Origin of the sequence: Williamwhitmania taraxaci, from assembly GCF_900096565.1 — a bacterium.
Classification (GTDB): domain Bacteria; phylum Bacteroidota; class Bacteroidia; order Bacteroidales; family Williamwhitmaniaceae; genus Williamwhitmania; species Williamwhitmania taraxaci.
This window is the reverse complement of sequence record NZ_FMYP01000029.1, coordinates 1-46,788: the sequence shown is the minus strand read 5'-3', so window position 1 is coordinate 46,788 and position 46,788 is coordinate 1. Positions and strand designations below refer to the sequence as shown.

Genomic DNA, 46,788 nt, shown 5'->3' with positions numbered 1-46,788 from the left:
TTCGGTAATATCCTCGGCGCATTCGCCGCCGCATAAAACCAGCATGAGGTAGGATCGAAACAAATCACTGTAGGAATACTGTGCCTTAACTCCCCGAATGCCAAGCGTTTGGTCTATGGTGTCGTAAATAGAGGCCTCCCGGATAATTTTGTCTGCAAAATTTATTCCGCCAAAAGAGTTGATGGTGTCGCTAGAATATGTAATTTTCATCCGCTACGATGTTTTCACCTAAGTAGGTGAAAATATTTTAATCGGGAAAGCCTTGTGATGATTATTATTACAGGGGTTCCCGATTATTTTATGCTTTTATGTTGCGGATATAAGGTATTATGGTATAAGCATATTTTATTTTTACTTTTGCGCTTTAATAAAACTACAATGGCCATTACAGTAAAGCATGCGGATGAGTTAACGCTATTCCTTCTAACCGAGGCGGTGCGGCGGTTTGAGGTAGAGCCCGGCTATGCCGATAAGATATTGCAACGCTTATTTCTGGAGAAGAAAGGGTTGAATAATCGCGATAGGGGTTGCGTCTCCGAAATGTTCTACGATCTTTTACGCAACAAACGGCTATTGGAGTCGGGAATGAACTTTAGTGGGTATAAACCCATTGAGCGTTCCTATTTGTTGGCATCCGCATATATTCTCTGGAGGGATATTCAAGTGCCCAAGCGGCTTGAGTTGCCTCGTTTCAACTTTAAGGCATACCTTACTCGGGTAGCCTCAAATGCCGAATCGAATCCTGCTATCCGCTTCTCCGTTCCCGATTGGCTTTTCGTCCTGGGTAAGGCCGAGTTGGGCGATAGATGGGAAAAGGAGTTAGATGCCCTAAACAGTTCTCCCTTACAAGCACTACGTGCTAATACATTAAAAACGACGGTCGACGACTTACAGCAAAAGTTTGCCGACCAGGGCATCAACTGCACCAAGGCAACGGATGTGGCAAATGGGTTGGTGATGGATAGAAAGGGAAATCTGTTTCTTACCCATGAATTTCATGAAGGGCTCTTTGAGTTTCAGGATATTTCCTCTCAACGCGTTGCCGAACTACTGGACCCCAAACCGGGGATGTTGGTGATGGATGCTTGTGCCGGCAACGGTGGAAAAACGCTTCATCTTGCAGCCTTGATGGAAAACAAGGGTCGCTTGGTAGCTGCCGACAACCTAGTTTATAAACTATCAACCATGCGTCGCAGAGCACAACGTGCAGGTGTGTTGAATGTGGAGTCGGTAGATGCCGCCATCCCAAATGCATTCTTACCCTTCCACGATTTGGTGGATCGGTTGCTGCTGGATGTTCCCTGCACCGGAACGGGCGTTTGGCGACGTAATCCAGAGGCTCGGTGGCTAATGAAGGATACTACCCTTGAAAACTTACACACCCAGCAGCGGGAGATCATAGCATCTTACTCGGTTATGGTTAAGCCCGGTGGTCAAATGGTTTACTCCACTTGTAGTATCTTACCCTCGGAAAACCGATTACAGGTAGAGGCTTTCCTTGCCCAGAATTCTAACTTCTATTTAGTTAAGGAGATTCAACTCTTCCCTTCCGAAACCGAAGGCGATGGATTTTATATGGCACTCATAGGTAGGAATGCCTAATAAGTCTAAAAGTAAACAGAACGGTTGGCTAATGTTCTTCCGATTGGTTAATAAAAACCCCGACAGTGATCTGCCGGGGTTCTTTATGAATTATACGATGTTTGCGGGAACTAATATACTACTCTGCTACCACGTTTGCTATAAGCGTTGACGACGTGCAGCCAGTGATCTCCACATATACATAGTCACCAATTTTGAGGTTTTCCTTGGGGAATACAACCACATTATTTTGAGAGGTTCGTCCATAAAGAAATTCGGTTGAACGTTTCGAAACACCCTCAACCAGCACTTCGAACGATTTTCCAATATCCTTCTTCTTGCTCGCTAGGGAGATTTTGCCCTGCAGGGAAATAATTTCAGCCAACCGCTGCGATTTTACCGTTTCGGGAACGTCGTCCTTGTAGTGTCTGGCAGCCTTTGTATTTGGGCGCTCGGAATATTTATACATGAAAGCATAATCGCACTTCAACCACTCCATAAGCGAGAGTGTTTGTTGGTGATCTTCTTCCGTTTCGCTACAAAATCCGGCAATAATATCGGTGGTGATGGAGCAGTCGGGGAGAATGTTCCTTATGGATTCGATACGCGACATGTAATACTCGCGGGAATACCCTCTATTCATTAACTCCAGCATACGGGTGCTTCCCGACTGAACGGGTAGGTGGATGCTGTTGCAGATGTTCTCGTACATGGCCATGGTATAGAGCACCTCGTCCGAAATATCCTTGGGATTGGAGGTGGAGTAGCGCACGCGAAGCGATGGGTTTACGCGGGCTACCATCTCGAGCAATTCGGCAAAGTTGACGCTCTCTTCTTTATTTTCCCATCCGTAGGAGTTCACATTTTGCCCTAATAGCGTTACTTCCCGGTAACCATTTGCAAAAAGTTCTTCAACCTCGCGCACAATGGTATGTGGATCTCGGCTTCGCTCGGCACCTCGGGTGTAAGGTACCACGCAGTAGGAGCACATGTTGTTGCATCCACGCATGATGGAGACAAAGGCGGAAACGCCATTCTTGTCGAGTCTGATGGGGCTGATTTCCGCATAAGTCTCCTCGCGCGAAAGAAGCACGTTGATGCCCTTCTGACCGCCCTCTGCTGCCCTTACAAGCTGCGGAAGTTCTCGGTAAGCATCGGGGCCAACTACCAAATCCACAAAATTATCACGCTCGATGAGTTTTTCCTTCAATCGTTCGGCCATACAACCAATTACCCCTACCAGTAAGCTGGGTCGTTTCTTCTTCTCGATGTGCAAGTTCTCAAGTCTACCCCATATCCGTACTTCGGCGTTGTCGCGAATGGAGCAAGTATTTATAAGGATTATATCGGCTTCGTTGAGGTTCTCGGTAATGGAGTAGCCATTAGCCTGCATGATGGATGCCACAACTTCGGAGTCGCTCGAATTCATTTGGCAGCCGTAGGTTTCAATATACACTTTGGGTAAACTCTCGTTGTAAACTGGCTTAACGCTGCGAAAATACCGAGGTTTGTCTTTATGGAAGAGGCTACTCATTTCTTCTTTTTTTTGCAAAGTTAATAGCAAATTACAACTTTTATTGTTCTCAATGATCGATTCCAATAAATTTGAAACTAACCTAATATTCCTAAATCTACACGGGGAGCTTCGTCTTGGCTTTTGTGCGTAATTCAACGAACATTGTGGGGCTTAAATATTCAGTTTATCTTTCCATATATCAGTAACGTAGATAGGGGTTAGTTGGGTTGCTTCCGATAAAAAAGCATTTTATAAAAGGAAGTGAGCGGTTAAATTGCTATTTTTGGGCTCAAATTTTATTTATATCCCCTCAAAATCTAATCTTTAGGAGTTATGTCTGGTCATAGTAAGTGGTCTACTATTAAAAGGAAAAAGGGTTCGGCAGATGCCAAGCGTTCGCAAATGTTTTCCCGTATTATTAAGGAGATGATGGTTGCCGTGAAGGATGGTGGGCCCGACCCAGAGACCAATACTAAGCTACGGCTTTGCATCAATAACGCTAAAGGGGCAAACATGCCCAAAGAGAATATTCAGCGCGCCATTACTAAGGCCGACCAAGAAAAAACCGGTATACAAGAGCTTACTTTTGAGGGGTATGGATTTAGCGGAGTTGCCATATTTGTCGAAACGCTCACCGACAACAATAACCGCACTGTTTCTTTTGTTCGTTCCATCTTTACAAAAAAGGGAGGTAGCTTAGGCACTAACGGATCGCTGAGTTTCCTTTTCGACCGTAAGGGCGTATTCACCATTCCGGCTGCCAACGTTAAGAGCATGGACGATTTTGAGATGGGTGCAATTGAGGGCGGTGCCGAGGAGATTGAGGTAAACGATGATACTATTGAGATTACCGTGGCAATGGAAGACTTTGGCCGTATGCAAAAGGCTCTTGAGGCTATGGAGATAGAGGTGGAGAACGCCGAGTTGCGCCGTATTCCCAACGATTTAAAGCCAGTAGATGCTCGAACTGCTATGAAGGTTCTTCGAATGATTGACGATTTTGAGGAGATCGATGATGTTGTTGCCGTTTACCATAACATGGAAATGACTGATGAAATTATGGCGGAAATAGAAGCAGGCGAGTAGCCGCAATAGTTCTAGCTTATCTTCGTTGTTCAGTAGATTTTCGTTTTTAATTAATGTGTCTTTATGAAAATAGTAAGATTAATTGTTTTGGCTCTTCTGGTTGCAACTTTTTCGTCGTGCGGAAGCCTAAAGGGAATCGTTGTTTCGAAGGTGGATAATGTGCAAGTGAACTCACTGGAAGGAAACAAAGTAAATATTGATCTTGTGGCTAAGGTGGAAAACCCCAACAACAGGAAGATTAAAATTAAGAAGATAGACCTCGATGCCGTGCTTGGGAAGCAGCAGCTGGGTAAGCTTACCCTTAAAGATAAGGTGATCATTCCAAAAATGTATACTGGCGATGTTCCTGCCACCATTGTGTTGGAGCTGAAGAATATGCTTATGGGTGGATCCGTATTACTGTCCGGAAACCCCGAAAAGTTAGCCGCGAAGATTCGCATTACCGGTAAAATCCGGGTGAAAGTTGGGCTCTTCGGTAAGAATTTTGAGTTTAAGGATCAAACCCTCGGCGAGATAGCTACTCAGATTAAGGGAACCAACTAAAATAGTTGGGCTTATATCATAAAATGAATAACTTTGCCGCATAGTTGAGCGGATGGCTTTTGCTAACTACTTAAATCTTACTTACCAAGAGTAATGAAGCACCGAATAGCATTAATTATTTGTTTGGCATTGGCTCCTTTTTCATCGCAAGCTCAGGGAGACACCTCAGAAAAGGAGGGATACATTCCCTACTTCCAGTCACTTCAAACTCCAAAGGAGAATGGAGGTAAAGTTACTATACTACAAGATCCAGAAATAGAGTTGCTGTGCAACCAGGTGGGATTTCAAAACGCTAAGGCCAAAGGTGCTCCTGGTTTTAGGGTGCGCATATATCGGGACAATAGCCAGCAATCGCGGCAGAAATCGATGGATATCATTGCAGAGTTCATTGCCAAATTCCCCGACATCCCTTGTTACCGATACTACGACAATCCCTACTTTAAGGTGTCGGTGGGCAATTTCCGAAACCGATACGAGGCGATGAGGGTTTTTAAACAAATTGCCAAAGACTTCCCGCGGGCCTTCATTATTCAGGAAACCATAAGTTATCCAAGAGCAGACTGAAAGGCAAATGAGCACTTCACGAAACAACATCCGGCTTAAGCAGGCATCGTATCAAATACGAGGAGAAGTCATCTCCACCCTTGCAGAAGCCGGATCGCTTTGTTTATATAGTTACATCATCCCAACGCAGCCATCGTCCATCTCCTTTGGTGGAGCATTCGTTTTTACCAATAAACATACCGTGCGCACAACTGTTTGTTGTTATGGTAAGGCCCATAACACCTACCGGCTGGAGTGCGCTTCTGATATTTTGTGCGATCCGTTTTCACTTCCACTAAAAAGAACTGACCTACCATATGAGCGACCAAATTAAGCATGAGTGCGGCATAGCCCTCATCCGATTACTGAAGCCACTTAGCTACTATCAGGAGAAATACGGCACTTGGCAGTATGGAATCCAAAAGCTTTACCTGCTTATGGAGAAGCAGCACAACCGAGGACAAGATGGCGCCGGTGTAGCCGGTATTAAGCTTAACTTGCCTCCTGGGAAACGCTATATCGATAGGATTCGCTCCAACTCAGCCTCTCCCATAAAGGAGGTGTTCGATCATATCTCTGCGGGGATTAATCGCTTTTCACTCGAACCCGAAAAGCAAGCCGACCCCAACTTTGCCCTGCACAACATACCGTTTGCAGCCGATCTTTACCTTGGACATCTGCGCTACGGAACCTTTGGTAACCATTCCATAGAGTATGTGCACCCGGTAATGCGTGAGAATAACTGGAAAACACGCACCTTGGTGCTCGCCGGAAACTTCAACATGACCAACGTGGTGGAGCTCTTCAACAAGCTTATTGAGCTGGGCCAGCATCCACTCGACGTTTCCGATACCGTAACAGTGCTCGAGAAGCTGGGCCACTATATCGACGACGAAAACCAACTCCTCTTCCGCCAGTATAAGAATGAGGGAATGAGCAACGCCCAAATCTCGGAGTTCATTCAAAACAACCTTAGCATTGAAAAGGTGCTTCAGCGCGCAACTAAAGATTTCGACGGGGGATATGCCCTTGCCGGGCTATTCGGTCATGGCGATGCTTTTGTGGCCCGCGATCCGTGGGGCATTCGTCCGGCGTTCTTCTACCAAGACGATGAGATTGTGGTGGTGGCCAGTGAGCGTCCGGTAATCCAGACGGTACTTAACGTTCCCATCGAAAAGGTGCAGGAGATAAAGCCGGGTTGTGCCCTAATCATTCGCCGCGACGGGAGTGTTAGCCACAACGAAATTCGTGTGCCGCAGGAGCGTAAGTCTTGCTCTTTTGAGCGAATATACTTCTCGCGCGGAACCGATAGCGATATATATAAGGAGCGGAAGAAATTGGGTGAGTTGCTTACCCCTGCCATCCTTGAGGCCGTGAACAACGAGCTGGACGATACCGTATTCTCCTTTATTCCAAATACGGCCGAAACGGCATTCTATGGTATGGTAAAGGGGGTAGAGACCCATATGCTGAACCAGAAAAAGGAAGCAATTATAAAGGCGGGAGTTACCATTACACCCGAAATGCTCGATACCATTATCGCATCTAGACCAAGGGTGGAGAAAATTGCCGTTAAGGACGTGAAGCTCCGCACCTTTATTTCGCAGGATAGCGGCCGCGACGATCTGGTGGGCCACGTCTACGATGTTACCTATGGGGCCGTTCGTGCGGGAACAGACAACCTCGTGGTGATTGACGACTCCATAGTGCGCGGAACCACGCTTAAACGATCCATCCTCCGCATTCTCGATAGGCTACAACCCAAGAAGATTGTGGTGGTGAGCAGCTGCCCTCAAATTCGTTACCCCGATTGCTATGGGATAGATATGAGCAACCTCGGCGATTTTGCCGCCTTCCGTGCTGCCATTGAGCTGCTCAAGGAGACGGGAAGGCAAAGCATCATCGATTCGGTTTACCAAAAGTGTAAGGAGCAGCAAAACCTACCCAAGGAGGAGGTGATGAACTATGTGAAGGGAATTTACAGCCCCTTTAGTCCTACCGAAATTGCGCATAAAATTGGCCAGATGCTCCGTCCGGCCGATATGAAGGCCGACCTGCAGCTGGTATTCCAAACCATTGAGGGACTTCATGCCGCCTGCCCCAACGATCTTGGCGACTGGTATTTTACCGGAAACTACCCAACACCTGGTGGTAATAGGGTGGTAAACACCTCCTTTATCAACTTTATTGAGGGTAGGAAGGAGAGAGCCTACTAAGGGCGGAGTGTTAAATCTTATTAAAATGAGTAAGCGAGAGTAGGAGTTTCGGATTTTTTTGGTTTATTGCATCACAATCAAATGACAATCACACAACGACTTTATATAGTTATCGGTTTGAAGTAATCGCAACAAACCCCCAAGGTGCAATCCTTGGGGGTTTTTTTATATGATGTGGTAGGCTTGGACGTATATGAAGTTTCGGATATTGATTAATTCTAGTGGAAAGGAAGTAAAGGCAGAAGAACGCCAATTTGCGAGGAAAGTTATATATGAATGCTGCGTAGATTACGATGTCTTTTTCTCTTGATTTAGTTTAGTGTTCACAAAATTGTATGCATTAACCGTTTTTTCCATTATTGACCAATGATTCCTGTACTGTCTTTTTATTTCAGGGGCGTTCATCTCATTGGCTGCATTATACACATACCTAAAGACATTCCCTCGGTATTTTCGCGGAGACTCTTCTACTATATACTGCCAGTTGCCAAACATATCCTTAATACGTTTTGATCGTTTGATCTTTAGCATTCTTGTCTTCCTTCCCTTAAAGGTTAATTGGCGAAACAATTTTGTCTTAAAGAGAATTTTTTCGTCAGAAAGGTCTCTCTCCTTTTTTCTGTCTGCTCTACGGCTTGCTCTTCGAATTGAATCCTTTAATCTGCGATAGTATTTTGCAAGGTTGGCTGACTTTATTAGGGTTTGATAACCGTAGAACTCAAAACCAAGGTAAACGAAAGGTACATTATATCTGGGAGTTCCTGTCTCTTCCCTATATACCTGTAGTCGTTCTTCTTTACCGACAAATTCCTTTTTGAAAGTAGACACTTCAGTTTTTTTCTCGGAGATAGTTAATTGAGTTTCTTTGCCTCGAATTGCATCCATCACAAAAGATAAAACCTCATTGCGTTCATCTGTTTCACATACAAGAACAATATCATCCGAATACCTTCTATAAAATACGCCTCGTTTCAAAACCAGCTCCTCATATATCATTTTATCGAAGGCATACATATAGATGTTGGCAAGCATTGCACTTATAGCAAGCCCTTGTGGTATGCCAACCAATACATTTACAGCCTCTTTCTTTCTTACGAATTGATTTTTGTGAACTAGAATTTGCTTAGTGCGAATGAGTTCTTGCAACTCTTTGGGCGATTCCAGAAAGGAGTGGATTCCTTTCTTTCTTAACTCAGCAATATGGGCTTCGTCAAATCCATTATGCGTTGTTTTAAAGTCATTAATGTTAATATAATGGAAACGGGTAATTGATTTGAAGATATTGTAATGATCTTTGGGCAAAATCGATTTGCCAAGTAGTTGGCACCATTGATGTTTCAAAACGACATGGTCGAGCGAGCTAAAAAAACTTTCAATGTCAAGTGCGATGGCAGCACATTCGCCTCTTCGCTTTATTTCCTGAAAGGCATCGTGGGCAAAACTTATATTATTCTTCTTCTTCGTTCCATCATCCGAAGGGATTTTTCGGTAGGCACAAATGCAGTTGCTTAGTGCGTGCGTCTGTTTAAGTAATTTTTCATATTTCTCACCCAGAACTTTATTGGCATAGTAGGCATAAATTTGAGCATCGAGGTGTGATGCATACATTATTGGCCTGACTTTTTTGGTGGGAATAACCTTACCGTTTTTTATTTCCGTATGGCTGCGTCTAACGATTCCATTTGGTTGTTTTATCTTTTTATACTTTCTCTGAGTTACTGTTTTATATAGGAGGGGTAGGAAAGCATGATTACCCACAAAACTTACGTTCGATACCTTTCGCTGGATCAAGTTGCGTTGGTCGAATGTAATCTTATCATCGAGATGAAGATAGCCTTTAGGCTTAAACCAATCCTTATTGGGTTTCATTTCATTTTGTAAAAAGATGGGAGGAGCCAACCCCAGTGTTGTAAATAAATGTTGCATACCTATTTCTAGTGCGCCACTATCCAAGTAATTGAATACTGGGTCAATTTTGACTTTGCAGAAAACCATGATAGTGATAAATACTAACCTAGCCTTGCTGATAGCAGTGTCATCTATGATTCCTGTAGAATTACTTCTAGAGTGCATAATAGATTACATGCTTGGCCTAATGCTCAAGGAAATTCACCAATTCATTCGAATGAATTTGGGAATGTCCGAAATTACATTAACTCTTCTCCCTATTAACCGTTGCTAATAGTTGATTGAAAATTATAAAAAGAACCTTCAATACATTGACGCAATTAACTGCAACACTTTAAATAATTGGCTCCAACCCAACCAAAAGTAACTATTATTTCTACCTTTAAAACAAAAATGGAAACAAAAAATATCAAACCTATTTTTGAAATCGGTGATATAGTTGCAATTACTTCTCATCCTAATTTAAATCAAGCGGGTAATTGGGCTTTAGGTAATCATAACAGCAAAGAGTTTGATGCGCCGTTTATGCTGGTGATAGAAGTTAATCACAATCCTAAACCAGAGCATATTTTTGATGAAAAAACCTCGAAACAGGTGAGTTCTCACAATAAATATTTATGCCAATGGTTTGATTTTGAATTGGGTCAGGTAAAGGATGCTTGGTTTCTGGAACCTCACTTAACTCAATTTCAGCATCATATTTCTTCTGTGAACATTGAATCTTTATCCTTAGGAACTGTATTGACCCTGAAAACAAGAGTTATTGAGGTAATGAAACAATTTGCAAATGAGATGGAACCGAGTAAGTCACGTTACATTAATCGATTTATTTCGCCATTGTTTTTTGTAAAAGGGTTTGAAAAGGTAGACAGTCCTAAGTTATATGATACAAAGTTGGAAAACTGTTTGATTAAAGAAGTTTCTTCTATTAAGATTAAATGTGGCTGGTACAATACCCGAAAAGGAACATATAGTGAAGAGTTTATTCCCCTTGATTCCTTGTCTTTTCTTTACGATGAAATAACAGTTAAACATCAAACATTAAGCAAAGATGCTGGCATTAATGTTGATGAATTTTCTGACCATTACCCAGATTATCGATCTTCAATGAAAATGCTTGAAGAGGATGATAAATTTAGTTTTCAATCAGATTCTTTCGAGAAAGAAAGGCAATCAGGTAGTAGATTACATCATGCTGCATTTCTCTATCTGAGCACAAAGGGCAAAAATAGAAGAATCATTTCGCATTCAGTTTTGAATAGATTATTGAAAGAGTATATCGATCGTGATAGTTTACTATTCAATCTATTTATAAAGGACGATGCCAGGAAAGTTTATAGTCAAGTAGATTTGTTAATACCACAAGATAATGGGAAGTATGTTCTTGTAGACATCATTGGTTCATTAACTATTGAGCGGCCATGCCTTTTAATCTTTAAAGAAAAGATTAAAGCAGAGACTAAAGATATAAATGAATTACTTAGAATAGATCACGAACTTACAAAGTATTGGTTACGGCTTGAGTTAAATCATAGCATACTTAAAAATAACTATGATTGCGACATTGAACGTTATGAACTTTGGATTGTAAACAATGATCTAATTGATAAGATAGTTGCAACCCCAACTAATCTAAGCCAGTATTTTGGATAATTCTCGCCCTCTTCATATGCCCCACCTTTTCCGTTCGTCAAAAAACTGGTAAAAATGCCCTTCGTATATGGATGGTTTTGTAACTTGGTTTTGTCTTTTTAGACAATCAGTTAAAATTATTTACTAACCTAATTTTAATCCTATGCCAGTTAAGTATGTGCTGGTGGAGCGGGCAAATCCACAAGACCGGCAAGCACTCAAAAAGTTTTATGCCCAGGCAGTGAGCACGGGCGAGGTAAGCCTCAAAACCTTAAAGACCGATATCTCGGCGCGCTCTACCGTCAATCCCGCCGATGTGGTGGCGGTAATCGATACCTTTGTGCAAATGCTCGTGCAGGAGCTGTCGCAAGGGAAGATTGTTCGGCTTGGCGACTTTGGTTCGTTCCAGGTGGGCATCTCGAGCGAGGGAGCCGAGAGCTCGGAGAAATTCCACTCCTCCATGATTCGCGATGCCAAGATTACCTTCCGCCCCGGAACCGATCTCCGCGACATGATCGCCACCCTAAAGTACGAAAAGTCATAGCCGTTTTTGCTAATATTCAAACGGGGCGTTCCGTTTTCGAAAACGATACGCCCCTTTTTAAAATCGGACCGCCCCTTTTCCCAAAAAGGGGCGGTCCTTTTAGGTAAACGATACGCCCCGATTTAAAAAAGGAACCGTCCGATTGGAGTACTCTCCAAAAAGGTGGTTTTAAGCGCTCTTTTCGGAACAAATACTCCTCGGCAGCAGACACGCATTTGGAGCATAATTGTCCTTTAACTATCACCTATAAAAAGTGAGGGCCCCCCCTTGCGGAGCGGCCCTCTGTCGTTTTTGTGGTAAAACGAACTATCTAATGGAATCTTTTTTGCTTTTCAGTCGGTCCAAGAATCGTGGCCTACGGAGGAACGTTTTCACGTGCCGATCGAGCTTCTTGGCGTAAATATCGCTTATGGTGAGCAGAATCCCCGTCTCCTCTACATCGCCAAAGTGAGGGTTTAGCACGGTGCCAAACACCTTCATGGAGGGGGAGAGGTTCATGTAGGCGTTGATGAGTGGAGGAATGTTTTCGCCCAAGCCACGCACCGTCTTGTTGAGGATAATGTAGTCCTCTTGGTAGGTGTTGCCAATAAATACCTTTTGCATCTCCTCTTGGTTGATGTCGAGCTCGATGGGGAAGTTTGGGATTACGAGGTTTTCCCTATCGGCAAAGTATTTGTCGAGGAAGTAAAGGATATAGTTTCGCGCCTCCATGTGGTATGAGCGGTACATGGTAACCTTGCCAAAGAAGTATTTAATTTCGGGGTATTCCACCGTGAGGGCACCTAAGCCATCCCAGAGGTTATCCAAGGCCCACATTCCCTTGCTAATGCGGCCGGTGCTTTGGTAGTTTGGCTGCACAAAGCTGCGGCCCAACTCTATCATATGAGGAAGGTATCCCTCCAAGAATTTATCGGTAAAGGAAAATAGCTCCGAAGTAGCTATGTTCATGTGATCGTCCTTATGATGAAGCACGTGGAAGCGATAGCCGCCCAGTATCTCCCTATCTTTTGGATCCCAAACGATAAGTTGCTTGTAGGGGTTTTCGCTGGTATCGAATTCGTCGATATCCATACTCAATCCGGTTCCTCCGCCAGCTACGCGGAAGGTGAGCTCGCGCAAGCGACCAATTTCGCGCATAATGTTGGGCGAGTCGTGTGCGGTTACAATGTACAGTTTATTTCCACCGTTGTTTGTTCTGCGAAGAAATTTTTCCCGTGTAAGTTCCTTAATGATGAGGGAGTTGTCCACTGGGGCAATTAGTGGTTGCATAGTATTGAAATTTGTCAAATGTAACTTTTTTATTTATACGCCATCATTGAACCGCTGCTGTTTTTTGCCGGAGTTCTTTAGCGCATAAGCCTTTTTTCGTATAAAGAGAGCCCAATCCTGGGGCGTTTTTTCCTTAGTAAAAGTGGTGTAAGGGATTGGTTCACCTACAATAAGGTTTATGGCCTTTCCCTTTTGCCGAAACATTTCATCAACAAGGTAAAGCATCTCAATGTTCGCTTTGATGCCGAAGAATTTGCGAACGCGCGCCAAATTGTAGAAAAAATTGGAGTTGCGTCCCTCAAAGAATATAGGTACTATGTCGCGCTGGTGCTTTATTGCCTTGGACACAAAACTCTTCTTCCACTCCAAGTCCATGATAGCGGTGCCAATTCGGCGGGAGCAAAGGCCGGCGGGGAAGTAAAGAACTTGCGCCGTGGAGGCGTAGGTATTCTCAATGCGGCGTACGTAGTCGATGTTTTGCCCGCCATGCTTATTTACAGGGACAAAGAGCCCCGAAAGCTGATCGAGGTTCATGAGCAGATCGTTTACCACGAACTTTATATCGGGGAAGTGCTTTTGCATTTCGCTAAGCAGAATTAAGCCATCGAGGCCCCCAAGCGGGTGGTTGGAGGCGAATATGAATCGACCATTGGCGGGTAGGTTCTCCAGCCCCTGTGCGGTGTAGCTTATCCCCATGTCGGCAAGGCAAGCGTTTACAAACTCAATGTCTTGAAGGTGTCCCAGACGGCGGATCATGCCGTTCAAATCGTCCTGATGCACGATTCGCTTAAGGTAGCGAATCAACCATTTGGGGAGCATCTTTAAAAGCTTCGGACTCTTCTTGGCAATAAGGCCTTCAACGTCGATAAAGTTGGCGGAAGCATCTTTGGCAACGCTATCCGTATTTTCGGTTTGCCCCATGTTCACAACGGTTAAATTCACAAAGGTAAAATATTTATTAATCCGTCACTACGTATTCTCAACACCAAGTTAACAAAGTGCTTGAGATTACCGCAGTTGCTAATCGATTCGAATATTATGACGAAAAGTTATCAACAAAGTGGGTGAAAGTGGGATAATGTGTATAAAAGTGGGTATTTTTGTCCTAACTTTACTTTCACAAGAAGTGTAATGGCAATGACAACTTTTATAGGCGATTATGTATGCAAGGTTGATGAGAAGGGGCGGGTTTTACTACCGGCGGCCTTCAAAAAGCAGCTTGCCGCCTCGTCTACGCCCGATAACTTCGTTGTAAAGAAAGACATTTTTGAGAAATGTTTGGTGCTATACCCGGGAGAGGAGTGGGAGCGTCAGTGCGCAATAATTCGCGCATCGGTGAACCCTTACAATAAGCAGCACAACCTGTTTTTGCGGGAATTCTTCAGGGGAACGGCCGAGGTGCAACTCGATTCGGGAGGCCGATTGCTGCTGCCCAAACGGTTGCTCGAAACCATTGAAGCGGGCAAGGAGTTGGTGTTGGCAGGGCAGGATGGCAAGATTGAGATATGGGATAAGGAGCGTTACGAGAAGGTAAGCCAACCTGAACAAGATTTTGCAGCGCTTGCAGAGAGTATTTTAGGAGGTATTAATCAATAATTGTTTGCAATGAGCTACCATGTTCCTGTTCTTTTAAAGGAGAGCGTGGATGCTCTTGGCATAAAACCCGGGGGTGTTTACGTGGACCTCACCTTTGGTGGTGGTGGTCATTCGGGGGAGATTCTCCATCGGCTCGATAGCCGTGGGAAGCTTTATGCGTTCGATCAAGACCCAGATGCACATAAGAATAAGCCCGATGATGAGCGGTTAACGCTTATCCGAGGCAACTTTAAGTATATGCGCGGATATCTCCGTCAGCAAGGAATTGAGGAGGTGGATGGTATTCTAGCCGATCTAGGCATTTCGTCGCACCATATTGATACACCCGAGCGGGGATTTTCCTTCCGCTTTGAGGGTGATTTGGATATGCGGATGAATACCGCAGCCATTCTCTCGGCCAAAGAGGTGATAAACAGCTATCCACACGAAACATTAACCCGGATATTTAGGGATTATGGCGAGGTGGACAAGCCGCATCGGGTGGCGGGATTGATAACTGCCGCAAGGGAGTCGGGCCCCATCAACACCGTGGAGGAGTTCATACGGGTGCTTGAGCCTCAGACTCCCAAAATGCAGGAGAATAAATTCTTGGCCAAAGTATTTCAGGCCATTAGAATCGAAGTGAATGGAGAGATGGATAGCCTGGCGCTGATGCTCGAGCAATCGGGTAAAATGTTACGTCCGGGCGGTTACTTGGCGGTAATTACCTACCATTCACTCGAGGATAGGCTTGTAAAAAACTATATGAAGACGGGGAATGTTGAGGGGGTTGCCGACAAAGATTTCTTTGGAAAGGTTACCAACCCATTTGTGCTGGTAACCCGCAAGCCCATTGAACCCTCGGAGGAGGAGAATAACCGGAACACTCGGGCGCGCAGTGCTCGATTACGGGTAGTTCAAAAAGTGTAAGGGATATGGTTGCGAAGGAAAAGCCAGTAGAATTTGAGAAGGACCCCGACGAGGAGCCCAAGAAAGGGTCAAAGAAGTCGAATCCGCTAAAGGGTTTAATGACCGGCAACATGCTGGCCAAAGAGCCATTTGTTAAGCAGATTCCCTACCTCGGATTCATTGTGCTGTTGACGGTATTATACATTGGTAACCGTTTTCGCACCGAGCGGATCGTTAGCGAGAGCGAAAAGTTGCGAAAAGAGGTGGTGAACCTTCGCTCCGAGAGTATAACAACGGCTGCTGAACTTATGAATATTAGCCGGCAAACGGAAGTGGCGCGCATGGTAAGGGATAATGGAATCGATTTGGAAGAATCGGTTAAACCACCTAGAACGATAAAGAAGTCGATTTGGTAATTATATGGCAGGTTCAATTAAATCGGATGTAGTTTGGAGAGTAGCAGCAGTCTACTTCTTCGTGTTAATGATGGGGATGCTCATCATTGGCAAGGCTATTTACATCCAGTTTGTTGAGGGACCAGGACTACGTGAGAAGGCACAGAATATTACATTCAGAGAACTTGCTATTGAGCCCAGCCGTGGCGATATCTTGGCCATGGATGGTAGGTTGCTCTCCACCTCGGTGCCATACTACGAGGTGCGGATAGACCTTCGCGCAGCTGGATTGACCAACGAAATTTTCTACGACAAGGTTGACTCCTTGGCCTATTGCCTTGCTCGGATGTTTGGCGATAGATCGGCCTATAGCTACCGCTCCTTTTTGGTGAATGGAAGGAAGCACGATAAGGGATCGCGCTACTTTATGATTCATCCTCGGCTGGTAAACTATATTGAATTAAAGCGGCTTATGACCTTTCCTATTCTTCGGTTACCGAAGAATGTAGGGGGATTTATGCCTGTTCAGGTCAATCGACGGATTCGAACCAACGACTACTTGGCGGCGCGAACCATTGGAGGCGTTAACGAAAGCGGTGTTGCGGTTGGTATTGAAGGCTCCTTCAACCATGAGTTAAAGGGAAAAGCTGGATTGGTATTGGCCCAGCGTATTGCAGGAAAGACTTGGATTCCCGTAAATAGCGATGAGGCAATCAGCCCTGAGGATGGGATTGATGTGGTTACTACGCTCGATATCGACCTTCAGGACGTAGCACAAAACGCATTGCGCAAGCAGCTTTCGGCACATAATGCCGAGCATGGCTCAGTAGTCCTTATGGAAGTGGAAACCGGTGAAATACGCGCCATTGCAAACCTTAAGCGTGACAGCGATGGAAGCTATTCCGAGGCATACAACTACGCTATTGCGGAAAGCACCGAACCCGGCTCTACATTCAAAATTGCCTCGTTGATTGCACTGCTCGAAGATGGATATGTGGATCTCGATGATTCCGTGGATACGGAAAATGGGCGGTTCCTTTACTTCGACAAGTGGATCGTTGATTCCCATGAGGGCGGGCTAGGAAAACTTTCGGTGCAGCAGGTGTTTGAACTTTCGTCGAATGTGGGCGTAGCCAAGCTCATGATTAAGCACTACAAGGGTAAGGAGACAAGCTTCATCGATAGGCTATATAGCATGAAGGTGAATGAGCCGCTCAACCTTCAGATAAAGGGTGAGGTTCCTCCCGAAATTAAGTATCCAGGCGATAAGTATTGGTCGGGTGTTTCGCTACCCATGATGTCTATAGGTTACGAAGTGAGGGTTACTCCCCTACAAACGCTCACCTTTTATAATGCAATTGCTAATGGTGGCAAAATGGTGAAGCCTTTATTCGTTAAGGAGTTACGTAAGCACGGCAGCACTATCCGGACATTTAGTACTGAGGTATTGACCTCAAGCATTTGTAATCGCTCCACGCTGCGTAAGGTGAGGCGTATTCTCGAAGGAGTGGTAACCGATGGCACGGCCAAGAATCTTAAAAACGATACCTACTCAATAGCCGGAAAAACAGGTACGGCTCAAATCGCACGGGGAAAGGGTGGTTATGGTTACGAGGGACAGAAGACCTATCAGGCTTCATTTGTAGGTTATTTTCCTGCCAACGATCCTAAGTATAGCTGCATTGTGGTGGTTAGTTCCCCAAGTAATGCGGTATACTACGGAAATGTGGTTTCGGGGCCAATCTTTAAGGAGATTGCCGATAAGGTTTATGCCAAGAGTCTGGAGTGGCACGAACCACTGAGCCGACCAAGCAAAGCAATTGATATGCCAGTTTCGCAGGGCGGTTATCGTGAAGACCTTCAAGAGGTATGTAACGATTTGGATATTCCCGTTTACGACGATGGGATTAACACCACATGGATCAGCACCCAAGGCAAGGGCGATTATGTGGAGTTCAAAAAGCGCACCATAATACAAAACTTAGTACCAAACGTAATGGATATGGGGTTAAAGGACGCTCTCTTTCTGCTCGAGAATGCAGGCATGCGGGTAAACTTCTCGGGACATGGGGCGGTTGTTGGTCAGTCGATACAGTCGGGAACAAGGGTAGTTAAAGGAAGTCAAATTCATATAACGCTTAGGTAATGGCAACAAAACTCAACGATATACTCAAGCAGGTAGCTGTGTTGGAGGTAAAGGGCCAAACATCGATCACTATAGAGGGGATTATCTTCGATTCGCGTAAGGCGGCCGAGGGTATGCTTTTCGTTGCTGTTAAGGGAACTCAGGCCGACGGCCACGCCTATATTGCCGATGTGGTAAAGAGGGGTGTAAAGGCTGTGGTTTGCGAAACGTTGCCGGAGCAGTTGGAATCGGAGGTTACCTATATTAAAGTTGCCGATACTACGGAGGCCCTTGGTCGCTTGGCCGATGCCTTTTACGAATTTCCTTCGAAGGAGCTTAAGCTGGTAGGGATTACCGGAACCAATGGTAAAACCACCACTGCAACACTGCTGTTTAATGCCGTGCGATCGATGGGCTACAAGGCAGGATTACTCTCCACCGTTGCCAACTATATTGAAGATAGAGTCTTGGATGCCACCCATACTACTCCCGATGCCGTTGAGTTAAATAAGCTGCTTAGGGAGATGGTAGATGAGGGATGTAGCTACTGCTTTATGGAGGTTAGTTCGCACGCTATTGTGCAGCGACGCATTGCCGGGTTGAAGTTTGCCGGTGCAGTATTCAGCAACATTACCCACGATCACCTCGACTACCATAAGACCTTCGATGAGTATATCAAGGCCAAGAAGTTGTTTTTCGACGACCTCGACGCGTCTGCGTTTGCTCTTACCAACACCGATGACCGCAACGGCAAGGTGATGGTTCAAAATACAAAGGCATCGGTACATTCCTATTCGCTTAAATCGGCCTCCGACTTTAAGTGTAAGATTATTGAGAACGATTTTGACGGCATGCAGCTGAAGATTGATGGCTTGGAAGTATGGACTCGCTTTATTGGGGAGTTTAATGCCTACAACCTATTGGCCGTGTATTCCACTGGCATTCTTTTGGGATTTGCTAAGGAGGAGATGCTCACTGTGCTTAGCGCGATGACTCCTGTCTCGGGACGATTTGAATACGTTAGATCGAAGCAGAAGATTACCGCTATTGTAGATTACGCACACACTCCCGATGCCTTGCTGAACGTGGTTTCCACAATCAACAAGATTCGCAAGCCGGAGCAGAAGTTCATTACGGTGGTAGGTGCTGGCGGAAACCGAGACAAAACCAAGCGTCCTGTGATGGCTCGTATTGCCGTAGAGAATAGCGACATGGTAATTCTCACTTCCGATAATCCAAGAAATGAGCGTGCTGAGGATATCCTTGACGATATGAAGGCGGGAATCCCCGAAGGCAGTGCTGCCAAGGTATTGGTGATTGTGGATAGGAAGGAAGCAATTAAGACTGCTTGTGCCATATCCCGTGCCAACGATATTATTCTGGTTGCCGGGAAAGGTCATGAGACCTACCAGGAAATCAACGGGGTGAAACATCACTTCGACGACAAAGAGGTTTTGAGAGAAGTATTTGAAAGTATTTAATCTGAGGATATGTTATACCATCTATTCAACTATCTACAGCAGTTCAATTTCCCGGGAGCACGGTTGTTTCACTACCTATCCTTCCGGTCGGCATTGGCTATTATTATCTCCTTGCTATTTACGCTGTTCTTTGGCAAGGTCATAATTCGCTACTTACAACGCTCTCAAATTGGAGAGGAAATTCGCGATTTGGGTCTGGAAGGGCAAATGCAGAAAAGGGGGACTCCTACCATGGGTGGTTTGATTATCCTTGCTGCCATTTTAATCCCAACCCTTCTGTTGGCCGATTTAACCAACGTATACATTTTGCTGCTTATTGCTACCACCATTTGGATGGGGGCTGTAGGTTTTGCCGACGATTATATAAAGGTATTCCGCAAGAATAAGGCGGGCTTATCGGGAAAGATGAAAATCCTTGGACAGGTGATCTTAGGCCTGATGGTAGGCTTAACGCTTTACATGAGCAACGATGTGGTGGTTCGCGAAAAGACCTCCATGACCACCCCCGGTTCCGAAGTGCAAGTGGTTTCCACCATGGATGCTACAGAGCAGCGCACTGTTTTCCTAGGCCCCGAAAAGAAAACAACCCAAACGACTATACCGTTTGTAAAAAACAACGAGTTCGATTACGCCGATATTCTCTTTTTTCTACCTCACGAAACAGCCGAAAAGTGGTCGTGGTTGGTGTTTGTGGCTGCCTGTATCTTTATTATTACTGCAGTTTCGAACGGAGCAAACCTCACCGATGGGCTGGATGGGTTGGCCACCGGGGTCTCGGCCATTATTGGTGTCACCTTGGGGATATTTGCCTACTTATCGGGTAACGTAATTTTTGCCGATTACCTTCACATAATGTATATCCCGCATTCGGGGGAATTGGTTGTGTTTGTTGCTGCATTAATTGGCGCAACGGTGGGATTTCTCTGGTATAACTCTTACCCCGCTCAAGTATTTATGGGCGATACGGGCAGTTTAGCCTTAGGCGGAATTATTGCTGTTTTCGCCATCATGGTGCGCAAGGAGTTGCTTATTCCAATATTGTGCGGCGTATTCTTTGTCGAAAGTATATCGGTAATGCTTCAGGTATCATATTTCAAGCATACTAAACGTAAATATGGAGAAGGGCGTAGGCTGTTTCTTATGTCTCCCTTGCATCACCACTATCAGAAGAAAGGTTATCCAGAACCAAAGATTGTTACGCGCTTCTGGATCATTGCCATTATGTTAGCTGTAGTTACCATTGTTACACTAAAGATTCGCTAACCATGAAGCTGGTTGTGTTAGGAGCAGGGGAGAGCGGAGCTGGTACCGCAGTGCTTGCAAAACTTAAGGGTTTTGAGGTTTTTGTTTCCGATTTTGGACCAATAAAAAAGGAATACAAAGATTTGCTGAACGCTCATGGAATTACTTGGGAGGAGCAACAGCATTCGCAAGAAATTATTCTTGCCGCCGACGAGGTGGTGAAGAGTCCCGGCATTCCTGATAAAGTTCCTATTGTTAAGGCTCTTAAAGCAAAACATATTCCTGTAATCTCTGAGATTGAGTTTGCTGGCAGGTATTGCAAGGCTACAACGATTTGTATTACTGGCAGTAACGGTAAGACTACAACTACAAGTCTAATATACCATATGCTGAAGTCGGCAGGACTCAACGTAGGCTTGGCTGGGAATATTGGTCAAAGCTTTGCTCTGCAGGTTGCGTTGGAGAATTATGATTACTACGTTATTGAACTCAGCAGCTTTCAACTCGATGGCATGTATGAGTTTAAGGCCGATATCGCAATTCTGATGAACATTACCCCCGATCATCTCGATCGGTATGAATATATCATGGAGAATTACTCCCGTTCGAAGTTTAGGGTGGTGCAGAATATGGGGAAGGGCGACTCCTTTCTATACTGTGCCGACGATCCCGAGACGTTGAAGTACTTACCCGAATATCAAAACGAAGCCGAATATCTGCCATTTTCCCTTAACGGGCCGGTAGAAAATGGAGCCTATAGTGATGGAACATCGTTGCATGTAAAATATAACAACTCTGAATTCAGTATGAATATTGAAGAGCTGGCATTAAAAGGTAAGCATAACGTTTACAACTCCATGGCTGCTGCTGTTGCCGGCCATGTTTTGCACCTTAGAAAAGAGTTTATTCGCGATAGTCTCGCCAACTTCCAAGGGGTAGAGCATCGCCTCGAGCCGGTGGTTAAGGTGCGAGGTATTACCTTTATTAACGATTCCAAGGCTACGAATATCAATTCGTCTTGGTATGCCCTCGAAAGTATGACCACACCAGTTGTGTGGATTGTTGGAGGTGTTGATAAGGGCAACGACTATAATGAACTGATGGAATTGGTGAAGCAAAAGGTGAGGGCAATCGTTTGCCTTGGTGTGGACAATGCCAAGATTCATGCTGCTTTTGATGGTGTTATCGCCACTATTGTCGATGCAAAGTCGGCCGAGGAGGCGGTGAAGCGGTCGTATGAACTTGCGGAAAAGGGCGATACTGTGCTCCTTTCGCCTGCTTGCGCTAGCTTCGATTTGTTTGAGAATTATGAAGACCGGGGCCTCCAGTTTAAGGAAGCTGCTCGGAAACTATAAATGCATTTGTTTTCCAACAGTTCCACTCCAATAGGTGAGGAAAAGTTGGGAGAGTTTATCAATGTAACTAATTGTTGAGTGAAAACAGCACTGCCAACATACTTTAAGGGCGACAGAATTATCTGGATGGTTGCCTTCTTGCTGATGATAGTATCACTGCTGGTTGTCTATTCGGCTACTGGTACGCTTGCTTATCGTTTCAAGGAGGGAAATACTACCTATTACTTTCTGAAGCAGCTGATGTTTTTGGGTGTAGGGTTCATGATTATGTATTTTGCTCACCTGATGCCTTATCGCCTTTTCTCCAAGTTTGGCAAAATACTTCTGTATGCTAGCATTCCGCTACTGTTGTTTACCTTGCTCTTTGGTGCAAATCTTAACCAAGCATCGCGGTGGCTGGTGATTCCTGGTTTGGGCTTTACTATTCAAACCTCCGACTTGGCAAAGCTTGCCCTAATAATCTTTGTCTCAAAGATGTTGGCGCAAAAGCAAGATCAAATAAAAGACTTTAAGGGAACTTTTCTTCCGCTCATTGCACATATTGGGATTGTTTGCCTGCTCATTTTGCCTGCAAACTTTTCGACTGCAGCCTTATTGGGGTTAGTCTGTATGCTACTTCTTTTCATTGGTCGCATCAGCATGAAGCATTTGGGTATGCTGGTGGGGATTGCAGTTGTAGCGTTTGGACTGTTTATTCTTATTGCCTCAAAAACCTCTCAAGGAGGTCGTATTGGTACTTGGCAGAGCCGTATCGAACGCTTTGTGGGTTCGAAGGATGGAGGTCCAGGATACCAAGTGGAGCAGGGAAAGATCGCTATTGCTACTGGCGGTATTTTTGGCAAGGGTCCTGGAAATAGCACACAGCGAAATTATTTACCTCACCCATACTCCGACTTTATTTATGCCATTATAATTGAAGAATATGGAATAGTAGGCGGCGTAATTGTATTATTCCTATATCTGTTTCTGCTCTTTAGGGCGGGCGTAATTGTCCGAAAAAGTAAGCGAACGTTCCCTGCCTTTTTAGCGGTAGGACTCACCTTAATGCTTGTATTTCAGGCATTGGTGAACATGGCTGTGGCGGTACACCTCTTTCCCGTTACAGGGCAGCCATTGCCAATGGTTAGTATGGGAGGTAGTTCTCTTCTCTTTACCAGCTTAGCTCTAGGGATTATATTGAGCGTGAGCCGTAGTATGGAAGAGGCCGAAAATGATAAAAAAATTGAAGAAGATGGGATTAAGGCTAATAGTTAGTGGTGGTGGTACTGGCGGGCATATCTTTCCTGCCATATCAATTGCTCAGGCAGTTAAAGCGGCTGTTCCTGATGCTGAAATCTTATTTGTTGGTGCCGAAGGTCGCATGGAAATGGAAAAGGTGCCTGCGGCTGGTTTCGATATCGTTGGTTTACCTGTTGTTGGTATCCAGCGGAGTTTTACCTTAAAGAATCTAGCAGTGCCCTTTAAATTATTGAAGAGTTTAAGGCAAGCTCGTCGGATTATTAAGGATTTCAATCCCGATGTGGTGGTCGGCGTGGGCGGTTATGCCAGCGGACCAACTTTGTATGCCGCCTCGGGTATGGGAATCCCTACACTGATTCAGGAACAAAATAGCTTTGCTGGGCTAACCAATAAGTTGCTTGCCCGCAGAGCGAAAAAGATATGTGTGGCTTACGAGGGTATGGAGAAGTTCTTTCCTAAGGAAAAGATAATGCTTACGGGGAATCCTGTGAGATCCGACTTGAGTAAACGAAAGATTAATGGCCTGCGCCGGGAAGCCCAAGAGTTCTTCAATCTCGATCCCTGTAAGCAAACGATTCTGGTGCTTGGGGGCAGTTTGGGTGCCAAAACCATAAATACTAGCATTTCTAAGAATCTGGACTTACTTGCGCATTCGAATGTTCAACTGATATGGCAAACGGGTAAGAGTTATATTTTCGATGCTCGACGCGTGCTAAGTAGTTACTCGGTTCCCAACGTTAAGGCTTTCGACTTTATATATAGTATGGATTTAGCCTATGCCGCTGCCGACTTGGTGGTTTCACGGGCAGGTGCAGGAACCATCTCCGAACTCTGTTTGGTTGGTAAACCTTGTATCTTGGTTCCTTCGCCCAACGTGGCCGAAGATCATCAAACTAAGAATGCGATGTCGCTTGTTTCGCGTGAAGCGGCAGTAATGGTGAATGATGATGAGGCAGTTCAGAAACTTGTGGCTGCAGCAATTGAGTTGGTTATGGACAACCAACATCTTAATGCCTTGGCCGAAAACGTTTATGGGCTCGCCCTTACCAATTCGGCCACAATTATTGCTAACGAAGTTATAAAATTAGCAACGGAAAAGAGATGAGTGTTACATCAGTAAGTCGAGTTTATCTCGTTGGAATTGGAGGAATTGGCATGAGCGCCCTTGCTCGCTTCTTTGCAAGCGATGGAAAGGCTGTGGCAGGTTACGACCGTACTCCTACCGAACTTACCGATGCGCTTCAATTGGAGGGTATGGCAATTCATTTTGAGGATTCTATTGCAAATATTCCCAGTGAGTTTAAGGCCCCTGCCGATACTCTTGTGATCTATACGCCAGCAATTCCAGCAGATAGTCCTGAACTGAATTGGTTTGTGGATAATGGATTTACAGTGCTTAAACGATCGGAGGTCTTGGGCGAACTTTCGAAAGGAAAGAATACTATTGCAGTTGCCGGAACGCATGGAAAAACCACCATTACTACCTTTGTCTCGCATCTTCTTACACATAGTGGTTTAGGGTGTGGTGCATTCTTGGGTGGAATATCTAAAAATTATGGAACAAATCTCCTAACTCCCAAGGGTAGCAATAACTTGGTAGTTGAGGCCGATGAGTATGATCGTTCGTTCCTAAAACTTTTCCCTAATCTCGCAGTAGTTACCTCTGTAGATGCCGATCATCTCGATATTTACGGAACTTACGACGCTATCGTCGAGGCTTTCTCACTTTTTGTGGGCCAGATAAAGCCAGGCGGAAGTGTAGTAATGAAGCAGGGAATAAATCTGAAGATCACGAACAGTCAAATAAAGGTATTCACCTACTCGCTCGATGAGGATGCTGATTTTCATATTGCTAACTTGCACGTAGAAAACGGTGTATCTATATTTACTTTAGTCACCCCTTTTGGATGTGTCGACAACGTAAACCTACACTTGCCGGGCAAAGTGAACCTTGAAAATGCTGTGGCTGCGGCTGCACTTGCATTGCTTGCAGGTATATCGCCGGAGGAATTACGGCTTGGGATTGGATCGTTCTTGGGTGTAAAAAGACGCTTCGATACGCGCTACAAAGGAACGGGGGTCGTTTTGGTTGACGACTACGCTCACCATCCGGTGGAACTCAAGGCAGCCATAAATGCCATGCGCGAAGCTTATCCGGGTAAACGGGTTACGGGAGTTTTTCAGCCGCACCTTTTCAGCCGGACTCGCGATTTTGCCGATGATTTTGCTGCAAGTTTAAGCTTGCTGGACGATCTCTACTTACTGGACATCTATCCTGCTCGTGAGTTGCCCATAATTGGGGTTACCTCTCAAATGTTGCTCGATAGGGTAACCATAAGTAGCAAGAAGTTGATTGGTAAAGAGGAGTTAATCGAAGAGTTGAAGCGAAAAGATAATTTAGAGGTATTAATTATGATGGGTGCTGGCGATATTGATAAGTTGGTAGCTCCATTACAAGCGATATTTGAGAAACGATAGGTACGATGAATAAGTTAAAGTGGAAGAGAATCAAGGTTATGTCCGGCTGGATTGCAATAATTTGCTATCTGGTAGTTGCTCTTTCGTTTTCCTCTACCAAGAAGGATGAGCTTAACTGCTCGGGTGTAAAAATATCTATCCGCGATAGCGTTACCAACCGGTTTGTTTCCTCTCGTGAGATTTATGCTAAACTAGTCAATATTGGAATAAAAATAACAGGGGAACCGCTCTGGAAAATTAATACCTATGAGATAGAGCAACGCTTAAGTGAGATGAAGACCGTAAGTAGCGTTGATGTATATGGAGGAAGCGATGGATTTGTAAGAATAATGGTTTCGCAACGTAAGCCAATAATCAGGGTAATTCCCACTTCGGGTGGTAGCTTTTATATCGATGAGGATGGATTCATCTTCCCCTGCTCCAACCATTATACTGCTCATGTTATGATTGTCACCGGGAACGTGAAATACCCTACCGGAGTAATGAATGTGAGCGAGATGATTCCAGCGGATAAGGATCAGTCGGTTCCGCTGTTAGTGATGATGTATCGTTTCGCCAAGTATGTGAATAATAACGATTTTTGGAATGCACAGATACAGCAACTGCTTGTTCGAGGAAATCACGATATTGAGTTTTACACCCGTGTGGGAGTTCATTCTATCCAGTTGGGTGGGTTTGAACACTACGAGAAAAAGCTCGATAAGCTCTATACCTTTTACCAAAAAGGGTTGCCTGCAGTAGGTTGGAATATGTACAAGACCATCAATTTGAAGTATAGTAACCAGATAGTTTGCACCAAAAGATAATAAATATAGCCATGGCACAGAAAAATGAATACGTAGCCGCAATCGACCTAGGAACTACCAAGGTTGTTGCATTAGTTGGAAAGAAAACCCGAGGTGGGAAGCTGCATATTCTCTCTCATAGCAAAACTCCCTCCAAGGGAATTAAGCGGGGAGTTGTATTGAACATTGATGAAACTGTTAAGGCAATTCAAGAAACCATTGAAGAGGTGCAATTGCAATCGGGAATAATTTTCGATGAAGTGTTCGTAGGTATTGCCGGTCAGCACATCAAGAGCTTGCGCAACCGTGGCTATATCAATCGCGATTCGGTTGATGACGAGATAGTGAAGGAGGACATTCAGGCCCTTATTCGCGATATGTATAAGATTCCGCTTGAGGCCGGGGAGGAGATTATCCATGTAATTCCCCAAAGCTTTATTGTTGACAATGAGGTGGGTGTGAAAAACCCCGTGGGCATGTCGGGTGGTAGGCTAGAGGCGAATTTTCACATCGTAATAGGTCAAGTGGCCTCGGCTAAGAATATAGAGAAATGTATTAACCGCGTAGGTTTAAAGGTGGAAGAGTTAATTCTTGAACCATTGGCTTCGTCCGCTGCCGTGCTAACTGAGGATGAAATGGAGGCCGGCGTTGCTCTTATCGATATTGGAGGTGGAACCACCGATTTGGCTGTTTACTACGATGGTGTAGTGCGTCACACTGCCGTTATTCCTTTTGGGGGGAACGTTATTACTACTGACATTAAGGAGGGTTGTTCCATACTGCAAAGGCAAGCTGAGGCACTTAAAGTGCAATATGGTTCTGCTCTTGGCGATCTTGCCCCTGAGGATAAGATTGTTTCTATCCCCGGCATTAGCGGACGTGAGCCTAAGGAGATCTCATTCAAGAAGCTAGCAAACATCATCCAAAGTAGGATGGAAGAGATTATTGATGCGGTTGCCTTTGAAATTGAAAGTAGCGGTGTGGCCGATAAGCTTAGTGCTGGTATTGTCGTTACAGGAGGCGGTTCGCTGTTGCGTCACCTTCCGCAGCTAATCAATTTTAAAACTGGCATGGATGTTCGTATTGGGCAGCCCAACGAGCACCTTTCGGCCGATTCGGGTGAAGAGATAAACCATCCGCTTTACTCTACCGCAGTAGGATTGGTTCTAAAAGGTTTTGAATACTACCTGGAACATCCTCGATATATTCAGGATGACGAACCTGAGGTAGTGGTGGAACGCAAGACCGTGTCAGCACCTCAGGCGGTGAAGAGTGCACCTGCGCAATCATTTGAGGAGGAAGAACCTAGGAAAATGGCAAGTCGCAAGAGTGGTTTGTTTGATAGTGTAAAGAAGAAGTTTACCGAGATTTTTGAGGAGAATGACTCCGAAATGTAGTTGAAAACTGTAAAAAACTAAAAAATATAACCATGGCTGAGGATTTAATGAACTTCGACCTTGCCGCCGCCGGTCCATCAATCATTAAAGTTATTGGTGTTGGGGGCGGTGGCAGCAATGCAGTGAACCATATGTTCAGGCAAGGAATCAAGGATGTAGACTTTGTTGTGTGCAACACCGATTCACAAGCCTTGGCAAATAGCCCTGTTCCCATAAAGATCCAACTGGGCGAGAGCCTAACGCAGGGGCTTGGTGCTGGCAATAAGCCCGATGTGGGTAAGCAAGCTGCCATTGAGAACTTAGAGAATATTGTGAAAGTTCTTTCACGACATACCAAGATGGTGTTTATTACCGCGGGAATGGGTGGCGGAACCGGAACTGGTGCAGCGCCTATCATTGCCAAAGCGGCAAAGGAGATGGGAATACTTACCGTTGCCATTGTTACCATACCTTTTAAGTTTGAGGGGCTTCGCCGCATAAATCAGGCGCTTGAAGGCATTGCAGAAATCGAGCAACACGTGGACTCACTGCTCATTATCAATAATGAGAAGATCCGCGAGATATATGGCGACTTAGCCGTATCAGCTGCCTTTTCCAAGGCCGATGATGTGCTTACTGTTGGAGCCAAGGGAATTGCCGAAATTATTACCGTAAACGGTTACATCAACGTTGACTTTGCCGATGTACAAACGATCATGACCAATAGCGGTGTTTCCATTATGGGTTCGGGACGGTCGTCGGGCGAGGGTAGGGCCATTAGGGCTATTGAAGCCGCACTCGCTTCACCTTTGCTCAACAACAATGATATCTCGGGAGCTAAGAATATCCTGCTGAATATAACCTCTGGAAACAAGGAGGTTACTATGGATGAGATTAGCCAAATAACGGAATACATACATAGTTCTTCCACCACCGAAATCGACCTGATTTGGGGAAATGGAATTGACCCGAACCTCAACGATGAGATTAATGTAACCATAATCGCAACTGGATTCGAAAGTACCAGCATCCCCGAACTTTATGCACGGAAACCTAGGCGTGTTGATGTGGTTAATTTGAATCATGAAGACGACTCTATCTCGGAGCCGGTTGTTGGCACTACCGTCACCTTTGGGAAAAGCAGTATTCGCCAGACATCTATCGATTTTGGCCAAGAATCGGAAGATTTGGGTTTTGTGGTAAAGCAGGCTAAGCGCGATTCGGGGACTAATACACCTCAAATGAAACCTGCAGCAAAGAACAGTGGTGGGCCTATTCATAAGTCCGATTTGTCGATTGAACAAGCCGAGCAGGTTCCTGCGTTTCAGCGAAAGAATGTACAATTGGAAGATAAGATATATTCAAAATCGCAGGAGGTTTCCCGTTTCACCCTTTCCGACGACGACGATATGCCTTTGAAGCCATTGAACTCTTACCTGCACGATAATGTTGATTAAGTAGAAGGTTATTCTAAGCGCAACTGGAAGTTTTAACTGTTCTTTCAAACTATGTTGAATTGTTACGAGAACTTTCTTATCGAACTAATAAATATTTTGAGATGACGTTAGAAGAAAAGATTAATCAAGCAATAAAAGAGGCCATGCTGGCAAGAGCAAAGGAGCGGCTAGAGGCATTGCGGTCGGTAAAGAGCGGTATTATCTTGCTAAAAACAGACAAGGGGCCATCCCACGAGGTTACTGTCGATGAGGAGTTGAAGATGCTTCAAAAACAGGTAAAACAGCGTAAGGAATCGGCAGAGATATATACCCAGCAAAACCGTCCTGAACTCGCCGAAAAAGAACTTGCCGAGGCGAAGATAATCGAGGAGTTCCTGCCTGCACAAATGTCGGCAGAGGAGTTGGAGTCCAAGATTAAGGCTATTATTGCTCAAGTTGGTGCGCAATCGGCCAAGGATATGGGTAAGGTGATGGGGGTTGCCTCTAAGGAACTTACGGGTAAAGCGGAAGGAAGGGCTATTTCTGATATGGTAAAGAGACTGCTTGCCTAGTTCGTTGTGCAATATAGATAAAAAAAAGAGGGGCAATCGCCCCTCTTTTTTTTTGCAATTACTCTTATCTAGAAGAATTTCGATCTATTATCCTTAATCTTTGCAGCATCCTCAAGTGCTTGCACAGCGGCGCGAGGGGCAAAGTTGCCATACATATCCATCAACCTCTTTTGGTTATCGATTGCGTTAAGGGACGAATCTTTTGCAACGGTCTTCACCTGGAAAAGGTAAACCGCGTTTGTGCCAATTACTGGTTTAGAGATTGCGTCTTTAGGGGTTACGGAAGAGGCCGCGATTAACTGTGGCTCAATACCCGCACCTGGAACAACATACGATGAGAAACTGATGTTATCAGCCTCCATTTGGGATAAGCCCATCTTTGAGGCAATTGTCTCAATGGAATTTGCCCCATTAGCAGCGTCGGTCATTTGCTTTGCGAGGATTTCTCCCTTTTTCTCCTTCTTAACGATGAATTCAATATCGTTTTTAACTGTTTCGAAAGGAGCAGGACCATCTTCTCTAACGCCGGTGAGGGCTGCAATTACAAATTGGTCGCCAAGTTCGAAAACGGTAGAGATATCACCCTTTTCAGCACCAAATGCCCAACGAACGATCTCTCTTGGACGCTCTAGACCTGCAATGGTTTTATCTCCCTCTTTTAGGTTATTCGCTATGCGTTTCTTCTGGGAGTTTTTTGCATCGTTTGATGCCTTCTCAAATTTATCGAACGTATTGTATTCTGCAACAAATTTGCTGGCATCAGTGTAAATAGATTGGTAGGTTTGGTTGCTTGGAACAACATCAACCTCTACGGTTGCCAGTTGCACTTTCTTCACATCGGCACCCTTATCCAAAATCTGTATAATATGAACTCCAAATTGGGTTTCCACGGTTACGATTTCATTCTTACTTCCATTGAAACAAGCATCGTTGAAAGGTTGTACCATCATACCTTCACGGAACCATCCAAGATCACCGCCTTGTTGAGCACTACCTTGATCGCCAGAGAATTGTTTGGCAAGTTCAGCAAAGTTACCGCCCTTACGTACAAGGTTTGCAACGCTGTCGGCTAATGCCTTGGTGGCTTCTAGTGTTTGTTTTGGAGCAATGAGAATATGACGTGCCTTTACAGAGTCGGGCGACATTTTAGTGTTAGATATCCGATAAAGCTTATAAACATTATTTTCGAAGATTGGGCCAAGCATATCTGCTTTGGTCGCGCTGAACGCGAAGTTTCCAACCGCCTCTGTGAGTTCTGCCTTTTTGAAGAAGGTGCTTTCAACGTTCTTTTTCGAGTTTAGTTGAGCATACTGCTTCGCATCTTCGGCTACCTTAAATTCAGGAGCAAGCTTGTTGATAAGATCTTCGGCCTTGGTGAAATCCTCTTTTGATGGGAGAATAGGGAATACCATATAATCGATATCCCTTGAAGCCACTTGGTCAAAGTTCTTTTCGTGATCGTTGTAGTAATTTTTTAATTCCTTATCAGTAACGGTCACGCTAGTGTCGGTAATGGAATTAAATGCTTTTCCAATGTAGGAGAAGGAAACCTTCGTTGCCATTGCATCGGTAGCTTCTTTTGCTTGGAATTTGGTAATGTAGAGGCCCTTTCCAATAAGGGTTTCGTATTTTTCTCTGAGTTTTCCTTTGACAATCTCCTGCTCGAGGCTTAACCAAGACTGGCGTGCTTCAGGATTATTGTCAATGTTTTTCAAGAAATTAATAACCGCATTACGATCAAACTGACCGGTTTGTGGGTTTGTGAAATACTCCCGAATTAACGGAGCTGGATTGTTGCCCTGAACGAGATCGAAGAGTTCGTCTGTTGAAACAGAAACGCCCACTTTGTCAATTTCCTTTTCAATGGTGTTTTTATCCACAAATGTTCTCCAGGCATATTCCCTAATTTGCTCCATCTGAGCTTCAGGAATTGATGCCTGCTTATTATTCGCCTTCTGATTCTCCTCAATCTTGCTTACAACTGCCAAGTATTCCGGGTAAGGAATGCTTTCGCCGGCGATTTCTCCCACAATATTTTTGGATTGCGAGAAAAGAGTCGAGCCAGAATTAAGCATATCGCTTAGAATAAAGGCAACCAAAGAGAGTCCAATAACTGTGGCAATAAGCACTCCACCTTTGTTCCTGAGTTTTTGTAATGTAGCCATTTAGCTTATAATTTTATGATTTACTTTTTCCTTTAAGAGGTTACGAATATAGCAATTTTCATTTTTGCCTTTTCATTTATTTTAAAAAAAAGGTAAAATGGGCAATATATTATTATTTTGAAGGGTAAATGGACCTGTGGTTCGGTTTTTATACGAGAACTGTTAGGTGAATTAGATCCACTCTGATGCCTGACATCTTTAGGATCTTCACCCGCATGCCATCGAATATGAGTATCTCTCCTTGGGCAGGAATACTTTTGTTTTGGAAGAATATATATCCTGCAATAGTTTCGTAATCGTCCGATTCCGGAATTTCAAGGTGGTAAATCTGATTAAGGTAATCGACTTCGAGGCGTCCAGAGAAAACAAATTCATTAGGATTGAGCTGTTTCTCAACGGAATCGTCGGAGTCGTGCTCGTCCTCTATTTCACCAAATATCTCTTCCATTAGATCTTCGAGAGTAACCATTCCGGCCGTCCCACCAAATTCATCGACAACCACAGCAAGGTTTTTGTGCGATTTAATTAGGTTTGAGAGCAACTTATGAGCGGGCATGGTTTCGGGAACAAAATCAATGGGCTTAATCATCTTGTCCAACGATGCTGGTTTGTGAAACAGATCTTTGGAGTTTATGTATCCAATAATATCATCTTTGGACTCTCTAAAAATCAACAAGCGGGAGAAGTTAGTTTGGATAAATAGTTGGAGCACTTCGTCCATTCCTGTTCCCACTTCAATGCCTTCAATTTGGGTTCGAGTTACCATGCAATCGCGTACCCTTAAGTCTTGAAAATTGAGCGCGTTCTTGAATATAATCATATCGTGAACGTGACCTGTTTCCTCCTCTTTTTGAGAGGGGGACTCATTTACTAGATCCGTTAAATCGATCTTGTCGAAGAGGGTTTTATGTTTGTTGTCCTCTATTTTCACCCGAAATACTACCCGAAGAATAAGATATGAAAGAGTGCTTGCCAGTTTTGATATGGGATAAAAAATAATGTAGAACAGGGTAATGGGAAAGGCCAGAATGGAGAGTATGCTGTTTGGGTTAATTCGGAATAGGGCCTTGGGCAGAAACTCTGCGGTAAAGAGGATGATAAGCGTAGAGAGAAGTGTCTTAATGCCGAGCACTGCTGCTTCGGTGGCGAAGTAGGGCTGAAGAAAGGGATCGAGCATTGATGCCATGGCAATACCATAAACCACAAGGGCAATGTTGTTCCCCACGAGCATGGTTGAAATGAATTGCCCCGGATGGCGAGCAAAAAGTTCAATTACCTTTGCACTATATCCACCTTTCTTTCTGTCAAGCTCAAGTTTTAGTCGATTTGCAGAGAGGAAGGCAATTTCAACTCCCGAAAAGAAGGCACTTAAAAGTATGGAAACAAGGATAATTGTTAGTTGGCTACCCATAGTTGGTGAGCGGTTATTTTGCCATTTTTTTTAGCATTGTTCTTCTAAACTGAAACATAGCTAAGGAGATTACACCAAGAATAAAGAACATATAGCTAACGCTAAAACCTGCTACTATAGTTTGATAAATCCCAATACCAAAGCAGCATATGGCCATAATTAACCATACGGCAACGATAATTCTTCCAAGTTGTTTATTCATCATTCAAATTGATATCGCCAGAGAAATTAAAGATAGAATAGTTTTTAAACCTTTCGTCCGATTCGAATCGTTTTCCTTGCTGAACGGTTCCGTCGCCACGTATTACTTTGCAGAAATCATTGGAGTAAACTTTTTTCTCTCCCTCATTCCAATAGAGTCGTTCGGTATGGAGTACGTCACCTTTTTCATTTTTCCCAACTACATCGTTTCGGGCTTCCCATAACTTTTTTGTTTCGTAGCGGATGGCATACTTGCAGGTTAGCGAGGAGGTGGGTTTATGTGCTTGATCGTAAAATGTTATCTCAATGCCTTTTGGGAAAATAGTTTTTGGCTCCTCTGCGTTTTCGAATCGCTGTAGTTCTGGCGCTGTCATTTTCACCATAACCTTACCATTTTCAGTATAGATGGTGGTAATGTTTTTCCCTATCTGAGTGGCTTTGTTTTCGTTAGTGGCTAACGATTTTATAACCTCTAGATCATTTGAACAGGCGAAAATAAAGGTAGCAGCTCCCAAAAGAGCTGCTACTTTAAGTAAACGAATTATGTTTTTCACTTCAGATGTTAGTTATTACCTTACGTAGGTTGTCTCGTTAATCCAGCAACCAATCGTAACTGCTTGTCCATTGGTAAGTCCTTGGAAGAAAATCTCCTCTTTCTTTGGGAAATATTGACTGTAGGTAGCAATTGATTTGTTTGCATCTTCGGCAAGGCTAGGATCAATCTGCTTGGCTTTGGTGTATTTATCTACAGCTAGCCAGAAGATTGTTTGCTTAGCAAAGTCGGTATCGCCGCAGTTTCTTACACTAGCATAGATATTGCCCAAGACCATGTAAGCCATACCATTTGTGCCATCGCTTTCAATAGCATTATAGGCGGCAGCTTTTGCCGCAGGCTTGTCGTTCAATCCGTGATTGTAAAGGTTGCTAAGAACAAGATAGTACTTGGATTTTTCGGTAGCGTTGGCTTGCTTGTTTATGGCTTCCTTATAATATGTAACTGCTTTCTCGTTATCGCCTTTGGCTTCAAACATCCTAGCGATATTGAAAGCTGCCTCGGCGGAGGGTTCTTTTTTATAGATGTTTTCGCTCACATCGATAAAGAGTTGATCCTTGCAGTTAGCATTACTTAATAGGCTAGAAATTTTCTTGGTCTGATCCAGGTTCTCTGGGTTTGCCTTAAATTTAGGTCCAAATATTGCCACAAGGTTCTCGCAGGTAGCAACACCACTTGTTGCAAAGATAAATTCTACACTTTCCTTTGCGTTTTGGATACCCTTATCCTCGGGCTTTGCAGCAATTTGTGCATCAAGATATTCGGCACTCTGTACGTACATATTCAGCATCTGCTCGGCAGTTACAATCTTCTGATCGTATAGTTGCTTGGCAATTTGATAGCGAGTTCCAATAACTTGCTCTTCCGATTTGCCCTTCAAAAGGTCAATGGATTCGTTGAACATTGCGTAGGCTGTAACTAGGCTATCTGGAGCGTATTTTACGAAGTCAAGCGCTTTTCGACCAAGAACATAACCTTTTCTGCCAAAGAACTCAATTCGCTTATCGTAAACCCTCATAAGGGTATCGAGATAGTGTGCCTTAGTTACTTGATCTGTTTCATTTTCAATCAGACTCTTGAAAATTTTCGCACCATTGATGTAGGTGTTTTGGCTTGCCATAGGACAGTTAGTAAATACCTTTGCCCAAGGTCTTTTTGCATCCTTAAAGTTGTCTTGCTTAAACAGTTCACCATAGAGCGATAGGTTTTTAAGGCATTCGATGCGTTTTACGCTATCGGTGCCGTATTTTAGATCTTTCGGATCCTTGATGTTGGATTGTGCAAATGCTAGGGCAGGTAGAATAAGTGCCACCAGCAAAATAGATATTAGTTTATTCGTCTTCATCGTAATGTTATTTGGCGGTTAAATATTTTTCTAATTAAACTTTGGTTTAAAGAACCAGAAGTCGTAAAAAATCAAACTTACCGAAAACAGTGTATAGTTTTCTTTGATCAGATTATTTGTTTTTGAACCTCGTTGACCCGTTTCAACTGATAAATTCAGCGATGACTTTGTGTTTTTAAACGGAAGTCCAGCGCCAAAGGTTATTCCATAATCGTTAATTTGTGTGTTATTGATCTTGGCAATCGGTGATGTGTAGTAAGCACCTGCTCTATAGCTAATGTGTTTTAAGTAACTTTTTAGGTCGAAACGGCTGGGTGTATACTCCACACCAACTCTAAAAGAGGCAGAATGGTTAAAGTTGCCGCTGAAGGTTGGTAGGCTTGCATTGCTCCAATCTTGGTATATCACGTCCATCCCGGCATTTAACTTATCCTTCTGGTTGTAGGTAACTCCCATACTTAGGGTCGATGGCAAGGTAATTTTGGGATGATTTTTGGAATATGATACTGTATCGTATCGTCCACTCTTTTCTGCTCTGGTGTATAATTCCTGAAGTAGCGTAGTTTTTCGCTCAGGCTCATAGGTAATTCCAAAAACCATTGATTTGTCGTCATCTAAATTCTTAATTACCTGTGCTCCGAGTTTTATATTAACGTGGGATATGCTCAACTTGTTTTCAGATATCATGTCGAGATATAGCGCTTGTGTAGGATAAATGATGCTGCTGGTGCGCGTAATGTTGCCGAAATAGTAATTCATGGTTGCGCCCAAGTGCAGGTATGGAAGAACCTTGAAGCCAGCAGCAATGAACATCTTAGATATTCCGCCTTCGCCTTCGTTTATGTAGTTTATGTTTCCAATGGTGCTAAGTTTGACCGGATCCATTTCTCTGTTGAACATTTTATAACCAACATTGGAATAGGGCAATACTCCCATTGAGGCAGCGCACCACTTTGTTACAGGGAAACTAAAAGCAAAGTGCTGTATGTTGAAACTGCTGTTGGACGCATTACCTTCAGAAGAACTGAGGTTTTGGGCGTAGCCTCCAAATCCAAAATCGAGCATAAATGAGAGCGAATCTTGCTCAGTTAATGCCGCTGGATTTTCAAAGTTTATTGAACTCGAACTTCTAATACCGGTATTTATACCTCCCATGGCCCTACTCCGTGTAAATCCTTTTGGTCCTGGATCACCTAGCCCAAATATGGAGTATGGAGAAAAAGTGTTGGTGCTGCTATTTTGCGGGAAGGCTGCTTGGCAAACCACCAGAAAAAAAACTGCAAAAGCAATAAATCTATTTGTTTTCAGCATTCTTATTATATTCAAGTATCGAGTTTAAACCTTCAATTACAATATTAAAGTTTACAAAGATGGCATTTTTAAGATTTTGTGCAAAATTGTTTGCATCCCCTCCGGTCAAAATTACTGTTAAATTAGGATAAATTGTCATAAATTTCTCAATTATGCCATCTATCTCGGCTGTAATGCCGTGAAATGTGCCAGCTTGGATTGCCTCGATTGTATTCGTTCCAAATAGTGGACTTCGAAAATTTGCCTCCACCAGAGGCAGTTTTGAAGTAAATGCATTCAACGCTTTAAGGCGTATATTAATTCCTGGTGATATATTGCCACCAAGGTATACACCATTGCTGTTTATCAAATCGTAGGTTATTGCTGTTCCAATATCGATTACCAGAACGTTGCTGTGTGGAAAATTATTGTTGGCACCAACTGCGGCGGCTAGCCGATCGAGTCCCAGCGTTTCCGGCGTTTGATAATTGTTTATTATAGGTATGAGTGTTTTGTGGGTGAGTATTAAAGGCTTTTGCGGTAAGAAGTTTATGATTTCCTTTACTATGGGTGCTTCAATATCTATTACCGAGCCAATAATAATACCCTTGTAAGCCTCATGGTGATGTGTGAATTGCGCAAGTCTCTCCAGCTGGTCGTAGTTGAATGCCTCCAATGCCACAATTCCGTATCTGTTCACCTTTGCAACCTTTGCTCGGGTGTTTCCTAGATCCAATATCAGGTTCATTTTAGCCAAGGGTTTTGTGCGGTGGCTTGTTGGTTTATTTTCTTTGGTGCGACTGATTCGAGCATCCGGTTTGTTAGCTCAAGGGCGTCGCCTACATTGACCACTTTTTGGACTACTACGGTTAACTTGTTCGTACTCTCTTTCATTTTGAAACGTTTGGAGTTGCTCTGGTAGTAGGCCATGCTATTCGCAAAAGTAGAGCTGGTATAAAAAGGTGATATCTGATTACCAATATAGTTGGCAAGCATAATTCCTCCTTTTAGAGTAATCTTTTCGAAACCCAGCTTCATGGCATTCCACCGGAGGCGCACAACATTTAATAGTTCCGAAACTTGACGTGGTGGTAATCCAAATCGGTCGTTGAGCATAATTTCAAACTTCCGAATTCCCTCTTCATCAGTAATATTGTCTAGTTCTCGATACAGTTTAATTTTCTCGGTTGTGCTACCTATATAGTTATCAGGCAGTATAATATCCATGTCTGTCTCTATGTGGCAGTCTTGAACGTAGTTGTTGGTTCCCTCTTCTTCTTTTTTCTCGAATTCCTCTTTAAACAAGTCCTTAAACTCTTCCTCTTTCATCTCTTGGATGGCTTCGGTTAGAATTTTGTGGTAGGTTTCGAATCCGACCTCCGCTATAAACCCGCTTTGTTCTCCACCCAATAGATTTCCTGCTCCGCGAATCTCGAGGTCTTGCATCGCAATGTTGAAACCGCTGCCCAAATCGGAGAACTCCTCTATGGCACGCAACCGGCGTCTTGCTTCGTTCGTAAGGGTTGCAGGCGGTGGTGCAAGCAAGTAGCAGAATGCTTTTCGGTTAGTTCTGCCCACACGACCTCTTAACTGGTGCAAATCGCTAAGTCCGTGCATGTGAGCGTTGTTTATAATAATAGTGTTGGCATTGGGAATATCCAGACCGGCCTCGATAATGGTAGTTGCTACCAAAACATCGTATTCGCCTTCAATGAAGTCCATCATCGTTTTCTCAAGCGTTGGGCCGTCCATCTGACCATGCCCCACAATGGTCCTTGCTGTTGGACACACCTTCTTTATATAGTTCTCTATTTCCAGAATATTCGAAACCCGATTATGAACAAAGAACACCTGACCACCTCTGTCCAGCTCATAGTTTATGGCATCGCGAATAATATTCTCGTTAAAGACATGGAGTTCCGTGGCAATGGGGTAACGATTTGGTGGGGGAGTAGCAATAATCGACAAATCGCGTGCGCCCATTAGCGAAAATTGAAGTGTTCTGGGAATTGGAGTAGCCGTAAGTGTTAGCGTATCTACATTCTCTTTGATTTTGCGGAGCTTCTCTTTGGCACTTACACCAAACTTTTGCTCTTCATCAATTATAAGTAATCCGAGATCTTTAAACTTGATCTCTTTGCTAAGTAGCCTATGGGTGCCAATAAGTATGTCAATTTTCCCTTCGGCCAGCATACTCAGGGTCTCCTTTTGCTCCTTTGCTCCTTTGAATCGACTCACATAATCGATAGTGCAGGGGAAGTTTGCCAACCTGTTTTTAAATGTTTTGAAGTGCTGAAGTGCAAGAATTGTTGTAGGTACGAGAATCGCCACCTGCTTGCTATCGGCCACGGCCTTGAAGGCCGCCCTAATGGCTATTTCGGTCTTTCCAAATCCCACATCGCCACATACAAGGCGATCCATGGGGATTGGGAGTTCCATGTCGTCCTTTACAGCTTGGGTCGATTTGGTTTGATCGGGTGTATCTTCATAAATAAAAGAGGCCTCCAATTCCTGTTGCATGTAGGTGTCGGGCGAGAAGGTGAATCCTTTTTGCTCTCTCCGTTTGGCGTAAAGAATTATTAGGTCTTTGGCAATATCTTTTACCTTTTTCTTGGTGGCTTGTTTTAACTTTTGCCAAGCGCCACTCCCTAGTTTATTAACTTTCGGTGGTTCACCATCTTTGCCTCTAAACTTGGATATTCGGTGAAGGTTATGAATACTGATAAGCAGTACATCATTATCCTTGTATACCAGTCGAATTGCTTCTTGGATTCGCCCATTTTCGTTGGTGCGCACTAGACCGACAAATGTACCAACGCCGTGATCAATATGTACCACGTAATCGCCTGGTTGGAGAGTATTGAGTTCCTGTATGGTTAATGCTTCGCTGCGATTATACTCGCCACGAATTTTGTAGCGATGGTATCGTTCAAAAAGTTGATGATCGGTATAGCATGCAAGTTTTAGATCCTTGTCGATAAAACCTTCATGAAGGTTCACTTTTTTAAAGGAGAGGGAAACTTCTTGCTTTGCAGTTTTTGAAATTATCTCTTTTAACCGGTTGGTTTGGTTTTCGTTGTCGGAGAGAATAATTGTTTGATAACCGGCAAGTGTCGATTCTTCAATATTTTTTGTGAGTAGGTCGAAATTCTTTGCAAACGACGGCTGAGGAGTCATATTAAAATCAAGCGCAAATACATCGGGGTAGAGTGGGTGCTGCCCAAATTCAATGCTGTGGCCAGCCTCTAACGATGCTTTTAACTCTCGCTCTTTAATGAGTACGTTATCCTTATGCTTCCACCCCGGATTTTCATCTTGAGCCTCGCGACTTTGCTCGGTGAGTTCGTAAAGTTGCTTTATCCGTTCCAGAAATAGAGCACCATCCTTTATCCAAAAAACGGTTTTGCTTCCTGTATGGTTCAAAAGCGAAACCATCTTTTCCCCTTTCAGTTCGGCAGTTACGTGAGGGACAATCGTGATTTTTGTTACCTTTTGGTTCGACAGTTGAGTTTCTATATCAAATTCGCGAATCGACTCCACTTCATCGCCAAAGAAATCGATGCGGTAGGGCTTGTTGTTCGAAAACGAAAATACATCCACGATTCCGCCCCTTACCGAGTATTGACCCGGTTCAAAAACAAAATCAACGCGCAGGAATCCATACTCTTGAATTACTTCTACCGCAAAAGAGAGGGAAATCTTTTCACCGGCAGACAGAACCATGGTATTCTTGTCCATCTGCACTTGGTCGGGGATTTTCTCTACCAACGCTTCAGGGTAGGAGACAATCACGAGCCGTGAAGACTTCCCTTTTTGCTTTTGCAGAAGGTTGATTTGGCTTACTACTTTGGTTCGTTGGATAATTCCCGAAGGGTCGGGATTCCCAAATTGGATAGACCGCTTATAAGATGAGGGAAAGAAAAGAACTTCATCTTCTTCCAGAAGGGGAACCATATCATTATAAAAGTAGGCTGCCTCATCCCTGTCGGCAAGTAAAAACAAGTGAATTCCTTCGGTAATTGAAAGCGCTGCTGCTAAAGCAATGGAAGACCCTGCAGTGTTTTTGAGCAATATCCTTGGATTATTGGATTTTATATGCTCCGCCAGCGCTCTAACTGCTGAATTACGTTCGAAAAGTAATAAAAAGTCGCTCTGCGACATGTTGGTTTATTTAAAATGAGAGGCAGCCAACCAATGGCCACCTCGAAATTAATGGAATAGTGGGTCGCTAGTTCAACTTGATAGGCTCTTGTTCTTTTATAAACGCCTCTGCCTTTTCCACCATGTGCAGCGAGCCTGTAATAATCGATACCCGCTGGTGCAGGGAATGGGGTTTTATTTCCATAATGCGATGACTACCAGTGCTTGCTTTGCCACCAGCTTGCTCTGCAAGGAAAGCAATTGGGTTGCATTCGTATAGAAGTCGAAGTTTTCCCTCTGGATTTTTTTCAGTATGGGGATATAAGAAAATCCCTCCCTTCAACAGGTTTCTGTGAAAGTCGGATACCAAAGAGCCAATATACCGAGCCGAGTAGGGTCGATGGGTTGGTTTATCGATGTCTTTGCAATAGGCTACATACTTTTTAATTCCTTCGGGAAATTCGTGGGCATTTCCTTCGTTGATAGAGTATATTGTCCCGTCCTCAGGGGTCTTGATGTCGTGATGGCTTAGGCAAAACTCTCCTATGGATGGATCGAGTGTAAAACCAAATACTCCGCGACCAGTGGTGTAAACAAGCATGGTGGACGAACCATAGATAATGTATCCTGCTGCAACTTGCTTTGTTCCAGGCTGGAGGAAATCGTCAAGAACGGCTCTTTCGCCTCGAGGGCTTATGCGTCGGTAAATCGAAAATATTGTTCCTATGGAAACGTTCACATCAATATTTGAGGAGCCATCGAGAGGGTCCATGCAGAATATGTAATTTCCATCGCGCGATAGGTCGTCATCAAAGGTAATGATCTCTTGATTTTCTTCGGAAGCAATACCGCAACATTCACCGCTGGAGCGAAGGGCTGCAATAAACTGATCGTTAGCAAAAACATCCAATTTCTTTTGATCTTCACCCTGAACATTCACTTCGCCTGCTTCACCAATAATGTCGACAAGACCTGCTTTATTGACTTTCTTGTTGACCATTTTGGCCGCAACCATAACGTGGTAGAGTAACCGCGTTAGTTCGCCTTTGGCATAAGGGAATTCCGCTTGACTCTCAATTAAGAACGTGGTTAGCGTTATTACTTTATATCCTTTCATTTGGGAATGCGAGTATTATAGGGTTAGGTTGCAATAGTCACAATTTGAGCGATAACGGAGAAGACCAATTAGTAAGCCAATGGGCTTCAATTGGAGAGGGCGATCTTGTTGCAGATTTGCCCGTGTCACCAGTAATAGGTGAAATATGTCGACTGAAACTGTACCTATAAAATGGCAAAACATCAGTAAATGCGTGTCTCATGGCTGGATGGGCTGGATTCATTACGCCCGTTAAAGGTAACTATTTTGTGGCTTTAATGAAAAGAAATCAGAATTTATTGCAACTTTATGGTGGTTTTTTACTCACTCATATTTCATTATATCTGTTAGTTACGATATTTAAAGTTGGTTTTGATGTTACTTGACATCCTAAATTGAGTTGGTCTAATGCAATGCACACGCAGTATAGTTGCAGAGCATGATGCTGGTAATCATCAATGTAAGTGTTGTCTGGTTTTCAGAGCAATTATGACCTGTTACAAAATTTGGGAAGTGCAGTAGTTTCTTGATTTAGGAGGATTATTTAGGATAGGTTGTTTTAATTTGGAAAAATATTTGAGATGAAGGTTTATAAATTTGGTGGGGCATCCATAAAGTCCTCCGCGGGGATTCGAAATGTAAAAGCAATTCTTGGGTTGTGTCAGGAGCCATTGGTCATTGTGGTTTCAGCGTTGGGGAAAACTACCAATGCTCTTGAAATTCTTCTGAATATGTATTTTGAGAATGATCCTGCCGTGGAATCGCAACTCGCTAAAATTGAGAGGGAGCATTGTTCTCTATTAGAAGAGTTAGTTGGACCGGGAATGGATACTGAGATATTGTCACCGTTGTTTGCCGAAGTGCGACAACATATATCGGGGCGTTTGAAGGGATCCTATGATTTTTGCTACGACCAGCTGGTTTCGTATGGCGAACTCCTCTCAACTAAAATTGTATATGCATACCTTATTAAAGAGGGCGTGAATATTACATGGCTTGATGCACGGAAGTTGATTTCAACCGATAGCAACTTTCGCGAAGCAGGGGTAAATCTAGAGGAGACAGCACTCCGTGTTCACAGTGCATTAGAAGGGAAACAGGGTAGTTTTCTGATTCAAGGCTTTCTGGGTGGAAACATTGACGGCTATGCTACCACCTTGGGGAGGGAGGGGTCCGATTATTCTGCCGCGGTGTTGGCCAACGTTATTAATGCCGAGTCGGTTACAATATGGAAAGATGTCTCCGGTATCCTGAATGCCGACCCCAAGGAGTTCAAGAATGCAGTGCACCTTCCGGGGGTTTCCTATCAAGAGGCTGTAGAGCTATCGTTTTTTGGAGCACAAATTATTCACCCCAAAACGATTAAACCATTACAAAACAAGGGTATCACTTTGTTTGTTAAGCCGTTTCAGCAACCGAATGCAGCAGGGACAATTATTAATGCAGAGGCTACCTCTGGATCGGTACCAGTATATGTAATTAAGCACAATCAGGTGCTTATTTCCATACGTCCCAAAGATTTTTCGTTTGTGCTCGAAGAGACTTTAAGCGAAGTATTCCCAATCCTATCGAAGAATCGAGTTAAGATAAATATGGTTCAGAGTTCAGCCATAACCATATCTATATGTGTGGATGGGGTAAAGCGCTATATCCAACCTGCAATGGAGGAACTTAAAACCAAGTTTAATGTACTTTACAACGAGAATCTAGAGCTATTTACTATAAGGAACTATAGAGTCGATGAAGTCGAAAAGATTACTTCAGGTCGCAAGGTATATATGCTTCAGAAGACTCGTCGCACTTTAAGGATTCTTGTGGACGAGGGCTCCTTTGATGGAATGGAACTTTAACGGTTAAAGGTTAGGGCTATTGCAGCCGTACTATCACGCTCAACTAATGCTCCATTTTTATATACCAGTTTACCATTCACAAAAGTGTGAGTGACCTTATTCGAGAAACGGATTCCTTCAAAGGGCGACCACCCACAAGGATATAGAATATTCTCCTTCGAAACGATCCAAGGGGCGTTGGGGTCAATTACGGTTAGGTCGGCAAAATATCCTTTTCTGATAAAGCCTCGATTACTCACTTGAAAGGCAATGGCAGGGTTATGGCACATTTTATCCACGACTTGCTCTATCGTGAAGTAGCCTTGTTTGGAGAGTTCCATCATCGCCACCAGTGAGTGCTGCACTAATGGGCCTCCTGAAGGTGCTTGGAAGTATCCTTGATTCTTTTCTTCTAAGGTATGTGGGGCGTGGTCAGTTGCTACTACATCAAGTTTCCCTGCAAGTAGTCCTTCCAGCAAGGCCAGCCTATCTTTTTCCAACTTAATGGCAGGATTCCATTTTATCCGAGAGCCATATTTCGAATAGTCGGTGTTGTTAAACCATAGGTGATGTACACATACCTCTGCCGTTATTTTCTTTTCGGAAAGATTCCCTTTGCTGAATAGAGCAAGTTCGTCGGCGGTGGATAGGTGGAGTACGTGTAATCGTGTGCCATACTTGTGCGCTAGCGAAACAGCTTTATCCGAGGAGCGGAGGCAAGCCTCATGCGATCGGATGAGGTGGTGGTAGTCAAAGGAGATGCCTTCTCCAAACTTCTCCTTGTAAAGCCTTGTGTTGTTTACAATAATCGACTCCTCTTCGCAGTGTGTTGCTACCAGAATTGGCGATTCGGCAAATATTCGGCTTAAACTTTTTGTATCGTCTACCAGCATATTTCCGGTGGACGATCCCATGAATACTTTTACGCCACAAACATGCTTGGGGTCGAGTTTCCCAATTAAGGCGGTGTTGTTGTTGGTTGCGCCAAAGTAAAAGGAGTAGTTCACCACAGAATCAATCGCTGCAATTTCGAATTTCTTCCTTAGTTCATCGAGGTTTGTGGTGGGCGGTTTTGTATTAGGCATCTCCATGAAGCTGGTTACTCCTCCTGCTGCAGCTGCATGGGCACCATTCTTTATGGTATCCTTGTGGGTCATGCCCGGTTCCCTGAAGTGAACTTGATCGTCGATTACCCCGGGGATAAGAATCTTACCCTCGAGGTTTATCTCTTCATGTTTATCGTTCCGAGTATGGTCTCCGCTTGGTGTAATTTCGGCAATCTTATCTCCTATAATAAGGATGTCGAGTTTTTCTGCTTTGCCTTCGTTTACAACTAAGGCATTCTTTAGCCAAACGGTTCCCATAATATGTGGTTTTTTAGTTTGAGGAAAGCGGTTTGTAAGTTCTAAACCAGCTCCCTACCTTCATTTTTATAACACCCCAGAATGCTTCGTTGAAAATGCCACCACTCATTTTTGAGGCACCAACCTTCCTGTCGGTAAAAATAATTGGTACCTCTTCAATCTTGAAGCCCAATTTCCAAGCGGTAAACTTCATCTCAACTTGAAAGGCATATCCCTTCATTTTGATATTATCGAGGTCGATAGCCCGAAGAACCTTGAGAGTATAGCATTTAAACCCTGCAGTAGTGTCTCTTATGCTCATTCCTGTTACGATTCTAACGTAGGCTGAAGCGTAGTATGACATTAGAACACGGCTCATAGGCCAGTTTACCACATTTACACCAGTCTTATACCTCGAACCAATCGACATGTCGGCTCCGTTTTTGCAAGCCTCATAAAGTTTAATTAAATCGTCGGGATTGTGCGAGAAATCAGCATCCATCTCGAAGATATACTCGTAATTGTGGGCTATGGCCCACTTGAAGCCTGCAATGTAGGCTGTGCCTAACCCCAACTTCCCAGCTCTTTCGACCATGTGCAGTCGTTCAGGGAACTCCTGTTGCAGTGCCCTTATTACTTGGGATGTACCGTCTGGCGAACCATCATCTATTATAAGGATATGGAAATCTCCAATAAGCGAAAATACTTTTCTGATTATGTTTTCAGCATTTTCTATTTCATTGTAAGTGGGAATAATAACGAGTTTATCAAGCATTGCAATTATGTTTAAGTGTATTTTCTAAGTTGTAACTCTCTTAATATATAGGGTGCGAATTTAGCATTTAATGCAAAGATACATTAGCAACGGCAACAATTATCAATTGTAGCGTTTTTTTTCGTTAAAAGGTTTTGACAGTCAGTCCTTTGTTTTTATTGTGAAAATTCTTCGAAGTTTTCTACTCAAAACATTTGGAAATAAAGGTTGCTCACTCTATCTTTGCACCCGCTAAACAAGAAAAACAGGTTCTCTAAAATAGTCGCAAAACACCAATTCGCTCTTGCGAATTGCTCCAAAAAAAATAAATCGAATAAATCGAGAAAATATTTTGGAGGTTTCAAAAAAAGACGTAGTTTTGCACCCGCTTCACCAAAATCGACAAGCGATTAGGCGAAGTCAATTGAGATGAAAGTTCTTTGAATGGTTGGGAAATTACAGTTTTGTTGAACAACAAAACAGTTAAGATAGTGACAATTTAATTGTCAAGACAGCAGTAGCGTAAAGAACAAATAATACAACAGGAAAACTTTTTACTATGAAGAGTTTGATCCTGGCTCAGGATGAACGCTAGCGGCAGGCCTAACACATGCAAGTCGAGGGGCAGCGAGGGTAGCAATACCTGTCGGCGACCGGCGCACGGGTGAGTAACGCGTATGCAACCTGCCCCCGTCTGGGGAATAGCCCGTCGAAAGGCGGATTAACGCCCCATAGTTCTCCCCTCCGGCATCGGAAGGGAGGTAAAGGTTACGGACGGGGATGGGCATGCGTGCCATTAGCTTGTTGGCGGGGTAACGGCCCACCAAGGCTACGATGGCTAGGGGAGCTGAGAGG

37 protein-coding genes, 1 rRNA gene and 1 pseudogene are annotated in these 46,788 nt (G+C 43.9%); 24 read left to right on the top strand and 15 right to left on the bottom strand.

What is annotated here, in order from left to right:
* A pseudogene (locus tag BLS65_RS09080) lies at positions 1-210 on the bottom strand (hypothetical protein); the annotation flags it as partial.
* A 168-nt stretch (positions 211-378) separates the two neighbouring features.
* On the opposite strand from BLS65_RS09080, the gene BLS65_RS09075 reads away from it, so the two are divergent.
* Positions 379-1,602, top strand: coding sequence for an RsmB/NOP family class I SAM-dependent RNA methyltransferase (locus BLS65_RS09075; RefSeq protein WP_170830055.1), 1,224 nt, complete (start codon positions 379-381; stop codon positions 1,600-1,602).
* A 118-nt stretch (positions 1,603-1,720) separates the two neighbouring features.
* Here BLS65_RS09075 and miaB read toward each other — a convergent pair whose 3' ends face one another.
* Positions 1,721-3,115 (bottom strand): tRNA (N6-isopentenyl adenosine(37)-C2)-methylthiotransferase MiaB, encoded by a 1,395-nt coding sequence (miaB, locus tag BLS65_RS09070; RefSeq protein ID WP_092438153.1) that lies wholly within the window; start codon positions 3,113-3,115, stop codon positions 1,721-1,723.
* 315 nt (positions 3,116-3,430) lie between these two features.
* On the opposite strand from miaB, the gene BLS65_RS09065 reads away from it, so the two are divergent.
* From BLS65_RS09065 to BLS65_RS09050, 5 genes are all read left to right on the top strand, one after another.
* Complete coding sequence (locus BLS65_RS09065) at positions 3,431-4,183, top strand: YebC/PmpR family DNA-binding transcriptional regulator (protein ID WP_092438151.1); 753 nt, start codon at positions 3,431-3,433, stop codon at positions 4,181-4,183.
* Positions 4,184-4,246: 63 nt separating this feature from the next.
* Positions 4,247-4,726, top strand: a complete 480-nt coding sequence (locus BLS65_RS09060) for an LEA type 2 family protein (protein ID WP_092438149.1) — start codon at positions 4,247-4,249, stop codon at positions 4,724-4,726.
* Positions 4,727-4,819: 93 nt separating this feature from the next.
* Positions 4,820-5,290 (top strand): hypothetical protein, encoded by a 471-nt coding sequence (locus BLS65_RS09055; RefSeq protein WP_092438148.1) that lies wholly within the window; start codon positions 4,820-4,822, stop codon positions 5,288-5,290.
* 7 nt (positions 5,291-5,297) lie between these two features.
* Positions 5,298-5,603 (top strand): hypothetical protein, encoded by a 306-nt coding sequence (locus BLS65_RS17980; protein ID WP_125869820.1) that lies wholly within the window; start codon positions 5,298-5,300, stop codon positions 5,601-5,603.
* Positions 5,587-7,485 (top strand): amidophosphoribosyltransferase, encoded by a 1,899-nt coding sequence (locus BLS65_RS09050; protein WP_092438146.1) that lies wholly within the window; start codon positions 5,587-5,589, stop codon positions 7,483-7,485. Before BLS65_RS17980 ends, BLS65_RS09050 begins: the two co-directional genes overlap by 17 nt.
* Before the next feature lie 288 nt (positions 7,486-7,773).
* On the opposite strand, the gene BLS65_RS09045 is transcribed toward BLS65_RS09050, so the two are convergent.
* Positions 7,774-9,354 carry a reverse transcriptase domain-containing protein gene (locus tag BLS65_RS09045; protein ID WP_212590522.1) on the bottom strand — a complete coding sequence of 527 codons (1,581 nt, stop codon included), beginning with the start codon at positions 9,352-9,354 and terminating at the stop codon, positions 7,774-7,776.
* Between the two features lie 381 nt (positions 9,355-9,735).
* On the opposite strand from BLS65_RS09045, the gene BLS65_RS09040 reads away from it, so the two are divergent.
* Complete coding sequence (locus tag BLS65_RS09040; RefSeq protein WP_125869819.1) at positions 9,736-11,046, top strand: hypothetical protein; 1,311 nt, start codon at positions 9,736-9,738, stop codon at positions 11,044-11,046.
* A 142-nt stretch (positions 11,047-11,188) separates the two neighbouring features.
* Positions 11,189-11,569, top strand: coding sequence for an HU family DNA-binding protein (locus tag BLS65_RS09035; protein ID WP_092438141.1), 381 nt, complete (start codon positions 11,189-11,191; stop codon positions 11,567-11,569).
* 306 nt (positions 11,570-11,875) lie between these two features.
* Here BLS65_RS09035 and BLS65_RS09030 read toward each other — a convergent pair whose 3' ends face one another.
* Both BLS65_RS09030 and BLS65_RS09025 read right to left on the bottom strand, forming a co-directional pair.
* Positions 11,876-12,838: a glycine N(alpha)-acyltransferase GlsB gene (locus BLS65_RS09030; RefSeq protein ID WP_092438139.1), complete on the bottom strand. Its 963-nt coding sequence runs from the start codon at positions 12,836-12,838 to the stop codon at positions 11,876-11,878.
* A 33-nt stretch (positions 12,839-12,871) separates the two neighbouring features.
* A complete protein-coding gene (locus BLS65_RS09025; RefSeq protein WP_092438137.1) occupies positions 12,872-13,759 on the bottom strand; it encodes a lyso-glycine lipid O-acyltransferase GlsA in 888 nt (295 codons plus the stop codon).
* 216 nt (positions 13,760-13,975) lie between these two features.
* On the opposite strand from BLS65_RS09025, the gene BLS65_RS09020 reads away from it, so the two are divergent.
* The 14 genes from BLS65_RS09020 (at position 13,976) to BLS65_RS08955 (ending at position 29,806) form a co-directional block, all read left to right on the top strand.
* The gene (locus tag BLS65_RS09020; protein WP_170830053.1) at positions 13,976-14,434 is read left to right on the top strand and encodes a division/cell wall cluster transcriptional repressor MraZ; all 459 of its coding nucleotides are present in this window, start codon (positions 13,976-13,978) and stop codon (positions 14,432-14,434) included.
* 9 nt (positions 14,435-14,443) lie between these two features.
* Positions 14,444-15,343 (top strand): 16S rRNA (cytosine(1402)-N(4))-methyltransferase RsmH, encoded by a 900-nt coding sequence (rsmH, locus tag BLS65_RS09015; protein ID WP_092438133.1) that lies wholly within the window; start codon positions 14,444-14,446, stop codon positions 15,341-15,343.
* 5 nt (positions 15,344-15,348) lie between these two features.
* Positions 15,349-15,738, top strand: a complete 390-nt coding sequence (locus BLS65_RS09010; RefSeq protein WP_092438131.1) for an FtsL-like putative cell division protein — start codon at positions 15,349-15,351, stop codon at positions 15,736-15,738.
* A 4-nt stretch (positions 15,739-15,742) separates the two neighbouring features.
* The gene (locus BLS65_RS09005) at positions 15,743-17,863 is read left to right on the top strand and encodes a penicillin-binding protein (RefSeq protein ID WP_092438129.1); all 2,121 of its coding nucleotides are present in this window, start codon (positions 15,743-15,745) and stop codon (positions 17,861-17,863) included.
* Positions 17,863-19,323 carry a UDP-N-acetylmuramoyl-L-alanyl-D-glutamate--2,6-diaminopimelate ligase gene (locus BLS65_RS09000; protein WP_092438127.1) on the top strand — a complete coding sequence of 487 codons (1,461 nt, stop codon included), beginning with the start codon at positions 17,863-17,865 and terminating at the stop codon, positions 19,321-19,323. The genes BLS65_RS09005 and BLS65_RS09000 overlap by 1 nt, the downstream gene beginning before the upstream one ends.
* A gap of 9 nt (positions 19,324-19,332) precedes the next feature.
* A complete protein-coding gene (mraY, locus tag BLS65_RS08995; protein WP_092438125.1) occupies positions 19,333-20,586 on the top strand; it encodes a phospho-N-acetylmuramoyl-pentapeptide-transferase in 1,254 nt (417 codons plus the stop codon).
* 2 nt (positions 20,587-20,588) lie between these two features.
* Positions 20,589-21,920 (top strand): UDP-N-acetylmuramoyl-L-alanine--D-glutamate ligase, encoded by a 1,332-nt coding sequence (gene murD / locus BLS65_RS08990; protein ID WP_092438123.1) that lies wholly within the window; start codon positions 20,589-20,591, stop codon positions 21,918-21,920.
* Positions 21,921-21,998: 78 nt separating this feature from the next.
* Complete coding sequence (locus BLS65_RS08985) at positions 21,999-23,174, top strand: FtsW/RodA/SpoVE family cell cycle protein (protein WP_212590521.1); 1,176 nt, start codon at positions 21,999-22,001, stop codon at positions 23,172-23,174.
* Positions 23,152-24,264 carry an undecaprenyldiphospho-muramoylpentapeptide beta-N-acetylglucosaminyltransferase gene (gene murG / locus BLS65_RS08980; protein ID WP_092438157.1) on the top strand — a complete coding sequence of 371 codons (1,113 nt, stop codon included), beginning with the start codon at positions 23,152-23,154 and terminating at the stop codon, positions 24,262-24,264. The genes BLS65_RS08985 and murG overlap by 23 nt, the downstream gene beginning before the upstream one ends.
* Complete coding sequence (murC, locus tag BLS65_RS08975) at positions 24,261-25,637, top strand: UDP-N-acetylmuramate--L-alanine ligase (protein WP_092438121.1); 1,377 nt, start codon at positions 24,261-24,263, stop codon at positions 25,635-25,637. The genes murG and murC overlap by 4 nt, the downstream gene beginning before the upstream one ends.
* Positions 25,638-25,642: 5 nt before the next feature.
* Entirely contained in the window at positions 25,643-26,443 is an 801-nt protein-coding gene (locus BLS65_RS08970; protein WP_092438119.1) for a cell division protein FtsQ/DivIB, read from the top strand.
* Positions 26,444-26,454: 11 nt separating this feature from the next.
* The gene (ftsA, locus tag BLS65_RS08965; protein ID WP_092438117.1) at positions 26,455-27,819 is read left to right on the top strand and encodes a cell division protein FtsA; all 1,365 of its coding nucleotides are present in this window, start codon (positions 26,455-26,457) and stop codon (positions 27,817-27,819) included.
* 32 nt (positions 27,820-27,851) lie between these two features.
* Positions 27,852-29,255: a cell division protein FtsZ gene (ftsZ, locus tag BLS65_RS08960; RefSeq protein WP_092438115.1), complete on the top strand. Its 1,404-nt coding sequence runs from the start codon at positions 27,852-27,854 to the stop codon at positions 29,253-29,255.
* Between the two features lie 101 nt (positions 29,256-29,356).
* Entirely contained in the window at positions 29,357-29,806 is a 450-nt protein-coding gene (locus tag BLS65_RS08955) for a GatB/YqeY domain-containing protein (protein ID WP_092438113.1), read from the top strand.
* Positions 29,807-29,874: 68 nt separating this feature from the next.
* Here BLS65_RS08955 and BLS65_RS08950 read toward each other — a convergent pair whose 3' ends face one another.
* From BLS65_RS08950 to fbp, 8 genes are all read right to left on the bottom strand, one after another.
* Positions 29,875-31,971, bottom strand: coding sequence for a peptidylprolyl isomerase (locus BLS65_RS08950; RefSeq protein WP_092438111.1), 2,097 nt, complete (start codon positions 31,969-31,971; stop codon positions 29,875-29,877).
* Positions 31,972-32,119: 148 nt separating this feature from the next.
* Positions 32,120-33,382 (bottom strand): hemolysin family protein, encoded by a 1,263-nt coding sequence (locus tag BLS65_RS08945; RefSeq protein WP_092438109.1) that lies wholly within the window; start codon positions 33,380-33,382, stop codon positions 32,120-32,122.
* Positions 33,383-33,576: 194 nt separating this feature from the next.
* On the bottom strand, positions 33,577-34,137 hold the full coding sequence (lptC, locus tag BLS65_RS08935) for an LPS export ABC transporter periplasmic protein LptC (protein WP_092438105.1): 561 nt from the start codon (positions 34,135-34,137) through the stop codon (positions 33,577-33,579).
* Positions 34,138-34,152: 15 nt separating this feature from the next.
* Positions 34,153-35,481 carry a tetratricopeptide repeat protein gene (locus BLS65_RS08930; RefSeq protein ID WP_092438103.1) on the bottom strand — a complete coding sequence of 443 codons (1,329 nt, stop codon included), beginning with the start codon at positions 35,479-35,481 and terminating at the stop codon, positions 34,153-34,155.
* Between the two features lie 30 nt (positions 35,482-35,511).
* Positions 35,512-36,792, bottom strand: a complete 1,281-nt coding sequence (locus tag BLS65_RS08925) for a BamG family beta-barrel-assembly machinery protein (RefSeq protein WP_092438101.1) — start codon at positions 36,790-36,792, stop codon at positions 35,512-35,514.
* Complete coding sequence (locus BLS65_RS08920; RefSeq protein ID WP_092438099.1) at positions 36,776-37,519, bottom strand: type III pantothenate kinase; 744 nt, start codon at positions 37,517-37,519, stop codon at positions 36,776-36,778. Before BLS65_RS08920 ends, BLS65_RS08925 begins: the two co-directional genes overlap by 17 nt.
* Entirely contained in the window at positions 37,516-40,932 is a 3,417-nt protein-coding gene (gene mfd / locus BLS65_RS08915; RefSeq protein ID WP_092438097.1) for a transcription-repair coupling factor, read from the bottom strand. The genes BLS65_RS08920 and mfd overlap by 4 nt, the downstream gene beginning before the upstream one ends.
* A gap of 67 nt (positions 40,933-40,999) precedes the next feature.
* A complete protein-coding gene (fbp, locus tag BLS65_RS08910) occupies positions 41,000-42,028 on the bottom strand; it encodes a class 1 fructose-bisphosphatase (RefSeq protein ID WP_092438095.1) in 1,029 nt (342 codons plus the stop codon).
* Between the two features lie 560 nt (positions 42,029-42,588).
* Between fbp and BLS65_RS08905 the strand changes: the two genes are divergently transcribed.
* Entirely contained in the window at positions 42,589-43,857 is a 1,269-nt protein-coding gene (locus BLS65_RS08905) for an aspartate kinase (protein WP_092438094.1), read from the top strand.
* On the opposite strand, the gene BLS65_RS08900 is transcribed toward BLS65_RS08905, so the two are convergent.
* Positions 43,854-45,200 (bottom strand): dihydroorotase, encoded by a 1,347-nt coding sequence (locus BLS65_RS08900; RefSeq protein WP_092438092.1) that lies wholly within the window; start codon positions 45,198-45,200, stop codon positions 43,854-43,856. The two genes, BLS65_RS08905 and BLS65_RS08900, sit on opposite strands and share 4 nt — an antisense overlap.
* Positions 45,201-45,213: 13 nt before the next feature.
* Positions 45,214-45,954: a polyprenol monophosphomannose synthase gene (locus BLS65_RS08895; RefSeq protein ID WP_092438090.1), complete on the bottom strand. Its 741-nt coding sequence runs from the start codon at positions 45,952-45,954 to the stop codon at positions 45,214-45,216.
* A 535-nt stretch (positions 45,955-46,489) separates the two neighbouring features.
* Between BLS65_RS08895 and BLS65_RS08890 the strand changes: the two genes are divergently transcribed.
* A 16S ribosomal RNA gene (locus tag BLS65_RS08890) occupies positions 46,490-46,788 on the top strand; the annotation flags it as partial.

Coding starts and splice junctions, on each gene's coding strand:
- BLS65_RS09075 (WP_170830055.1), top strand. CDS start 379: ATGGCCATTACAGTAAAGCATGCGGATGAGTTAACGCTATTCCTTCTA.
- miaB (WP_092438153.1), bottom strand. CDS start 3,115: ATGAGTAGCCTCTTCCATAAAGACAAACCTCGGTATTTTCGCAGCGTT.
- BLS65_RS09065 (WP_092438151.1), top strand. CDS start 3,431: ATGTCTGGTCATAGTAAGTGGTCTACTATTAAAAGGAAAAAGGGTTCG.
- BLS65_RS09060 (WP_092438149.1), top strand. CDS start 4,247: ATGAAAATAGTAAGATTAATTGTTTTGGCTCTTCTGGTTGCAACTTTT.
- BLS65_RS09055 (WP_092438148.1), top strand. CDS start 4,820: ATGAAGCACCGAATAGCATTAATTATTTGTTTGGCATTGGCTCCTTTT.
- BLS65_RS17980 (WP_125869820.1), top strand. CDS start 5,298: ATGAGCACTTCACGAAACAACATCCGGCTTAAGCAGGCATCGTATCAA.
- BLS65_RS09050 (WP_092438146.1), top strand. CDS start 5,587: ATGAGCGACCAAATTAAGCATGAGTGCGGCATAGCCCTCATCCGATTA.
- BLS65_RS09045 (WP_212590522.1), bottom strand. CDS start 9,354: ATGAAACCCAATAAGGATTGGTTTAAGCCTAAAGGCTATCTTCATCTC.
- BLS65_RS09035 (WP_092438141.1), top strand. CDS start 11,189: ATGCCAGTTAAGTATGTGCTGGTGGAGCGGGCAAATCCACAAGACCGG.
- BLS65_RS09030 (WP_092438139.1), bottom strand. CDS start 12,838: ATGCAACCACTAATTGCCCCAGTGGACAACTCCCTCATCATTAAGGAA.
- BLS65_RS09025 (WP_092438137.1), bottom strand. CDS start 13,759: ATGGGGCAAACCGAAAATACGGATAGCGTTGCCAAAGATGCTTCCGCC.
- BLS65_RS09020 (WP_170830053.1), top strand. CDS start 13,976: ATGACAACTTTTATAGGCGATTATGTATGCAAGGTTGATGAGAAGGGG.
- rsmH (WP_092438133.1), top strand. CDS start 14,444: ATGAGCTACCATGTTCCTGTTCTTTTAAAGGAGAGCGTGGATGCTCTT.
- BLS65_RS09010 (WP_092438131.1), top strand. CDS start 15,349: ATGGTTGCGAAGGAAAAGCCAGTAGAATTTGAGAAGGACCCCGACGAG.
- BLS65_RS09005 (WP_092438129.1), top strand. CDS start 15,743: ATGGCAGGTTCAATTAAATCGGATGTAGTTTGGAGAGTAGCAGCAGTC.
- BLS65_RS09000 (WP_092438127.1), top strand. CDS start 17,863: ATGGCAACAAAACTCAACGATATACTCAAGCAGGTAGCTGTGTTGGAG.
- mraY (WP_092438125.1), top strand. CDS start 19,333: ATGTTATACCATCTATTCAACTATCTACAGCAGTTCAATTTCCCGGGA.
- murD (WP_092438123.1), top strand. CDS start 20,589: ATGAAGCTGGTTGTGTTAGGAGCAGGGGAGAGCGGAGCTGGTACCGCA.
- murG (WP_092438157.1), top strand. CDS start 23,152: ATGGGATTAAGGCTAATAGTTAGTGGTGGTGGTACTGGCGGGCATATC.
- murC (WP_092438121.1), top strand. CDS start 24,261: ATGAGTGTTACATCAGTAAGTCGAGTTTATCTCGTTGGAATTGGAGGA.
- BLS65_RS08970 (WP_092438119.1), top strand. CDS start 25,643: ATGAATAAGTTAAAGTGGAAGAGAATCAAGGTTATGTCCGGCTGGATT.
- ftsA (WP_092438117.1), top strand. CDS start 26,455: ATGGCACAGAAAAATGAATACGTAGCCGCAATCGACCTAGGAACTACC.
- ftsZ (WP_092438115.1), top strand. CDS start 27,852: ATGGCTGAGGATTTAATGAACTTCGACCTTGCCGCCGCCGGTCCATCA.
- BLS65_RS08955 (WP_092438113.1), top strand. CDS start 29,357: ATGACGTTAGAAGAAAAGATTAATCAAGCAATAAAAGAGGCCATGCTG.
- BLS65_RS08950 (WP_092438111.1), bottom strand. CDS start 31,971: ATGGCTACATTACAAAAACTCAGGAACAAAGGTGGAGTGCTTATTGCC.
- BLS65_RS08945 (WP_092438109.1), bottom strand. CDS start 33,382: ATGGGTAGCCAACTAACAATTATCCTTGTTTCCATACTTTTAAGTGCC.
- BLS65_RS08930 (WP_092438103.1), bottom strand. CDS start 35,481: ATGAAGACGAATAAACTAATATCTATTTTGCTGGTGGCACTTATTCTA.
- BLS65_RS08925 (WP_092438101.1), bottom strand. CDS start 36,792: ATGCTGAAAACAAATAGATTTATTGCTTTTGCAGTTTTTTTTCTGGTG.
- BLS65_RS08920 (WP_092438099.1), bottom strand. CDS start 37,519: ATGAACCTGATATTGGATCTAGGAAACACCCGAGCAAAGGTTGCAAAG.
- mfd (WP_092438097.1), bottom strand. CDS start 40,932: ATGTCGCAGAGCGACTTTTTATTACTTTTCGAACGTAATTCAGCAGTT.
- fbp (WP_092438095.1), bottom strand. CDS start 42,028: ATGAAAGGATATAAAGTAATAACGCTAACCACGTTCTTAATTGAGAGT.
- BLS65_RS08905 (WP_092438094.1), top strand. CDS start 42,589: ATGAAGGTTTATAAATTTGGTGGGGCATCCATAAAGTCCTCCGCGGGG.
- BLS65_RS08900 (WP_092438092.1), bottom strand. CDS start 45,200: ATGGGAACCGTTTGGCTAAAGAATGCCTTAGTTGTAAACGAAGGCAAA.
- BLS65_RS08895 (WP_092438090.1), bottom strand. CDS start 45,954: ATGCTTGATAAACTCGTTATTATTCCCACTTACAATGAAATAGAAAAT.